The organism is Zoogloea sp. GW822-FHT05C07 (assembly GCF_058800215.1).
This window is the reverse complement of record NZ_CM179510.1, coordinates 1,909,512-1,965,463: the sequence shown is the minus strand read 5'-3', so window position 1 is coordinate 1,965,463 and position 55,952 is coordinate 1,909,512. Positions and strand designations below refer to the sequence as shown.

The window sequence follows — 55,952 nt, the reverse complement described above, 5'->3', positions numbered from 1 at the left end:
TGCTGCGGATGTCGGTCTGCACGGCCTTCAGGTCGGCGGCAAGGGCCTGCCGCGCGGTGTCGAACTGGGCACCGACGACGGTGCCGACCAGGGTGCTCACGATCAGGTCCACCGGCCGAACGACCTTGATCGGGATGACGTCGATGGGCGGCCGGCGCAGCGGCGGGCGCGGCAGCGGCGGCTCGACGGGCTCGGCTTCGTCTACCTCGGCGCAGGGATAGGCGAGGGTGAAGTCGGCGACGACCCTGCCGCTGTCGTCATAGGCCAGCACGAAGCAGCCGCCGCGCCACACGCCGCCCAGGTGGTCGAGGCCCGGGTTGTCGGTGGCGAAGCGGGCCAGCAGCAGCTTGTCATCGGCCTTGTCGTCCTTGGCCTGGATGAGGTTGTCCAGCCAGTCGAGCCAGATCGGGTGGGTGGTCTGGATCAGGGAGTCCACCGGCGATACGAAGTCGCTGCGCGACAGCTTGCCCAGGTTGACCCGCGCGGTGCCGACGGTGCGCAGGGTTTCGGCGATACCGTTGTTCCAGCGGGTGGCGTCGGTGGTGGCCCGGTAGGCGCTGTAGGTGGGCTGGTCGAGGGCCGGCTTGGCGCTGTCGGCCAGGCTGCTGACGGCGCTGCGGGCTTGGGTCGCGGCGGCGATGACGGACACGCCGGTGTCGGTCTGGTCGGGGATGTCCTTGCTGTCGATGGCGGTCTTCAGGTTGTCCAGGTACTGGCCGGAGAAGGTGTCGCTCTCGTCGAGGCGCAGGGACACGTCCTGGCGCAGCAGGTAGTGGAAGCGGTGCAGGTCGGTGTAGCGGATGCCGGGGCGGATGCGGATCAGTTCCTTGCGGTTATGCACCAGCACGGCGTGGACTTCGAAGGGCAGGTTGCGGTCGGCGATGAGCTTCTTCAGCTCGGTGCGCACGTCGTCCACCGGCCGGCCGAGGTGGCCTTCGATGCGGAAGAAGCCGTGGGCGGCGATGCTGCCGACCAGCGGGTCGAGGGCGCGGGGACTGCCCTGGTACTCGGCGGCCCGGTAGCCGAGGTTGTGGTTGCCGAGGCGGCGGGCGGTGAGGCGCGGGTTCCACGCGGCGTTCATCGCGGCGGTGTAATACCAGGGGATCGCCCGTTCGCCGAGGGGATGGTCTTCGCCATGGCTGGGGGTCACGCGCAGCGTGGTGTCGGCGGGCGGCGCGTAGTTTGCGATCAGCTGGTCGAAGCGGGTCAGCAGCAGCCCCAGCGCGCTGGTGGCGGCGCGGCTGTGGCTGTCGGCGGCGGCCGGGTAGAAAGTGGTGCGGGCGTCGTCGGGCGCATCCAGCGCGCCGGCCGCCAGGTGCTTGGGAAAGGCCAGCGGCAGCGGGCCGGCGGGCAGCGCGTCCACGTCCTGCAGCGCGTCGCGGACGGCGTTCCAGGCTTCGCAGAGGTCCTTCAGGAAATCGTGGAAGGGCAGCACCGCGCCGGCCGGCGTGTTCTGCTGGCCTTGCAGCGTGATGATCCAGTCGGCGACGGGATTGCGCCGGAACGCCGCGGCGAGCACGCCGGGGAAGCCTTCGGCGAAGTTCTTCAGGGCGTCCACCAGGCCGGCCAGGGTCTTGCCGGCGGCATCCTGGTAGCGGGCGATCAGCACCTCGGCGGTGGCCAGGTCGCTGCCCAGTTGCGGCCGCCAGGCGATCAGCTCGGGCAGTTCGCGGGCCTGCTCGCCCAGCGTCAGCGGGCCGGCGGCCAGGTTGGCGGCGGTGCTGCGGCTGGTCAGCAGCACGCGCAGCCGTTGCTGGCGTTCGCGGCCGAGATTGTCGCAATCGGCGCCGGTGCACAGGTCGGGATCGCTATCGGTGGTTTCCGCCAGCAGGATCACCGCCTGGCCCGCCAGCGCGCCGGCCGTGATCGGCACGCCGAGCGGGTCGTCGCCGGAGGTCAGCTCGCCGCTGATCAAGAGCGCGCCGCTGGCCGTATCGAAGAAAGGCTCGTAGCGCGGCGCGGTGGCGTCGTAAGGACGCAGGCGCGGGTAGCTGGTGGCGGCATCGATGCGCACCAGATCGCCGTCGCAGGTGAGGCCGAGGCCGGCGCCGACGGTTACGCTGCTGCCGTCGCTGCCCACCGCGAAGCCGGCGACGATGCCGGCGCCGACCAGCGCGACGCGAGACAGGCGGTCCTGCTGGTCGAGCCAGGTTGTGACTTCGTTGAGCTGGGTGTGGGTGAGGACCTGGTCGCGCTCGAAGACCGCGTACTGGCTGGCGAGGGGCGAGGCGAGACTTTGCAGGACCTTGATCGGATCAGCCATGGTCCGTCTCCTGGTTGATGACGTGGTCGGGGGCGCTGCCGAGGGCGGTACTGCCGAGGACGAAGGGCGGCTTGGGCGATTCGGCGAAGCAGTCGAACAGGGTGCGCTGCGGGTAGATGCTCTTCATCGTCGTGAGGGCGTCGATCAGCGCCTGCAGCTTGGCTTGCCGGTCGGCGCTGGTGACGCCGGCATGCAGGGACAGCCAGTCCCGGTAGGCAAGCTCGAAGCGGGCCATGTCGTCGGCATTCACCCAGCAGATCTTGGGCAGCAGGTGGGCCGGCACTTCGCTGCGGATCACGTACTCGGCGAAATTGCGGAAATCCATCTGCTGGAAACGCCCGGCGTAGGCTGGCAGCACGATCTGCAGGCGCCAGGAATAAGGATCGGCATCGGCGCAGTCGCTGCAGTCGCTGTCCACGCAGATCGGCAGCAGCGGATCGTCGTTCTGGCCGGGGCGCAGCAGCAGGTTCTCGATGACGTACAGGCCTTCGCCGCTGTAGTGCTCGCGCAGGTAGTCGGCCAGGTCGGCGATCACGTTGCGCGCCACGGCCTCGCTGGGGAAGTCTTCGACGCGCCGCGCCAGCAGCTGGCCGTCGCTGTCGACGACGCTGAAGTAGAAGCGCTGGTCGCTGCCCTGGATGATGCGGTAGTGCTGGTTGTCGGCCTGCTGGCCGCGGGTGATCGCGGCGATCATGCGGGCGCGGGCGTCCTCGCGGGTGGCGAAGTTGGCGGTGGACGACAGCAGGATCTTGTTGTCGCTGGCGCGGTAGATGCGGAAGCGGAATTCGTCGCCGGGGGTGGTGTCGATCTCGGCATAGGTCTCGTAGGACACCGCGCCGAGGTTGCGGCGGCTGAAGTCGGCGATGCCCAACAGGTGCGCCAGGCGCTTTTCGAGGCCGCTGACGTTGAGGCTGTTCCACAGGTCGGCGGGGCTGACCAGGCTCTGGTCGTAGGCGCCGGCGCGGTTGGCGGACAGCTCGGCGGCGTCGGCCAGGAAGGCGCATTTGTCGGCGATCACTTCGTCGTCGGTGTGGGCGAAGGCGGAGGCCATCGCCGCGGCGTACTCGGAGAAGTCCTCGCCGAGGCGGGCCAGCAGGTGGTCGAGCAGGCGGTGCTGGCGGGTGGCCGCTTCGGCCGGCGTCTCCTGCAGGTTGGCGAGCAGGGTCGGGGTGACGTCGGCGCCGTACACCTGCTCGTGGCCGACGATGCTGTCCACGGTCTGGGTGGCCAGCACGTGGGCGTCGTCGGGCAGACCGTCGAAGCGGTCGGCCGCCGTGGCGAGCTCGGCCGGCGCCACCGACAGCAGGCTGGCGGCCTGGGCGAGCTGGGCCAGGTCGTTGGCGATCTGCTGATCGAAGAAGGTGAGGTAGGCCTTGAGTTGCAACACCTGGGCCTGGCGCTGCGCGTCCGGGTTGCCGGCCAGGCCGGCCGGGCCGAGGCCGTAGAGGGGCGGGAAGTCGAGCTGCAGCGAGCGGTAGGCGGCGAGGTCGCGCCAGCGCCCGTCGGGCGCCGGCAGGTCTTCGGCGCGGGGCGTTTCGACGGCCTCGCGGGCGGCTTCGAGCAGCGCGTCGAGGCGCTCGCGCACGGCGGTGGGCATCTGCGCGACGTTCCAGCCGGCCACCGGCAGGCCGCGCTTGCGGAACACCAGCCGGCCAGCCGGCGTTTCGCCGTCGGTATCGATGGCCAGGCGCGGCAGGTGGCCGGCCGTGACCGGCACCCGCCAGCGGTTGGGCACCGGCTGCGGGTTGCCGCTACCGTCGAGGGGGTTGAGGACGATGTCGGTGATCGCGCGCACGCCGGGCACATCCATCAGCACGCCGATCAGGTCGGACAGGCGCAGCTCGGCGGGTAGCTCGGAGGCCGCCAGGTCTGCTTCGTCGATGAAGCCGTCGTCCAGCGCCGGGCCGTCGAAGATGTCGTCCACGCCGCGCGGGCGGCCGTCGGCCAGCGGGCGGGCGCGCATCTGCGCCAGGCTGTAGCTGGGCACCGGCGGGGCGATGGCCTGGGCGGCGGCGAACAGCAGGCCGGCGGCGACCTCGGTGACGTCGGCGGTGGCTTCCAGGTCCAGCTCGGCGCACAGCGCGAAGCGCTCCGTCGGCACCGGCTCGATGGCGACGAAGTCCTCGCACAGGTTGCGCTTGGCCTCCAGCGTGGCGCGCACGGCGTGCAGCACAGGGTCGCGCTCGGCCTGGGTGTTCACCGCGTCCATGAAGTCGATGGCGACCCGGTACAGGCCGCGGATGCGCACTTCCCGGTAGTGGCTGTGGGCTGGTGGGGTGCGGGCGAGCTGGCGCTGCAGCAGGTCGGCGTACAGGGGCGGCGCGTCGGCGGGCATGATCCAGGCGTTCTTCACGCCGGGCAGGTCGATCAGCTGCTTGCGCCAGTCGAGGGCGGTCAGCGGACGCGTCGGCAACACCCGCCGGGCCCGGTGGAAGCGGTCGGCGAGGGCCAGGGATGCGCCGGGCGGCGGGGTCAGCAGGTCTTCCAGCGGCAGCTCGGCGCGGTAGCCCAGCTCGGACTGGGCCCAGGTGACCAGTTCGAGGATGGTGATGCCCGGGTCGTGCAGGTTGTGGTCGGTCCAGGTGGCGCCGGCGAGGCGGCGCAGCAGCGCCAGCCCCTCGTCGTAGAGGGCCTGGGCGTCGCGGCCGGCGGGCTCGGGGGCGCGCGGCAGCGTGGGCGGTATGGACAGAGGGGTGGCCATCAGCTCACCTCGGCAATCAGGTGGTCGGGCGTGGAGACGAGGATCACGTCCGGCGCGTCGGGGGCCAGCTCGGGCCGGTCTTCGGCTGGGCGGTCCGCGAAACACAGGCGGAAGTCGGTGACGTAGTCCACCCACGGCAGGCCTTCGACGAAATCCACCAGCGCCGAGCGCAGCACGCGGCCGCCGAATTCGAGGGCGCCGCCGGCATCGAAGGCCCACGGCGACAGCGCCCGCAGCAGGGCCTGGTTGATCTGCGCGCGGTAGTAGCTGAAGGCGTAGCCGTTACGCATGGCGACCTTGAAATCCACCTGCACGGCCCGGTAGGCCGGGTTGCGTACCGTGAGCGTGGTGGCGTCCAGCCCCATTGGCGCGCGGGTCAGCAGGAAGGCCTGGATCCGCTCCAGGGTGTCCAGGTCCACCCGCGGCTGCAGGGGGTCCACCGCGTTGCGGTTGCGCAGGTCCGGCACCACCACCACGCGCACGTGGCCGGGGGCCAGCCACGACGTATCGCTGGCGTGGGGGATGCACTTGATGCGGTCCACCGCCGGGAAGGCCTGCAGCACCAGGCGCTCGTAGTCCCAGCGGGCGATGGCCCGGTTGCGGTGGCGCAGGCGCTCGGCGGCGCGGCGGGCCAGTGCGGCGGCGTCTTCCTGCAGCGCGCCGCCGAAGGACGCGTAGGGCTGGCTGACCGTCTTCAGCGTCGGCGCCGGTGCCACGAAGCGCGCGATGCTGCCAGCCGGCAGCGCGCTGGCCAGGTGGTCGGCCGCGTTGGCGTGGTCCTCGAAGACCGCCTCGAAAGCGTTGGCATGCACGCCGACCAGGCGGCAGGCGGCTTCCGGCTGCGTCGTGATGGCGGCCCGCAGCCAGATCAGGCCGGCCGGCAGGCGGGTGTTGTCGGTGGTCGCGTCGGTGGGCAGCTCCATGCTGACCAGGCCGCTGGCGCGCAGGTCGCGGCTGCTGTCGAGGACGAGTTCGGCACCGCTGGCGAGGGGCCGCCAGGCGTTGTCGGCGAGCACCGCCCAGCTCAGGCGCTGGGCGTTGGCGAGGGGATCGGCGCTGCCTTCGGCGACCTGGAACAGCAGGCTCAGCGGGTCGCCGGGGCCCACGCCGGACAGCCCGAGCAGCAGCTCGCCGGCGTCCCGGTGCGGCGGCAGCAGCGAGACGGCGCCGGCGCCGGCGGCAGCGGCCTGCAGCCACGGGTGGCGGCCGGTCAGCCAGGCGTGTTCCCGCGACACGCCGAAGGCGTCCACGTGGAAGAACTCCACTTCGGCGTTGGCGAAGCTGGCGTCGCTGTCGTCGTCCACCCGGCTCGGCCCGGCGTCGGCCTGGTAGGACAGGCTGATCTCCTGGGCCTTGGGCGTCCACGGTTCGCCGAGGATCACCTTCGGCGTGGCGAGCAGGCCGGCGACGGCTTCGCTGCGCCAGGCGGCGTGGAGCAGGTCGGTATCCAGCGCCAGGGTGATGAAGCCGGCCCGCGGCGCGATGGCGGCCGGCGCGTCGGAGGCCACGCCGCGGCGCAGACGCAGGAAGCCGGCCTCCCGGCGGGCATAGGCGCTGCCGGCGCGGGCGAAGGCTTCGTAGACGGTGAGCCAGCGGTAGGGGCGGGGCAGGCCGGCGCGGCTGGCGGCGCTCAGGTCGAGCGTCACGCGGCCGCCGGCGGCCGGCGCCAGGCTGACCCGCCCGGCCGGATGGGCGCCGCCGGCGTCGGCCCATTCGGCCTGGGCCCATACGCCACTGGCCAGGCTGGCCTGGCCGGAGTAGTGGGCGTACAGCGCGGTGAGGGTGGCTTGGGTGGTCGGCGCGCCCTGCCAGCCGATCTGCAGGCTGAGGGTCGACAGGCGCTTGCCGAGGGCCTCTGCGCAGCCGACGTAGAAGCGTGTGCCGACGCCGGGCTGCGGGCCGAAGGGCAGGAAGGCCTTCTTCGGGTCGAGCTGGCCGAAATCGCTGTCGAGGGCTAGCGTGCGCAGGCCGTCCGCCTTCACGCCGACGCGCGCCCGGCGCAGCTTGAGGCCGGCGAGGTGGCCGAAGGCGGCGGAGCCCTCCTTCAGTAGCAGCTGCAGCACCGGCAACCCGGCCGGGAAGGGCTGCTGGTGCAGGGCAGGGCTGGCGTCGACGATGGCCGGTTGGGTGGCGTCGAGGCGTAGGCGGAAGGTCCAGCTGGCGGCGGCCAGCGTGGAGTCGGCGCGGGCGATGGGGAAGGGACCGAGCCAGCCTTTGGGGCCGGACAGGCGCGCCTCGAAGGCGTCGGCGAGCAGCTCGCCGCTGTGGCTGGCGGGGTCGATGCCGTCCAGTTCCAGGCTGACGTCGATCTGCCGGCTGCCTTCGGCAAGGCGCAGTACCGCCGACGCGAGGGCAAAGCCGACCGGCGCGTCGGGCAGCGCGACTTCATCGCTCCGACGCACGCCGAAGGGGTGCCAGCTGGGTGGATCGGTGGTCAGCTTCGCGCCGAGGCCATTGGCGGAATCGGCCACCGGTGCGAAGCGCAGCCGGCCGTCGCTGCCGAGGGTGACGCTGCGTAGGCTGGCGATGCGCGCCTGGGTGGCGACCATCGGACGGACCGGCCGGTAGAACAGCGGCTGCTGGCGGGCGTCCTTGCCGGCGGCCAGCAGTGCGTCGGTGCTGATTTCCAGCGGCGCGGCGTCTTTCTTCAGCTCGACCAGCACATGCACCCGGTCGGCCACCGGCGGCCGTGGCGCGAAGCCGAGCACCGTCTGCATCTGGAAATCCAGGTGCTTGCGGGTGAAGTCGTTGAGCAGCGCGCGCGGGCGGGCGGCGACCTGGAAGGCGGCGACCAGCAGGGCCAGGTGCGGCGGCAGCGCGCCGTCGTCGCCGTCGGCCAGCGCGGCGAGGCGGGCCTGGTAGGCGGCGTCGCTCTCGCCACCGGCCTGTTGCGGCAGGAAGTCGCGCCAGTCGCCGGACGGCAGCTTCGGGTCGGCGCCGTAGTAGTTGAGGTGGCCGGCCAGCGCGGCAGCGGCGCGTAGCAGCCCGCCCGTGTCGCGCTCGTCGAGGGGCGCCGAGGCCGGATCGAGATGCGGGTCGAAGCGGTCCGCCTGGCGGGTGCCGGCGGCGGCGATGAGGGCGGCGAGGATCTCGTGCCGGGCCATGGTCGCTCAGCTCCGGCGAACGGCGCGCAGCGCCTCGCTGGCCTCGCCCTGATAGAACGGGAAGACCAGGTTGAAGCGCGAGTTGGTGCTGCGCACCAGGTAGTCGAGGCGGATCGTCAGCACACCTTCCATCAGCCGGCTGTCGTCGATGTCCAGCGCGTCCACGCGGATGCGCGGCTCATACACCAGCACCGTGGTGAGGATGCGGTCCTTCAGCACGCTGGTGACGGTGGTGCTGAGGGGCTCGAACATCAGCTCGTGCATGTCGAGCCCGTACTTGGGCTGCAGGAAGCGCTCGCCTGGCGCGGTGCCGAACAGGATGTGCAGGCTGGCCTGGATGTCGGCTTCGTCCTCGGTCATGCGCACGCTGCCGTTGGCGAAGCTCGGCGGGAAGGACCAGCCGCGGCCGAGGAAGGAGGGCGTGTCGCTCATCGCGGGCTCCTCAGCCGATTTGCACCGTCGGTTCGCCGATGGCCGGGCTGGCGCCGCAGCCGCAGCTGTCGCCGACCCGCAGGGCCGGCATGCCGCCGATCAGCACGGTGGCGCTGCCGGCCACGAAGGGGCTCACCGGCGGGTGCGGCGGCGGGATCACGCAGCTGTGCAGGTCGCCGAGCACGGCGGCGGGCATGCCGCCGATCAGCACGGTGGGTACGCCGGGGCCGATGACGGTGCCGCCATGGACGCTCAGATCGGTGACGCGGGCTGCATTGGGCATGGTGTCCTCGGGCGTGCGTTCAGTTGATCTGCACCAGCGAACCCTTGAGCTTGGCGATGGCCGGCGTGGTGGCTTCCAGCCCGCCGCTGCCTTCCAGCTTGAGGGCGGCGCCGGCCTTGATGTCGAGGGCCGCGGCGGTCTTGATCTCGCCGGCCGCGCCAACGTCGAGCTTGGTGTCGGTGCCGGTCTTGATGTTGAGGGCCTTGGCGCTCTCGACGGTGATGCCGTCGCTGTCGAGCTTGATGCTGTTGCCGTTCTTGTCCTTCAGCAGCACCGAGCCCTGGTCGTCGTCGAAGACCAGCTGCTGCTCGGCCGGGGTGGTGATGGTCAGCACCACCTTGTCGTCGTTGATGTGCAGCTTGATGCCGCTGCGGCTGACGAAGACCTTCTCGTGGTTGTCGTTGCTTGGCGTCAGCGGCGCGGCCTTGGCGCTGCTGTGGAGCATGCCTAGGATCACCGCGGCGCGCGGGTCGTCGTCGAGGAAGCCGACCACCACCTCGTCGCCGATTTCCGGGCGGATCATCACGCCGCGCTGGCTGCCGGCGTCGCCGGCGGCAACCCGCGCCCACACGCCGTCGCTGGCCGGATCGACGAGGGGCAGGCGCACGCGCACGCGGAACTCGTTTTCCGGGTCCTCGTTGTCGGTGACGACGCCGATCTGCAGGCCGTGGGCCGGCGCCACCAGGCTGGTGCTGCGGCGCGCTTCGAGGCGTTCCCGGCGGGCCGGGTCTTCCGGCACGCTGCCGAACTGCAGATGGGTACGCCAGCCCTGCACGGTGTCCATCTCGTGGCGCACGCCGGTGACCAGCACCTTGCCGCCGAAGTGCTGGCCGACGCCGGCCAGTTCGACCACGTCGCCGGGCTGCACTTGGCCGAGGCCGATGCACATTGCGCGGCCGCTCACCTGTTCGAGGCGGGTGTGGACGAAGCGCGCGTCGGCGGTGGCGGTGGCTTCGGCGTCGGGCAGCATCGCGTGGCGCAGTTCGAGTGCGTCCACGCCCATCGCCGAGGCGAGGTCGTCGGGCTTCAGGTCGCCGGGGCCGCTGAAGGACGGCGGGTTGGCGTCGAGGGTGTGGACGGCCTGGTCGGCGGCGTTCCAGGTCAGCGTCTTGACCGCCTGGGTCTGCTGGCGGGCGTCCACCTCGGCGTCGAATTCGAGCAGCGTGGCGCCGTAGTTGAGGCTTGCCACGGCGGCGGCGCTGGCGTCCGGCGCGCGGGTCTCCAGGTCGGCGCCACGGGTTAGCACCAGCTGACCGTTGGCCTGGGCACGGGTGACGAGGAAGTCCCAGTCGGTGCAGTCGTACTGGACCAGGTGCTTGTGGCTGACCGTGGTGCTGGCAGCCGTCATGTTGATGCCGGCGTCGGAGCACAGTTGGCCGATCACGTCGCCGTCCTTCATGTCCAGGTAGGTGGCACCGTGGCGCTTGAGGCTCATCTTGGTGGCGGCGTGGCGGCATTCGACGAGCAGCTGCGGCGGCGAGCCCTCGCGCACCTTGAGGCGCTGGCGGACCACCAGGCCCTTGAACAGCAGGTCGGGCTGGTTGCCGGCGCCGGCCAGCACCTCGACCTCGGCGCCGGGGGCGAACAGCGCGTCGTTGCTGAGCGGGAAGTCGCCGCCGGAGGCGCTGCCGTCCTGGTAGGCGAGGCGCGCGAAGGCGATGTGGTTGGCGGTGTTCACCACGCTCACCGATAGAAGCTGGTGGCTGCGGGGCACGGGGTTGCCGCCCACCTTGATGGTGAACTCCCGGTGTTCCGCGGCGATGGGGAGGGTGCGGGCGGGGGAAATTTCATTTCTCCAGGGGCGGGAAGACCACGCGGGTGCCCGCCGGCAGGTGGCGGAAGCCGTCCAGTCCGTTGGCCCGCGCCACGCCGGGGGCGTAGGCGGGGTCGCCGTAGATGGCGGTGCACAGTGCGGCGAGGGTTTCGCCGGCGTGCACGATGCGCACGTGGGTCAGGTCGGGGGACGCGTCCTGGGCCAGCGCGACGCGGGTCTGGTCGTCCGAGTTGTCGGTGAAGACGGCGGTGATCACCGCCCGCAGCGGCACGCCGCTGGGCTTGAAGAGCTTGTAGACGATGGACGCGCTCTTGAGGACGCAGCGCTTCACCTGGATGCGGCCCCACATCACCTTGAGGTAGTTGGGGCGGTGGATGTCGCCGTTGTAGCCGGTGACGGTCTGGAAGGATTCGACCTTCTGCTGCACGTCGAGGGGCCGCCCGTTGGCGCCGGTGCCGTCGAGGAAGAACACCAGGTTGAGGTCGCCCGGCTTGACCTTCTTGAAGTCCATGCGGCTGCCGGTGGTGCCGCTGCCCTGGCCGCTGTCGTACTCCATCTCGTAGGCGAGGGTGATCTCGGCCGGGTTCACGTAGGCCTCGAAGCTGCCGATGGCGGTGCCGCTGTAGTCGGCCTTGGTGTAGGCGTCGATGCGCAGGCGCTCGAGCTGTCCGCGTTCCGGCATGGCTCAGGGCTCCTGTTGCTGGCGCAGGATCTCCAGCACCTGGGCGACGCATTCGGCGATCAGGGCCTGCTTGTCGAGCTGCGCCGGCGGCGGGCTGGCCGCGCCGCCGGAGTCGGCGTTGCTGACTTCCACCGAGATCACCACTTCATCGATGATGATGGGCATGACGGGCTCCGTTTCAGGACTTGTCCACGGTGAAGTACTGGTAGGCCAGCTGCAGGCTCTCGACGACGACGGCGTTGGCGCTGGCGGACAGGTCGCTGACCGACCACTTCACCGGCCACGCGCCGATCAGGTGCCAGGTGACGAGGGGCTGGTGCTGGTCGTTGAGCAGCTTGACGTCCACGTTCTTCGGCTTGATGTCGAGGTTCTCGATGCAGTCGCGGATCCAGTCCCAGATCGCCGAGTCCTTCAGCAGGCCGCGCTTGAGGACCAGGTCGGGGTACTTGCTGCGCACCGGGTAGCGCTGGATGTAGCGGTTCTCGCCGCCTTCCGGCACTTCCTCGGTAGCCACTTCCAGCGACAGGCCGCCCACGTCGGTGAAGCGCACGTCGTCATCGACGGCGCGGGCAAGGCCGAGGACTTCCACCTTGAAATGGAATCCGACGGGGGGCGTGTACATGGCGGGGCCTCAGCGGCGTGGTCCGGTCGCGCTCACTCGTTCTGCAGCTCGAGGCCCTCGTGGGCCAGCTCGATGGACTCGATGGCCACCTCGTTGGCGCTGGCCTTGAGCTGCGGCCCCTCGACCTTGACCGGGAAGGCGTTGTGCACCTTCCACACCATCACCGGCTCGTGGCTCTCGTTGAGCAGGCTGACGGTGAGGTCGCGGCGCTCGACGGTGTTGAGCTTGATCGTCGACAGCCACTTGAAGAAGTCGTTGTCCGACTTGACGATGCCGCGCTTGAGGGTGACGTTACTGAACTTGCGCAGCCCCGGCATCTTGATCGACGAGTACTCGGGGAAGGAGCCGTCGCGGTACTCGATGGCCTGGTTTTCCTGGGTCAGGCCGGTGACCTCGGAGAAGCCGATGCGGGTACCGCCCCACTGGACGGTGAAGTGGAAGACGGGCAGGGGATACTGGGCAGGCATGTCGGTTCCTTTCGCATTCGGTGGCGGGATGCGGGCGGGCCGGGGCGTGTCTCAGGCGGGCGTGGCCCCGGCGGTGCCGGTCAGGACGTCTGGAGCTTGTGGTAGAACTTGAGGATGATGAATTCGGCCGGACGGACCACCGCCATGCCGATTTCCACGTACATGCGACCCTCCAGGATGTCCTGGCTGCTCATCGTGGTGCCGAGCCCGCAGCGCACGAAGAAGGCGTCCTTGGTGGTGGAGCCGGCCAGTGCGCCTTCGCGCCACTTTTGCGTGAGGTAGCTTTCGATCATGCCGCGCACCTTGACCCAGGTGTTGGCGTCGTTGGGCTCGAAGACCGCCCAGTAGGTGGATTTCTTGACCGACTCCTCGACCATGTTGAAGAAGCGCCGCACCGAGATGTAGCGCCATTCGTTGTCATTGCCGGCCAGCGTGCGGGCGCCCCAGATCAGCGTGCCCTTGCCCACGAAGCTGCGGATCGCGTTGATCGACTTGCCGGCGGTGGCGTCCACGTTGAGATTGTCGGTGTCGTCGCTGTCCAGCGCGTAGGTGGGCGCGATGACGCCGGTCAGGCTGACGTTGGCGGGGGCTTTCCAGACCCCGCGCTGGTTGTCCACCAGCGCGTAGATGCCAGCGATGGCACCGGACGGCGGGCATACCGTGAGGGTGTTGTTCACGCCGCGCACGATGTCCCGGTAGGTGGCGAAGCTGTCGAGCAGGTTGGCTTCGGTGTTGGCGGCGTAGCCTGCGGCGGCGTCGTCGAGATTGGCCAGTGCCGATGACAGGGTGCCGAAGATGCGCTGGATCGCAGCCTGGGCGCTGGCCAGGCGGCCGACGTCGTCGGCCGCGGCACTGATCGCGGTGGTGGAAGCGGCCGGCGCGTCGGCGCCGAACAGGGTCGCCCAGCCGGCGGTGGTGAGGGCGCCGATGGCAGTGTACTGGGCAACATAGGCGGCGGTGAGCTTGCCGTCGAGTTCCCGTTCGGCGGCGATCAGCTCGCTCATCGCCGGGATGAAGCTGTGGGTGATGGCCCGCCCGGCGTCGCCTTTCAGGCCTGCATGGGTGAAGGCGCCGGCCCCGCTGGCCATGCCGTCCACCAGCGGGGCGATCTTGTAGACGAAGGCGAACAGGTCCTGCATGTGGGCCGCGTCCGGTGTGCCCAGGTAGGCCAGCAGGGTGGTGCCGAAGGTGTCGGAGATGGCCTTGTCGGCGCCGCCGCTGACGGTGGCGCGGCGGGCCGGGAGGCCGGCCAGGTCGGCCTGCGCCTGGTCGAGGCCCTGCAGCAGCGCGAGGATGCCGGCGTCGCCGGTGAGGGCGTTGAGCGTGACCGCCACGCCGCCTTTCTTCAGCTTGCTCTTGATGTCGGCGTAACCGACGTTCTTCGGGTAGTTGAGCTGCAGCCACGGCGTGTAGGCGGCGCCGTACTTGAGGCTGTTGATGCCGATGCGATTGCGCAGCTCGTCCACCACGGTGCCGTGGCTGGTCTTGTCGGTGGCGAGGCGGGTGTCGAGCACGGCGACCCGGTCGCCGAGCTTGCCGCACTGGTTGAGGGACGCCATCTGCACGGCGGCCAGGTCGTCGGCGGGCAGGCCGGCGGCGTCGGGGAAGAGCAGGATGGTCGGTTCATCCACCGTCGCGATACGCGCCAGACCGGCGATCAGCTGGGTCTTGTCCACCGCATCGGTGTGCTTGCCGACCGAGCAGATCCACGCCTTGCCGCCGCCGTTGTCGAAGAACAGGCGCAGGCTGTCGTAGAGGTACTTGGTGTTGGTGGCGGCCAGCGTGGCGCTGACGAAGCGGTTGCCGGCGTCCAGGTCCACATGGTCGAGGTCGAGCTCCGGCGCGCCCCCGAACAGGGTCTCGAATTCGAGCAGCGAGGTGATGCGCGTCGGCACGTTCTTCAGGTCGCCGGCGGTGAGGCGGGCGGCCATGGCGGTGTAGCCGACGAAGGCAGGCACCGCGGTTTCCACCTCGGCGACCGAGGGGGGAAACACCGAAATCTCTTCGACGTACACATCGGGCGTGCGGTAGGTGGGCATGGCGGCTTCGCTCCTCTCCTAGGTTTCTTATCTCAGGTGGACGACGAACTGGGCGTCACTGCGTTCGGCGCCGGGTTGCGGCAGGTTGCCGATGAGCACCTCGCCGTTGCGATGCAGCTCGAATCCATGCGGCCCCGCGGCGCGCCGGGCGACCGGGGTCTGGGCTTCGAAGAGCACGATCCTGCGGGTTCCGCCCGGGTCGAGCAGGGCCGGGGCGAGCCGGTCGCCGCTGAAGGGCGGCAGCAGGCGGGCGAAGGCGACCGGCGGGCGGCCGTCGCTGGCGGCGCCGTGGTCTTCCACCTGGATGCTGGCGAAGTCCGCGTCGCTGGCCGGCTTGACCACCACGTAGTAGCGCAGCAGCGTGCTGCCGGCGCTGAAGGCCAGCGTGAAGGCCTGGCCGTTGGCCACGTGGCCGGCGCTGGCGGTGAGGCTCAGCACGCCCCACGGGGGATCGGCGGCGAGGCCGGCGTCGACGAGCAGGTGGCGGCTGGCTGAGAGTCCGCCGGTGGCGCTCTCGCTGACGATGAACTCGCCCGCGTCGGCGCCGCGGAAGACCCAGCCGGCGTCCGCCGGGCCGAGGCGGGCGTTGGCCAGCGGCGTGCTGTCCGGGCGGGTGACGGTCAGATCGAGCGGGCGGGCGGTCAGGTGCGGCACGATGGTCGGCGCGGGGCCGGCCAACTCGACGCCGCGGGGCGCCGCGTCGAGGGTATTGGCGGCGGCTTCGTTGGCGAACAGCGGCGTCTCGCCGGGCGGCAGGGCCGGCAACTGTGTGTATTGCGTAAAGTGAGGGCTGCGCGGCGCGAGGCCGAACAGCAGGCGACGCCCGACGCAGTCGCCGAGCGGGTTGCCGGCGTCGTCCACGGCGATCAGCACGTGCAGCACGCCGTCGCGCTCGCGCACCAGCGCGTGCATGCCGGCCAGCGTGTCGCAGGTGGCCGGCGGCACCACGAAGGCCAGGTCGTCGCAGGGGCCGCCACGGAAATCATGGTTGATGGCCACCGTCCACAGACGGCGGAAGACGCTGTTCATCGCAGGCCCGCGTGGGTGTGGATGTCGAGGATCGGCGTGCCGGTGGCGCCGGGCTCCTGGTCCTGCAGGACCAGCATGCGGATGCGATAGACCACCGACGGCAGGTGTTTGGCGCCGAGACAGGTCCACATCTGGTTGGCCTGCTCGGGGCCGTAATTGACCAGCTCGACGGCCAGCCGGTCGACGCCGGGTGGCAGTGCCGGATAGTCGGTGGGCGTGAACAGCGGGTGGGCCTGGAAGAAGGTCAGCAGCAGCGACAGCTGGCGCAGGCCTTCGGCATAGGTGGTGAAGCTGGCGGCGAAGAGGACTATCAGGTTGATTGCCAGTGGCGGTGGCAGCGTGACGCTGCGCCCGTCCACGATGACCTGCTGGGGCACCTGGGCGCGGGCGTGGCGTTCTTCCTCGATCTGGAACAGGCTCAGGCGGACGGTGTCGGTGGTGGCCTGCCAGTTGCCCTTGTCATCGACGAGAGCGCCGAGCTCGACCTTGCCGAAATCGGAGTTGAGCCGCCGCTGCAGGTAGGCGTTGACTTCGTCGACGAGGAACTTGAGCGAAACATCGATCATCGTCGCGTCCCTCCTCCCGTTCAGGCGGGGCGGTCTATGCCGTCCCTATGCCAAAAGCGAAGCCGTCGTACGCTTCACTATGGCATGCGTGACAAAAATCACAATGTCTTTATGCGGATCTCCAGTGACCTCCTGCAATGAAGGGTGTGGGGCGCCGCTGCCGCGGGGCACTGCGCAGGACGCTCAGTCGGTCAGGCGGGTGCCGCGCTTGCGGGTGCCGACGCCGGCCAGCGCGGCCAGCCCACGGCTGCCGTGGGCGTGACAGATTGCACAGGCGAGGGCGTCGGCGGCATCCGACGACGGCGCGCCTTCGAGGGCGAGCAGGCGCTGCACCATGTGGCTTACCTGCTCCTTGGCCGCCTTGCCGTGGCCGACGACGGCCTGCTTGACCTGCAGCGCTGTGTATTCGGCCACCGGCAGGTCGCACGACACCGCGCCGCAGATCGCCGCGCCGCGGGCCTGGCCGAGGAGCAGCGTGGATTGCGGATTGACGTTGACGAAGATGATCTCCACCGCCGCCTGGTCCGGCTTGTAGGTGGCGATCACCTCGCGGATGCCGTCGAGGATGATCTTCAAGCGTTCCGGCAGGCTGCCTTCTCCGGTCTTGATGCATCCGCTGGCGACGTAGCGCAGCTGGCTGCCGAGGGTGTCGATGAGGCCGAAGCCGGTGCTGCGCAGGCCCGGATCGATGCCGAGGATGCGCGTCGCGACGCTGGCCGAGGCGGAGGGGCCGTTGATCCTCACCGGCTCCTCACTTGCGGGCCAGCCACACGCCGAAGACGGTCAGCCCCATACCGGCCAGCGCCAGGCCGGTGAGCGTCTCGCCGAAGGCGGCCCAGGCGATCAGCGCGGTGGTGGGCGGCGTCAGGTAGAACAGGCTGGCCACGTTCACCGCGCTGCCGCTCCTGATCAGCAGGTTGAGCAGGCTGATCGCGCCGACCGACAGCACCAGCACCAGCCACAGCAGTGCGAAGACGAAGGGGGCGCTCCAGTCGATGACCATCGTCTCGGTCCGGCTGGCGACCAGCTGCGACAGGGCCAGCGTCGGCAGGAACTGGATCACCGAGCCGGTACGCAGATCGAAGGCCGGGCAGAAGCGTTTCTGGTAGAGGGTGCCGACGGTGATGCCGAGGAGGGCGGCGACGGCCGGCAGCAGCATGGCGGCCAGCTCGGGCGTGCCGGCCGCGTCGGCTACCTTGTGGGCGACCACCAGCCCGACGCCGCCGAAACCCAGCGCCAGGCCGGCCCACTGGCGCGGCCGCACCTTCTCGCCGAGCAGCGCGCCGGCGCCGAGGGCGGTGAGTAGCGGCTGCAGGCCGACCACCAGCGCGGTGATGCCGGCCGGCAGCCCGTGGCGGATGGCGGTGAATACGCCGCCCAGATAGACCGCATGGACCAGCACCCCGCTGACGCCGATGTGCAGCCACTGGCGCGGCTCCCGCGGCCACGGCGCGCGGGTGGCGACGGCGACCAGGCCCATCAGCAGGATCACCAGCCCGTAGCGGGCGCACAGGAAGCTGAGGGGTTCGGCGTAGGGCAGCCCGTACTTGGCACCGATGAAACCGGTGCTCCACAGCACGACGAACAGCAGCGGGTACAGGCGCGTCATTGCTGCCCGTGCTTGCTGCGGTAGATGCGGGTGGCGGCGGAGACGATGATCTGTGCGTCCTGCGCGGGGATGCCCGGCAACTGCTCGCGCAGCACGCGGTAGGCCAGGTGTTCGAGGGTCTGGCCGTTCCAGGCGTTGGCCGGATCGAAGAAGGGTTCGATGAGGACGTAGGCCTGGTCAACGAGCTCGCGCAGGCCGAGATTCTTGCGGCGTTCGACGGGGGTGTTCATGCGGGGGCTCCAGGGGATCGGCGGGAAGACGGGCAGGCCCCGATGATACCCCAGGCGGCCTGGGCAGCCGGGTATGGCGCTGGCCTGCCGCCGCAGTGGGCGGGCCGTTCCGGCTTGGCGCGGGGCGGCTGGCTGGGCAATATGCGGACTTCCGCGCCCGGACGGGTGCCGCCTGGGGAGTGAATGAACCATGCATTACTGGCTGATGAAGTCCGAACCCGACGACGTGTCCATCGACGATCTGCAACAGCTGCCGGAGCAGACCGTGCCGTGGTACGGCGTGCGCAACTACCAGGCGCGCAATTTCATGCGCGACGGCATGCAGATCGGCGATGGCGTGCTGTTCTACCACTCCGGCTGCGCCGAGCCAGGGATTGCCGGCATCGCGCGGGTGGCCACCACGGCCTATCCGGATGCGACCCAGTTCGATCCGGCCAGCCGCTACCACGACCCCAAGGCCACGCCGGAGCAGCCGCGCTGGCTGCATGTGGACGTGCAGTTCGTGCGTAAGACGCGGCTTGTGGGTTTGCCCGAGTTGCGTAGCCACCCGGAACTGGAGAACATGCGCGTCCTCGCCCGCGGCAACCGGCTGTCGATCACGCCGGTGGAGCCGGCCGAGTGGCGATTCATCGTCGGGCAATTGCTCGGCGCCACCGATCTGATCTGAATATCGACAAGCTGACCATGGGTATCGAATGGCTGGCGGCCTACCTGCTTCTGGGTGGCTGCGTGGGATTTTTTGCGGGACTGCTCGGTGTGGGCGGGGGCGGCATCATGGTGCCGATGCTGACCACGCTGTTTGCCGCCCAGGGATTTGCGCGGGAGCACCTGGTGCACGTGGCCCTCGGCACCTCGATGGCGGCCATCGTGATCACCTCCATCTCCAGCCTGCGCGCCCACCACGCCCACGGCGCGGTGCGCTGGGACATCGTGAAGGGCATCACCCCGGGTGTGCTGGCGGGCACTTTCGGCGGCGCCTTCATCGCGTCGCGGGTGGCCACGGCGCCGCTGGCGATCTTCTTCGGCTGCTTCATGGCCTACGTGTCGGTGCAGATGATCCTCAATGTGAAGCCGAAGCCGTCCCGCGAACTGCCAGGGGCGGCCGGGCTGGCCGGCGTCGGCGGGGTGATCGGCGGGATTTCGGCGCTGGTGGCGATTGGCGGCGGCTCCCTGTCGGTGCCCTTCATGACCTGGTGCAACGTGAAGATGCAGAATGCCATCGGCACGTCGGCGGCCATCGGCCTGCCGATCGCGCTGGCCGGCGCGCTGGGCTATCTGATCAACGGCTGGGGGGCGCCGGGTCTGCCCGAATGGACGGTGGGCTTCGTGAACCTGCCGGCGCTGGTGCTGGTGAGCGTGGTGTCCACCTTCACCGCGCCGATCGGCGCCGGCCTGGCCCATCGCCTGCCGGTGGCGACGCTGAAGAAGATCTTCGCTGCCTTGCTGGTGCTGCTGTCGTTGAAGATGCTGCACACGGTGCTGGGCTGAGGAGCGCGTACAGCGGCGGGGTTGGGGAAGGCACTCGCCCCCGTGAGGGGGCGGCAACGGGCAGAACGCCTATCCGTGTCGTGGCGGATTCACGCGCCCGAAGGTCGGTCAGCCGAAAAAACGCTTCAGCGAGCGGCTGAACCAGCCTTCAGGGGCCCGTTCTGCGGCGAGGGCCTTCATCTGCGGGCGCACGGCGGCTACGTAGGCGTGGTCATCGTGGCGGATGTGGCTGAACAGCCAGCGGTGCAGCAGGCTGTGCAGCTCGTGGGAAATGTCCTCTCCCTTCTTCAGGCGCTCGTGGAAGCCGCTGACCCGCCGCACGAAGAGTTCGTGCACCTTCTTGTGGCCGCGCACGAACTCGTAGCCGGCGTCCTCTATCAGGCATTCCTCGAAGGCGAAGTGGGACAGGGTGTATTCCACCAGGTCGTCCACCACCGCGATGACGCCGAGGCGGTCGGCGTGTTGCCGCGCGTCATGCAGGCGGTTGATGAAGTCCATGATCTGCTTGTGCTGGTTGTCGATCTCCAGGATGCCGGTGTCCAGGTCGGGAGACCACGAGAGATATGCCATTGTTTTTCCTTGTGCGGGCGCACGCCGCCAATGGTTACATGCCGTCCGGAGCATGCGGACGGCTTTATGGGTCGCGGGACGGTCGTGCGGGGGTATCTGCTGGGGAGTGCAGGGCGGTATGTTAATCGCCTATGCCTTCCGAGTGGCAGGCAAAGTGCAAGGAAAGTTTCCCGAGCAGGGTAGCGGGCTGCCGCGGAACGGGCGTCCGCGGCAGCCGGGCCGGAGGCTCAGCGCCCCTTGAAAACCGGCGTGCGCTTGGCGAGGAAGGCGGCCAAGCCTTCCTGGTAGTCCTCGGTGGCGAGGAAGTCGAAGGCGGCGCGCTTTTCCGCGTCGCCGAGGGGCTGGCCCTGCATCAGGCGATGCACCCACTGCTTATGCCAGCGCGCCACCAGCGGCGCGCCCTTGAGGATGCGCTCGGCGGTGGCGAGGGCTTCCTTCTCCACCTCTTCGTCATCCACCACGCGGGTCAGCAGGCCTTTGGACAAGGCTTCGCGGGCACCGAGGATACGGCCTTCGAGCAGGATCTCGAGGAGCACCGCCGGACCGACCAGTTCAAGCAGGCCGGCCATCTCGCCGGGATACATCGAAAAGCCCAGCTTGTTGATCGGCGCGCCGAAGCGGCTCGATTCACCGGCAATGCGGATGTCACAGCAGCCGGCGATCTCCAGGCCGCCACCGACGCAGGCGCCGCGGATCATCGCCACCGTCGGCACCGGGCAGGCGCGGACCGCGTCGAGGGCGGCGGCAACCAGCTCCTCGTGGTAGTGCAGGGCGTCGTCCACCGTCGCACGGACGGTGATGAATTCCTCTATGTCGCCACCTGCCGCAAAGGCTTTTTCACCATCACCGCGCAGGATCACGCAGCGCACCTCGGGGTCTGCATTGACCGCTGTCATGCGGGCATGCAGGCCGCGCCACATGCCGGCATCGACGGCATTCAGCTTGTCGGGGTTGGAGAGGATCAGGGTGGCGACGCCGCCTTCCTGGCTGAAGAGGATTTCACCGGGCATTGGGATTTCCGTAGTGGGGAGTGTGGCGGTGTTGCGCTGCGCAAGAAACCCGCCGTACGTTATGGTATGGAGTCATATAGATGTTATATCATCGCATCGGGCGAAGTAATGGCGCGGCTTCGTCCACTGGCACGCACCACACTAAAAAAGCCATACCGATCGCCGCATTACAAATCCAACAGGCAGATCGCGCCGCATCCACTGACGTTCTCTAGGGAGGGAATTCATGTCGAGCACTTCATCTCAACGTGCGGTTTACGCACGTATCCGGAGCAACCCGCGCTTCGCCGAGCTGGTCTCGAAGCGCCAGGGTTTTGCCACGTTGCTGTCGGTGATCGTCCTGACGATCTTCTACGGCTTCTTCATGGTCGTGGCCTTCACGCCCAAAGTGATCGGCCAGCGCCTGTCCGAGGGCTCCTACGTGACGGTCGGCATTGCCGCCGAACTGTTCATGTTCATTTTTTTCTGGGTGTTGACTGCCGTTTACGTAAAGCGCGCGAACGGTGAGTTCGACGACATCACCACCGAAATCATCCGCGACGCATCCAAGGAGGTGAAGTGATGCTGGCCCGTCTGAATGTTCTGCTGCTTGGCCTGCTGTCGCCGGCCCTGTCCTTCGCCGGTGACGCGATTTCCGCCACCGAGAAGCAACCCCTCAACATCCACGCCATCGGGATGTTCGTGGTCTTCGTCGGCATGACCCTCGGCATCACCAAGTGGGCGGCCGGCCGTACCAAGTCGGCGGCTGATTTCTACACCGCCGGCGGCGGCATCACCGGCTTCCAGAACGGTCTGGCGATCGCCGGTGACTACATGTCCGCGGCAACCCTGCTGGGCCTTACCGCGATGGTGTATGGCAAGGGCGTCGATGGTTACATCTACATGATCGCCTTCTTCGCCGGCTGGCCCATCATCCTGTTCCTGATGGCTGAGCGTCTGCGCAATCTGGGCAAGTTCACTTTTGCAGACATCACCTCCTACCGCCTCAACCAGAGCAAGGTGCGGACGATGGCGGCGGTGTCCTCGCTGACTGTGGTCTGTTTCTACCTGGTGGCCCAGATGGTCGGCGCCGGCCAGCTGATCAAGCTGCTGTTCGGCCTCGACTACACCATTGCGCTGTTTGTCGTTGGTGCGCTGATGATGGTCTATGTGACTTTCGGCGGCATGGTCGCCACCACCTGGGTGCAGATCATCAAGGCCTGCATGCTGCTGGCCGGTGGCACGCTGGTGATGATCCTTGCCATGTCCCAGTTCGGCTTCAGCTTCGAGACCCTGATGGACAAGGCCATCTCGGTGCATAGCCTGGGCGAGAAGATCCTGTTCCCCGGCTCCCTGCTGCCGGATCCGGTCACCGCGCTGTCCCTGGGCCTCGGCCTGATGTTCGGTACCGCCGGCCTGCCGCACATCCTGATGCGCTTCTTTACCGTGACCAACGCCAAGGAAGCCCGCAAGTCGGTGCTCTACGCGTCCGGTTTCGTCGCCTACTTCTTCAACGTGATCCTGCTGATGGGCTTCGCGGCGATTATCATCGTCGGCCAGAACCCCGAGTTCTTCGAAGGCGGCAACATCGGCGGCAAGATCATCGGCGGCGGCAACATGGTGGCGATGCACCTGGCCAAGGCAGTCGGCGGCAACCTGCTGCTGGGCTTCCTGTCGGCGGTGGCCTTCGCCACCATCCTTGCGGTGGTGTCCGGCCTGGCGCTGGCCGGCGCGGCGTCGATCTCCCATGACATCTACGCCCGCGTGCTCCGCAAGGGCAAGGCCACCGAGACCGAGGAACTGCGCGTTTCCAAGCTGTCCTCGATCGGCCTGGGCATCGTGGCGATCATCCTCGGCATCGCCTTCGAGAAGATGAACGTGGCCTTCATGGTCGCGCTGGCCTTCGGCATCGCCGCGTCCGCCAACTTCCCGGTACTGATCCTCTCCATGTACTGGAAGGGCCTGACCACCCGTGGCGCAGTGGTCGGCGGCTATTCCGGCCTGGTGGCGGCGGTGCTGTTCGTGCTGCTGTCCAAGTCCGTGTGGGTCACCGTGCTGGGCAACGCCCAGGCGCTGTTCCCATACGACCAGCCGGCCCTGTTCTCCATGCCGCTGGCCTTCCTGGTGACGATCATCATCTCCAAGCTCGACAACAGCGCCGAGGCCCAGGCCGAACGCGCGCAGTTCGACGACCAGTACGTGCGTGCCCAGACCGGTTTCGGTGCCGCTGAAGCCAGCGCCCACTGATGCAGATGCGCCCCATGGGGCGCCGGGCTGAATGAACAAACCCCCGCCGGGCTCGCCCGGTCGGGGGTTTGTTTTTATGTGGAGCGTGCTGCGCTGTCAGTCTGTTTGTGCGGCGCGATGCTCAGGCCGACTTGTCCCGCTGGGCGGCGATCCGGGCGAGGGCGCTGCGGCCGCTGGCGATGTGTTCGCGCATTGCCAGTTCGGTGGCGGCGATATCGCGCCGGCCGAGGGCATCAAGGAGCGTGCGGTGCTCGGCGAGGGACTGTTCCAGCCGGCCCTCGATGAACAGGGAGTGGTGGCGCGACAGCTTGATGACCTTGCGCAGGTCAGTGATGGCCTGGGTCAGCCAGCGGTTGTCGGCGATCAGCTGGACTTCCTGGTGGAAGGCCTGGTTGGCCTCGAAGAAGCCATCGATGTCGTTGGCTGCTGCTGCCCGTTCGAGGTCCTGGTGGATGGCGGCCAGGCGCTTCAGGTCGGCTTCGCTGGCCTTGTGCACGGTGTTCACCGCGCACTGGCCCTCGAGCAGGGCCAGCACGGTGAAGATTTCGTCCAGGTCGCGCTCTGAAATTTCCGTCACGTAACAGCCACGGCGCGGCTTGAGGGTCACCAGGCCTTCGGCGGCGAGCACCTTCAAAGCTTCACGAAGGGGGGTGCGTGAAATGCCATACTGGCTTGCCAGTGCTTGCTCATCCACCCAGGTGCCGGGTGGCAGTTCATGGGAGAAGATGCGCTGGCGCAGGCGTTCCGCGACTTCCTGGTACAGGGCGAGGGGGGCGATCCGGCCGGCATTCATGGGTTCGGTCGAAAGTTTGGTCAGAGTGTTGTCAGCAGTGGTTGCATCCATAATTATGGATAAAGTATTATCTACAAGACAGCAAGTCAAGTTCCTGCGCAGGATGTAACCCTTGTGCGGATCCGCCGCCGAAAGGCTGGTGGGCCACAAAAACAGAGGGAGGGAGAAAACTTCCCTGCGCGGGACACGGCAGCCGGCCGTGGCCAGGGGTCACGGCCGGTACTGACGTCACTAATTATCAAGGGTTGCAGTAAACAGCCCAGCTACGTGAGGGTAGAAAAGCCATGGCGAACAACACCGAACCGACCTTCCCGCAACCTGATCTGGCCGCCTGGAACAAGGCCGCCGCCAAATCGGCTCCTGAAGGCGATGTCGCCAAGCTGAACTGGGTGACGCCGGAAGGCATCACGGTCAAGCCGCTGTATACCGCAGCCGACCTCGAAGGCCTGAAGTACACCAACACGCTGCCGGGCTTCGAGCCCTTCCTGCGCGGCCCCCAGGCCACCATGTACGCGGCCCGTCCGTGGACCATCCGCCAGTATGCCGGCTTCTCCACTGCCGAGGCCTCCAACGCCTTCTACCGCAAGGCGCTGGCCGCCGGCGGCCAGGGCGTGTCGGTGGCTTTCGACCTGGCCACCCACCGCGGCTACGACTCCGACAATCCCCGCGTGGTCGGTGACGTCGGCAAGGCCGGCGTGGCGATCGACTCCGTCGAGGACATGAAGATCCTCTTCAACGAGATCCCGCTCGACAAGATCTCCGTCTCCATGACCATGAACGGCGCTGTGCTGCCGATCCTGGCCGGCTACATCGTTGCCGCCGAGGAGCAGGGCGTCTCGCAGGACAAGCTGTCCGGGACCATCCAGAACGACATCCTCAAGGAGTTCATGGTCCGCAACACCTACATCTACCCGCCGACGCCGTCGATGAAGATCATCGCCGATATCTTCAATTACACGTCGACGCACATGCCGAAGTTCAACTCGATCTCGATTTCGGGTTACCACATCCAGGAAGCGGGCGCGAACCAGGCCATCGAGCTGGCCTTCACGCTGGCCGACGGTGTCGAGTACGTGCGCACCGGTATCAAGTCGGGAATGGACGTGGATACCTTCGCCGGCCGCCTGTCCTTCTTCTGGGCGGTGGGCATGAACTTCTACCTCGAGATCGCCAAGATGCGCGCCGCGCGCATGCTGTGGTGGCGCCTCATGAAGCAGTTCGAGCCGAAGAGCCAGAAGTCCATGATGCTGCGGACCCACAGCCAGACTTCCGGCTGGTCGCTCACCGAGCAGGATCCGTACAACAACGTCGTGCGCACCACCATCGAGGCGATGGCCGCGGTGTTCGGCGGCACCCAGTCCCTGCACACCAACGCGCTGGACGAAGCCATCGCGCTGCCGACCGAGTTCTCGGCGCGTATCGCCCGCAACACCCAGATCATCATCCAGGAAGAAACCCACATCACCAGCGTCGTCGATCCGTGGGCTGGCTCCTACATGATGGAAAAGCTGACCCAGGACATGGCCGACAAGGCCTGGGCCCTGATCGAGGAGATCGAGGCGATGGGCGGCATGACCAAGGCCGTCGAATCCGGCTGGGCCAAGATGAAGGTCGAAGAGTGCGCCGCCGAGAAGCAGGCCCGCATCGACTCCGGCAAGGACGTCATCGTCGGCGTCAACAAGTACAAGCTGGCCAAGGAAGACCCGATCGACATTCTCGACATCGACAACCATGTCGTGCGTGAAGCCCAGATCGAGCGCCTGGCGCGTATCCGTGCTACCCGCGACCAGGCCGCCGTCGACGCCGCGCTGGCTGCGCTGACGGAAGCCGCCAAGAGCGGTAACGGCAACCTGCTCGACCTGGCCGTCAAGGCCGTGCGCCTGCGCGCCACCGTCGGTGAAATCTCCGATGCGCTGGAAGTGGTCTTCGGACGCTACCGCGCCAACCCGCAGGCAGTCACCGGCATCTACAACTCGGTGGTCGAGGGCAACGAAGACTGGCAGGCCCTGAAGGCTGATATCGACGCCTTCGTCGCCGAAGAAGGCCGCCGTCCGCGCATCATGATCGCCAAGCTCGGCCAGGACGGCCACGACCGCGGCGCCAAGGTGGTGGCTTCGGCCTTCGCCGACCTGGGCTTCGACATCGACATCGGACCGCTCTTCCAGACTCCCGAAGAGGCTGCCCGCCACGCCATCGAGAACGACGTGCACGCTGTGGGCTGTTCCAGTCTGGCCGCCGGCCACAAGACCCTCGTGCCGGCAGTCATCAAGGCTCTCAAGGAGCAGGGTGCCGACGACATCATCACCTTCGTCGGTGGCGTGATTCCGGCCCAGGACTACGACGCGCTGTACCAGGCCGGTGCGGCCGGCATCTTCGGACCGGGCACCCCGATCCCGAGCGCCGCCCGTGAAGTGCTGAAGCAGATCCGCGCCGCCCGCAAGGCCTGATCCGCGCCCGGAGTCCGCAAGTGCGCCGGCCATGGTCGGCGCACAGGTCATTATCGAGCCCATGAACATGCCCGCCGATCTTCCGCAACGGGATGCCGCCGACCAGGCCCTGGTCGATGGCGTCCTCAAGCACCAGTTGCGCCCGCTGGCCAAGACGATCACGCTGATCGAGTCCCAGCGCGCGGACCACAAGCAGCGTGCCCGCAACGTGCTGGAAGGCCTGCTGCCGCACACCGGCAAGTCGATGCGCGTCGGCATCTCCGGCGTGCCCGGCGTCGGCAAGTCCACCTTCATCGAAGCCCTCGGCCTGTATCTCATCGAGCAGGGCCACAAGGTGGCGGTGCTGGCGGTGGATCCGTCGTCCAGTGTCACCGGTGGTTCCATCCTCGGCGATAAGACCCGCATGGAGCTGCTGTCCCAGCGCACCGAGGCCTTCATTCGCCCGAGCCCGTCGGCGGGCAGCCTCGGCGGTGTTGCCGAGAAGACCCGCGAGGCGATGCTGGTCTGCGAGGCCGCCGGCTTCGACGTGATCATCATCGAGACTGTCGGCGTCGGCCAGTCCGAGACCGCGGTGGCCGGCATGACCGATATCTTCTGTCTGCTGCAGCTGCCCAATGCCGGTGACGATCTGCAGGCGATCAAGAAGGGGATCATGGAGATCGCTGACCTGATCGTCATCAACAAGGCCGACATCAACCCGCAGGCCGCCAACGTGGCGCGCGGCCAGATCAAGAGCGCGCTGGGCATGCTGCGCCATGCCTCGCCCAACTGGATGCCGCCGGTGCTGATGCTGTCCGCATTGCAGAAGCAGGGCATCGCCGAATTCTGGAATACCATCAACGATTACCGTTCCGCCATGAAACGGAGCGGGGAGTTCGAGGCCCGCCGGTGCCAACAGGCCCGCGCGTGGATGTGGGAACTCATCGACCAGGGCCTGCGCGCCCGGTTCGCAAGTCACGCCCGGGTGCAGCAGGACCTGCCCGGTTTGCAAGCGGCCGTCGAGGCCGGCCAGACGACGCCTTCCGCGGCCGCGCTGCGGCTGCTGGGCTATCTGGGCTGAACAAATACATCCCGATTTTTGACTGGAGGCTGTAAATGCACGACATCATCCACCAGCTGGAAAAGAAGCGCGAAGCGGCCCGCCTGGGTGGCGGCCAGAAGCGTATCGACAGCCAGCACAAGAAGGGCAAGCTGACGGCCCGCGAACGTATCGAGCTGCTGCTCGACCCGGATTCCTTCGAGGAATGGGATATGTTCAAGGAGCACCGCTGCGTCGACTTCGGCATGAACGAAGCCGAAAAGACCCCGGGTGACGGTGTGGTCGTCGGCTACGGCACCATCAACGGTCGCCTGGTCTTCGTGTTCTCCCAGGACTTCACCGTGTTCGGCGGCTCCCTGTCCGAAACCCATGCCGAGAAGATCTGCAAGGTGATGGACCAGGCCATGAAGGTCGGCGCCCCGGTGATCGGCCTCAACGACTCGGGCGGCGCCCGTATCCAGGAAGGCGTGGCCTCCCTCGGCGGTTATGCCGACGTGTTCCAGCGCAACGTGATGGCCTCCGGCGTCGTGCCGCAGATCTCCATGATCATGGGCCCCTGTGCCGGCGGCGCGGTGTACTCCCCGTCGATGACCGACTTCATCTTCATGGTGAAGGACTCGTCCTACATGTTCGTGACTGGTCCGGAAGTCGTGAAGACCGTGACCCACGAGGACGTCACCGCCGAGGAACTGGGCGGCGCGGTCACCCACACCAGCAAGTCCGGCGTGGCCGACTTGGCCTTCGAGAACGATGTCGAGGCGCTGTCCATGCTGCGCCGCTTCATGAACTTCCTGCCGGCCAACAACCGGGAGATGCCCCCCGTCACGCCGACTAACGATCCGGTCGCCCGTTACGATTACTCCCTCGATACCCTGGTGCCGGACAACGCCAACAAGCCGTATGACATGAAGGAGCTGCTCGTCAAGATCGTCGACGACAGCGACTTCTTCGAGCTGCAGCCCGACTACGCCAAGAACATCATCATCGGTTTCGGCCGCATCGACGGCAGCCCGGTGGGCATCGTTGCCAACCAGCCGCTGGTGCTGGCCGGCTGCCTGGACATCAAGAGCGCCATCAAGGCCGCTCGCTTCGTCCGCTTCTGCGATGCCTTCAACATTCCGGTGGTCACCTTCGTGGACGTCCCGGGCTTCATGCCGGGTACCGCCCAGGAATATGGCGGCATCATCAAGCATGGCGCCAAGCTGCTTTACGCCTACGCCGAGTGCACCGTGCCGAAGGTTACCGTGATCACCCGCAAGGCCTACGGTGGCGCTTACGACGTGATGTCCTCCAAGCACCTGCGCGGCGACGTGAACCTCGCCTGGCCGTCCGCCGAAATCGCGGTGATGGGCCCGAAGGGCGCCGTGGAGATCATCTTCCGCGAAGAGAAGAACGATCCCGCCAAGCTCGCCGAGCGTGAAGCCGAGTACAAGGAAAAGTTCGCCAACCCGTTCGTGGCCAGTGCCCGCGGCTTTATCGACGACGTCATCATGCCGCACGCCACCCGCAAGCGGATCGCCCGCTCGCTGGCGATGCTGAAGGACAAGCAGCTCGATAACCCGTGGCGCAAGCACGGCAACATTCCGCTGTGATCGCCGAGGACGCCCAAGACATGTTTACCAAGATCCTGATTGCAAACCGCGGCGAAATCGCCTGCCGCGTCATCAAGACTGCCCGCAAGATGGGCATCGCGACCGTCGCCGTCTATTCCGAGGCCGACAAGGACGCCCTGTTCGTGGACCTGGCCGACGAGGCCGTGTGCATCGGACCGGCGGCTTCCAAGGAATCCTACCTGGTCGCCGACAAGATCATCGCCGCCTGCAAGCAGACCGGCGCCGAGGCGGTCCATCCGGGCTACGGCTTCCTGTCCGAGAACGCCGAGTTCTCGCGCCGCCTGGAAGAAGAAGGCATCAAGTTCATCGGGCCGAAGCACTACTCCATCGCCAAGATGGGCGACAAGATCGAGTCCAAGAAGCTCGCCATCGAAGCCGGGGTCAACACCATCCCCGGTTACAACGATGCGATCTCCGGCCCCGATGAAGCGGTCGCCATCGCCAAGAACATCGGCTACCCGGTGATGATCAAGGCTTCCGCCGGCGGCGGTGGCAAGGGCCTGCGCGTGGCCTACAACGACGCCGAAGCCCATGAAGGCTTCTCGTCCTGCGTCAACGAGGCGCGCAACTCCTTCGGCGACGACCGCGTCTTCATCGAGAAGTACGTGCTCGAGCCGCGCCACATCGAAATCCAGGTGCTCGGCGACAGCCACGGCAACTACGTTTATCTGAACGAGCGCGATTGCTCGATCCAGCGCCGCCACCAGAAGGTCATCGAAGAGGCGCCGAGCCCCTTCGTCGACCCCGAAATGCGCAAGGCGATGGGCGAACAGGCCGTCGCGCTCGCCCGTGCGGTGAATTACGAATCCGCGGGTACCGTCGAGTTCGTCGTGTCCGGCGCGACCAAGGAGTTCTACTTCCTCGAGATGAACACCCGTCTCCAGGTGGAACACCCGGTCACCGAGCTGATCACCGGCCTCGACCTCGTCGAGCAGATGATCCGCGTCGCCTACGGCGAGAAGCTGCCGCTGGCCCAGGCCGATGTGCAGATCAACGGCTGGGCGATGGAATGCCGCATCAACGCCGAAGATCCGTTCCGCGGCTTCCTGCCGTCCACCGGCCGCCTGGTCAAGTTCCAGCCGCCGAAGGAAGTGGCGGGCCAGGTGCGTGTCGATACCGGTGTGTACGATGGCGGTGAGATCTCGATGTTCTACGACTCGATGATCGCCAAGCTGATCGTGCACGGCGCCACCCGCGAGCAGGCGATTTCCCGCATGCGTGACGCGCTGAACGGCTTCGTCATCCGCGGCATCTCCTCGAACATTCCGTTCCAGGCCGCGCTGATGCAGCATCCGGTCTTCCACTCCGGCATCTTCGACACCGGCTTCATCCCCAAGCACTACCCGACCGGCTTCGATGCCTCGATGGTACCCCACGACGATCCGGCCCTGCTGGTCTCCGTCGCGGCCTACGTCTATCGCGCCTTCACCGACCGTGCCGCGTCCATCACCGGCCAGCTGCAGGGCCACGAGCGCATCGTCGATGACCACTGGATGGTGATCCGCCTGAACAAGGACGGCAACGAGCACCACCCGGTCGTCGCCCGTCCGATCGATGGCGGCTACCACGTGGAATACAAGGGCGAGAGCTACGAGATCAAGTCCGACTGGAAGCTTGGCGAGTCCCTGTTCAACGGCACCTGCAACGGTGAGGAGTTCACCCTCCAGGTCGAGCGCCACAAGATCAAGTACAGCCTGTTCCACTGGGGCACCCGCGCCGACTTCATGGTCATGAGCGCCCGTGCCGCCGAACTGCTGGCGCTGATGCCCGAGAAGCTGCCGCCCGACCTGTCCAAGTTCCTGCTGTCCCCGATGCCGGGCCTGCTGCGCGAAATCTCCGTGCAGGTCGGTCAGGAAGTGAAGGCCGGCGAGAAGCTGGCGGTCATCGAAGCGATGAAGATGGAAAACATCCTGAAGGCCGAGCAGGACTGCAAGGTCAAGAAGATCGTTGCCGCAGCAGGCGGAAGCCTGGCAGTGGACGAAGTCATCATCGAGTTCGAGTAATCGATACCCGGCGCCATCCGGCTTTCCCGGCCGGATGGCGCGACAGTTGGTTTTCGTTCGATGGGGAGGGAGATCCGCCGAAAAGCGGGTTCCTGTCGAGGGAGCGGGGTCGTCTCAGGACGGCCCCTTTTTTTGTCAGCCGTAGCGGCGTGCCGCCTCTACGGCCAGGCCGGCGCCGATGCTGCCGAACAGGTCACCTTCCACCGCGCGGGCCTTGGGCAGTTCGGCGGCGATACGCTCGCGCAGCTGCGGCACGCCGCTGGCGCCGCCGGTGAAGTACAGCGTGTCTACTTGGTCGCGGGCCACACCGGCTTCGTCGAGCAGTTTGCCAACGGTAGCCGCGACGCGCTCGACCAGGCTGCGGGTGGCCAGCGTGAAGGCCTCGCGGCTGATCTCGTGGGTCAGCCCCGGCTCCAGGCGATCCAGCTCCATGTGGGCCGTGCTGCCGGTGGACAGGTCGATCTTGGCCTGTTCGACCTGCAGGGCCAGCCAGTGGCCCTCGCGCTGGCCAATCAGGCGGGCCAGGCGGTCCAGCTCCTGGCGCGCTGCCGCGTCACGGTAGATGGCCTGGAAGTCGGCGAAGGCCTGCCGTGTGTAGGCGAAGTTGATGGTGTGCCAGGTAGCCAGTTGGAAGAACAGCGTTGAGGGCACTTCGGCACCGTTCTTCATCAGCCCCTTGTAGCCGAGCAGCGGCATCACGCATTCCAGGCTCAGCGCCCGGTCGAAGTCGGTGCCGCCCACGTGCAGGCCGGCGTTGCCGAGCAGGTCCTCGCGGCGGTCGACGCTTTTGGCACGTTCAGGCGACAGGCGAACCAGCGAGAAGTCGGCGGTACCGCCGCCGATGTCGGCGATCAGCACCAGTTCCTCCCGGTCGAGGCCAGCCTCGTAGTGCAGCGCCGCACCGATCGGCTCGAACTGGAAGCTGACGTCCTTGAAGCCCACCTGGCGGGCGATCGCTTCCAGGGTGTCCTGGGCGCGCTGGTCGGCGGCCGCGTTGTCGTCCACGAAATACACTGGGCGGCCGAACACCGCCTGCTCGAAGCTGCGCCCGGCCTCGGCCTCGGCGCGGCTCTTCAGCTCGCCGATGAAGCTCGCCAGCAGGTCGCGGAAGCGTAGCGCGCGGCCGCCGACCTCGGTGCTGCCGTCCATCAGGTTGCTGCCCAGCAGGCTCTTGATGGCCCGCATCAGGCGCCCTTCGTAGCCTTCCAGGTATTCCGCCAGCGCATCCCGCCCGTAGTGGGTGGTTTCCTCGTCCGCATTGAAGAACACGGCGGACGGCAGCGTCGCCTTGCCGTCCTCCAATGACAGCAGGGTTGGCAGGCCGGGCCGCAGCCAGCCGACAGTGGAGTTGGAGGTGCCGAAGTCGATGCCGCAGGCGCGGGCGGGGCTGATGCTCATGGCGATGCGGGGGGTGGGCAAGGGGCAGAATGCTACGCCCCTTGTCGGGTGGGGTGAAGATGGCGATGGCAGGCCGGCGTGCCGGCCGGGACAGGGCGCAGGCGGAATTCCGTTGCGGCGGCGCGTGCGCCGCCCGGGCTCAGTCCTTTTTCAGCAATGCTCCCAGCCCCGCAAACGGCGAATGGGTGGCAGCCTTGCCGGGCTGTTTGGCGGTGACGTTGCCCTGGGTGGCTTCGAGCTGGCGCTGGTGTTCGTTGTCGTGGCAATACACGCACAGCAGCTCCCAGTTACTGCCGTCGGGCGGGTTGTTGTCGTGGTTGTGGTCGCGGTGGTGGACCGTCAGTTCGCGCAGGTTGGTGACGGTGAACTGGCGGGCGCAGCGGCCGCATACCCACGGGTAGATCTTCAGGGCCTTCTCGCGGTAGCCCTCTGCGCGCTTGTCGGCGGCGCGGCGGGCTTCGAGGACGAGGCGGTCAAGTTTGTCGCTCATGGCTTGTTTCCGGAAAGGCGTTGTTCGAGGTCGGCCAGCGCATCTTCGATGACCGTTACCGCCCAGTCCAGCTCGGTTTCGGTCACCACCAGCGGCGGTGCGAAGCGCAGCACGGAGTCGTGGGTGTCCTTGGTCATCAGGCCGCGGGCCAGCAGCCATTCGGCGGCGGTGCGGGCATTGACGCGGCGGGTGTCCAGTTCCATGCCGATCAACAGGCCGCGGCCGCGTACTTCGCGGATCAGCGGGTTGCTGATGGCCTGCAGGCGGGCCATGAAGGCGCTGCCGAGGCGGTCGGCGCGCTCCACCAGCTTTTCCTCGGCCAGCAGCGCCAGAGCTTCGGCGGCGACGGCGGCACCGAGCGGGTTGCCGCCGAAGGTGGAGCCATGGTCGCCGGGGTGGAAAACCTGCATCACCGCCTCGTCGGCCAGGAAGGCCGACACCGGCAGTAGGCCGCCGCCGAGGGCCTTGCCGAGGATCACGCCGTCGGGGCGCACGCCGTCGTGCTCGCAGGCCAGCAGGCGGCCGGTGCGGCCAAGGCCGGTCTGCACCTCGTCGGCGATCAGCAGCACGTTGTTGGCGCGGCAGATCTCGGCGCAGCGAACGAGCCAGCCGTCCGGCGGCACGTGGATGCCGCCCTCGCCCTGTATCGGTTCGAACAGGAAGGCCGCGGTGTGCGGTGTGATGGCTGCGGCGAGGGCATCGGCGTCGCCGAAGGGGATGCTGCGGAAGCCCGGCGCGAAGGGGCCGAAGCCGTCCCGGTACTGGGCCTCCGACGAGAAGCCGATGATGGTCGTCGAGCGGCCGTGGAAGTTATCGGCGCAGACGATGATCTCGGCCTGCCCCTCCGGCACGCCCTTGATCTTGTGGGCCCATTTGCGGGCCGCCTTTAGGGCGGTTTCGACGGCCTCCAGGCCGGTGTTCACCGGCAGTGCCTGGTCGTAGCCGAGCAGCGCCGACAGGCGCTCCAGCATCAGCGGCAGGCGGTCGTTGGCATACGCGCGGGAGGTCAGCGCCAGGCGCTGGGCCTGATCGGCGAGGACCTTGACCAGGCGCGGATGGCTGTGGCCGAAGCTGACCGCCGAGTAGGCGCTCATCATGTCCAGGTAGCGCCGGCCTTCCACGTCCCACAGCCAGACGCCTTCGCCGCGGGTGAACACCACCGGCAGCGGGGCGTAGTTGTGGGCGCCGAAGGTCTGCTCGCGGGCCAGCAGGTTGGTGGTGGTCGGGCCCAGCGCTGCCGCTGCGAAATCCCGCACCCAGGCGGCGCCGCGGCCGTCCCGGTCCCGTTCCGGCACGTATTCGACGATCTCCAGCGCCACCAGGTCGGCGCAACTGCGCAGGCCGTGCAGGCTGTCGGCGAGCTCCTGCGGGTCGAGGCCGCCCGGCTCCAGGCAGGTGGTGGCCGGCAGCAGCGCGCAATCGACGGAGTCGAGGTCCACCGACACGCCGAAGCCGGCGGTGCCCTCGCGGGCGATGCTCATCGCCTCGCACAGCACGGCCGGCAGGCCGCGGCGCTTGACCTCGGGCATGAAGAAGATGCGTACGCCGAGGCGCTTGAGCAGGGCCAGTTCTTCCGTTTCCCAGGAGCGCGCGCCGACGATGGTTACATGGGCTGGGTCGAGATGGGGGCCGGGAATCCCGGTCATGCTCGTGTCGCCGATGCCGAGCAGGCTGGCCAGCGGCATGCCGTGAATGTTGCCGCTGTGGCTGGTCTGCGGGGTGTGCGAGTCCAGGTGGGCGTCGATCCAGATCAGCCCCAGCTTGCCGCGGGGAGCCAGCGCCCGGGCGGCGCCGCGCCAGGTGCCGGCGCCGATCGCGTGGTCGCCGCCCAGCACCAGCGGCACCTTGCCGTCGGCGCACAGGGCGGCGACTTCGTCGGCCAGGTCGTGGAGCAGGGCGCTGATGTTGCCCAGCCGTTCCGGCAGCGATGCGCGCGGCGGCTTGGGGGCGCTCGGTTCATGCAGTGACTGCCAGTGTGCAGGGATGCCGCGACTGCGCAACTGGGCGTCGAGGCCGAGATCCTTGAGGGTGCGCGGGCCGGCGGCGGGGCCGAAGATCGGTGCGCCGAGGCAGGATCCGACTCCGATGATGCTGACCGGGCGGACGGGCACGAGCGGGGCGGGCATGGTCTTCCTCCGAAGGCGGTTAGGCCGAGATGGCCGTCATACCTGTTTGAGCGGGTGATGGTGGCTTCGTTCAGCTGTGCCGCCGCTGGCTGTGCGCGGGGTGTGACGGAGTTGTGCCGTGCCGCTTTGCGGCCCCGGTCAGTGCAGCAGGTGCCAGGTCTCGATGGCGGCCAGCGCGGTCAGCAGCACGGTGCAGCCGATCAGCCAGTAGCGGGTGCGGCGGCTTTCGACGACGAGCCGGGCCAGTTCGGCGCGGTGGTCTTCCGCCACCGGCTGGGCCAGGATCTTGTGCATCAGGCGCGGCAGCTGCGGCAGCGTGGCTGCCCACGACGGGGCTTCGTCCTTGACGTGGCGCAGCAGCGCGCGCCAGCCGATCTGGTCGTTCATCCAACGTTCGAGGAAGGGCTTGGCGGTCTTCCACAGGTCGAGATCCGGGTCGAGCTGGCGGCCGAGGCCCTCGATGTTGAGCAGGGTCTTCTGCAGCAGCACGAGCTGGGGCTGGACTTCCATCTCGAAGCGGCGGGCGGTCTGGAACAGGCGCAGCAGCGTCTTGCCGAAGGAGATGTCCTTCAGCGGGCGGTCGAATATCGGCTCGCAGACCGCGCGGATCGCCCCTTCGAACTCGTCCACGCGGGTGTGCGACGGCACCCAGCCGGCCTCGATGTGGGCCAGCGCGACGCGCCGGTAATCGCGCTGGAAGAAGGCCAGGAAGTTGGTGGCGAGGTACTTCTTGTCGGAGTCGTTGAGCGTGCCGATGATGCCGAAGTCCAGTGCGATGTAGCGCCCGCGGGCCGGGCCGTCGGTGGCCACGAAGATGTTGCCGGGGTGCATGTCGGCGTGGAAGAAGCCGTCACGGAAGACCTGCGTGAAGAAGATCTCGACGCCCGCGCGGGACAGGTGCTTGAGGTCGATGCCGTTCTGCTTGAGGGCCTCGAGCTGGGAGATCGGGATGCCCTTCATGCGCTCCATCACCATCACGTTGGTGGAGCAGAAGTCCCAATGCACCTCGGGTACCACGAGCAGCTCGGAGTCCTTGAAGTTGCGCCGCAACTGGGAGCAGTTGGCGGCTTCGCGCATCAGGTCGAGCTCGTCGCGTAGGTACTTGGAGAACTCGGCGACCACTTCCCGCGGCTTGAGGCGGCGGCCTTCCGGCCACACCTTTTCGAGCACCGTGGCGGCCACGTCGAGCAGGGCCAGGTCGTGGGCGATGACCGGCGCGATGCCGGGGCGCAGGATCTTCACCGCCACTTCGGTGCCGTCGGGCAGTTCGGCGAAGTGCACCTGGGCGATGGAGGCGGAGGCGACTGGCTCCCGCTCGAAGCGCGCGAAGACTTCGTCAGCGGGCTTGCCATAGGCTTCCTGCAACTGGGCGAGGGCTTCCGCGCTGGAGAAGGGCGGCACCCGGTCCTGCAGGCGCGCCAGCTCTTCTGCGATGGCCGGCGGCAGCAGGTCGCGGCGGGTGGACAGCATCTGGCCGAACTTGACGAAGATCGGGCCGAGGGATTCGAGGGCCTGGCGCAGCCGCGCACCGGACGGTTCATTGAAGGTCCGGCGGAAGCGGGTGAGCTTGGCCAGCCAGGCCAGGCGGCCGGTCGGCTCGTTGGAGAGGACCATCTGGTCGAGCCCGTATTTCAGGCTCACGGAGACGATCTTGACGAGTCGGAAGAGGCGCACGGCGGCTTTAGAGGAGGAAAACGCGAATTGTGCCCGGAAAGGCCGGGTGACGAAAGCCGGCAGGGCGCGTGCTCAGCGCCGCTTGGCGGGGCGTGGCGGCGTTGTCGGCGGCGCTGCCGGCGTGGCCGCCACGGGGGCTGTTGCACTGCGCCCCGGCTGCACCTGCTCCAGCAGCCAGCGGGTGGTGGCGTGGATCTCCCGCTTCAGGGCTTCGTCCTCGGCCGGGCTGCCGAAACTCAGGCTGGCCATGCCGCTGTCGTCGATCGAAAAGGCCGGCAGGCGCCATTCCCGTTCGACGACGAACAGGTAATCGCCGTCGCGGATCGCCTTCTGTGCGATGACATAGCCGTAGGGGCGGTTCTCGAAATTACCGCAGTAGGCCGTGCGGGTGGCGCCCGGCAGGCCGTCGCGGACCGCGCTGAGCATGCCGCTGGTGGTGAAGCCGGCGCAATGCCGGGCCAGCCCTGCGGCGATGTAGGCGAGGTAGGTGTCGGGGCCCATGTCCTGGGCGGCGAAGCGCTGCACCAGGATGCGGTCGCGGTAGTCTTCCAGGCCCTGACCGCGGGGCAGGTATTCCTCGTGGCGGACGCCCTTGCCCTCACGCAGGTCGACGATGCGCCAGCCCGGGCCGGCCGGCATCGGCACTGGCCAGTGCAGCGTGGCGGGCTCGGCGCGGGCCAGCGCAGCGGCCAGCAGGCTAGCAAGGAAAAGGGTCGGTCGGAGAAGAGGGCTCACGGTCGTTTCCGGCGGCGCACACGGAGCACAACGATAGGGCAAGGACATGTTTTTTTCCATGCCGGTCGCACTTTGTTACCAGTGCGGCACGGTGTCCCGCCGTGGTAACGCCTGCTTGGATATAATCCTGTGCTTTTAGTCGCAGTGTTTGCCATGAGCGCCGATTCCAAAACCCAGCTTGCCGACCTTCTGCGCGCCGCCTTGTTGAGCGTCGCCCCCGAACAGGCCGAAACCCCCATCAACCTGGAACGCCCGAAGCAGGCCGGCCACGGTGATTTTGCAAGCAACCTGGCGCTGCAGCTGGCCAAGCCGCTGAAGCGCAATCCGCGCGAACTGGCCAACCTGCTGCTGGCCGAACTGCCCAAGTCCGACCTGATCGCCAAGGCCGAAGTGGCCGGCGCCGGTTTCATCAACTTCACGCTGGTCTCCGACGCCAAGACCGCCGTCGTGCGCAGCGTGCTGGAGCGCGGCGAGGCCTTCGGCCGCGGCGATAAGAGCGGCGTCAAGGTGCAGGTGGAGTTCGTCTCCGCCAACCCCACCGGCCCGCTGCACGTCGGCCATGGCCGCGGTGCAGCCTACGGCGCGTCCCTGTCCGACGTGCTCGACTTCGCCGGTTTCGAAGTCACCCGCGAGTACTACATCAATGACGCCGGCCGGCAGATGGACATCCTGGCGCTGTCCACCTGGCTGCGCTACCTCGATCTGTTCGGTATCGCGATTGCTTTCCCGCCCAACGCCTACCAGGGCGATTACGTGAAGGACATGGCGGCGCAGATCAAGGAATCCCACGCCGACCGCTTCGCCAAGGTGTCCGCCGCCGACGTGCTGGCCGGCGCGCCGTCCGTCGAGGCCGACAAGGAAGGCCACCTGGATGCGCTGATCGCCAACGCCAAGAACCTGCTCGGCTCCGACTACGCGTGGGTGCATGGTTTCGCACTCACCGAGCAGCTCGGCGACGGCCGCGAGGATCTGGCCGAGTTCGGCGTGACCTTCGACAAGTGGTTCTCCGAGCGCTCCCTGTTCGACACCGGTCTGGTCGAGAAGGCCGTCACCGCGCTGGAAGCCGGCGGTCACCTGTACGAGCAGGACGGCGCCAAGTGGTTCCGCTCCACCGCCTTCGGCGACGAGAAGGACCGCGTCGTGCAACGTGAGAACGGCCTGTACACCTACTTCGCGTCCGACATCGCCTACCACGCCAACAAGTATGAGCGTGGCTTCGACCGCGTCATCGACATCTGGGGCGCCGACCACCACGGCTACATCCCGCGCGTGAAGGGCGCCCTGCAGGCCCTCGGACTGCCGCCCGAGAAGCTTGACGTGGCGCTGGTGCAGTTCGCTGTGCTGTACCGCGACGGCCAGAAGGCGGCGATGTCCACCCGCTCCGGCGAGTTCGTCACGCTGCGCGAACTGCGCAAGGAGGTCGGTAACGACGCCTGTCGTTTCTTCTACGTGCTGCGCAAGGCCGATCAGCACCTGGACTTCGACCTCGACCTGGCCAAGAGCCAGAGCAACGAGAACCCGGTGTATTACATCCAGTACGCCCACGCCCGCCTGTGCTCGGTGCTCAACCAGTGGAACGGCACGCCGGCCGACCTGCTCGAAGCCGACTTCGCCCGCCTCGACAACGAACGCGAGCTGGCCCTGTGTGCGCGCCTGACCGCCTTCCCTGAGATCGTCCGCAGCGCCGCCGCCGACTACGCCCCGCACCAGATCGCCTTCTACCTGAAGGACCTGGCCGGCGAGTTCCACAGCTACTACAACGCCGAACGCATGCTGGTGGACGACGAAGGCCTCAAGCTCGCTCGCCTGTCCCTGGCCGCGGCGGTGCGCCAGGTGATCCGCAACGGCCTCGCGCTGCTCGGCGTCTCCGCTCCCGAATCCATGTAATCGCCGGACCCGTCGTTAATGAGCCGTGATCTGAAACCCCGTCTGCAGACCAACAAACCGAAATCGGGCAGCCGGGGCAGCACCCTGGTCGGCATCTTCGTTGGGCTGATCCTCGGCGCACTGGTCGCGGCGGGGATTGCGCTGTACTTCACGTCGGCCTCGCCGTTCCAGAAGTCGAAGCAGGAAGAAAAGCCGGTGGCTCCACCGCCGCTGCCCAAGCCGCAGAGCGGCGAGCCCATCGCGCTGCCCGGCAAGGCCGGCGACAAGCCGGTGGAGAAGCCGCGCTTCGACTTCTACAACGTGCTGCCCAAGGGCACCGATGCGCTGCCGGCACCGGGCAAGCCCGAGGAAACCACCGAGGACATCAAGCCGGCCAAGCCTGAGAAGAGCGACAAGACGGCCAAGACCGACAAGCCCGCCACCAAGCCTGACGACGCGCAGAAGGGTGACAAGGCCAAGGCCGACGCCGAGCACGCCAAGGCCGAAGCGGCACTGCTCGACAAGCCGCTGGCGCCCGAGAAGTACTACCTGCAGGCGGGTTCCTTCGAGGATCCGTCCGAGGCTGACAACCTGAAGGCGCGTCTTGCGTTGATGGGAGTGGAGGCCAGCGTGCAGAAGGTGGACGTGCCCGAGAAGGGCACCGTGCACCGGGTCCGGACCGGCCCCTACCTCGGCGCCGATGAAATGAACAAGGCCCGCCAGCAGCTGGCGAACAGCGGCATCAACGCCGCCATCGTCCGCATCAAACCCAAGGAACCAAAGCCGGCCGGCACTGCTCAATGAGAGCTTTGCCGCTTCAAGGAGAAACCGTAATGCAGCGTCGTGATGTCCTCAAACAGCTTTCCGCCGCGGTGGCCGTCGGCCTCGTCGGGCGGCCCGTCCTGGCCCAGAGCGGCAGCGGCTTCGAACTGGTTTCGCCGCCGCAGCCGACGGAGTCCAAGGGCAAGGTTGAGGTGATCGAGTTCTTCCATTACGGCTGCCCGCACTGCCGCGCCTTCGATCCGCTGCTTGAGCAATGGGTCAAGAAGCTGCCCGCCGACGTGTATTTCCACCGCATCCCGGTGACCTGGGGCAATCCCCAGCTGACCGGCCTGGCCCGTCTGCATCTCACGCTGGCGGCCACCGGCGACCTGGCCCGCCTGCACGGGCAGGTCTTCGAGGCGGTGCAGACCGACAAGCAGCCGCTGCACACCGAGGCCGGTGCGCAGGAGTGGGCGGCCAAGAAGGGGATCGACAGCAAGAAGTTCCTCGACGCCTACCGCTCCTTCGGCGTGCAGGTTGGCCTGCAGCGTGTCGAGAAGCTCGGCCGCGACTACAAGATCCAGGGTGTGCCGACTCTCGCGATCGACGGCAAGTATTTCACTTCCGCCTCCATCGCCGGCTCCCACGAGAACTCCCTGAAGGTGGCCGACCAGCTGATCGTCCGCGCCCGCGGCGAACAGGGCCGCAAGTAAGCGCCTTCCGTTCGGGCCGCGGTGCGATCGCGCCGCGGCCTCAGTCCTCTTTCCCTTCCTTTTTCCTCTTTCGTGGCTCTCCGCGTCTTCATCACCGGCGCCTCCAGCGGCATCGGTGCCGCGCTGGCGCGTCATTACGCCGCTGCCGGAGCCAGCCTGGGCCTGGTCGGGCGGCGTCGCGACGCGCTGACCGAACTGGCTGACAGCCTGCCCGGCACGCATGCGCTGTATTGCGTCGACGTGGCGGAGCCGGGTGCGCTAGCGGATGCCGCCACGGATTTCATGGCCCGCTTCGGTGTGCCCGACGTGGTCATCGCCAACGCCGGTGTGTCGGTGGGTACGCTGACCGAGGAGGCCGACGATCTGGCGGCCTTCGAGCGCGTGCTGCGCACCAACGTGCTGGGCATTGTCGCCAGCTTCCAGCCCTTCGTTGCGCCCTTGCGCGGCTGTGGCCGCGGGCGCCTGGTCGGCATCGCGTCGGTGGCTGGCATCCGGGGGCTGCCCGGCGCCGGTGCCTACAGCGCGTCGAAGGCGGCGGCGATCGCCTACCTGGAGAGCCTGCGCGTCGAGTTGCACGGCAGCGGCGTGAAGGTGGTGACCATCGCGCCGGGCTACATCGACACGCCGATGACCGCCATCAACCCGTACCCGATGCCTTTCCTGCTGCCCGCCGACGAGGCTGCGCGGCGCTTTGCGCGGGCCATCGAGGCGGGCGTCGGTTACACCGTCATCCCGTGGCAGATGGGTGTGGTGGCCAAGCTGCTGCGCCTGCTGCCCAATCCACTGTTCGACCGCCTGTTCGCGCGGGCCGGACGCAAGCCACGGGGTTTGCCGCTGTAGCCTGCGCCGGTCGCCGCGGGGTCAATGCGCCGCGTCGCCGCTGGCAGCGGCCGGACGACTGTGGCCCGGACGGGTCAGCCACACGCTGACGAGCAGCAGCAGGAACAGGCAGCCCGACGCCCAGAACACGTCGTTGGCGGCCAGTGAGAAGGCCTGCACATTGACCTGCCGTTCCAGCACGCCGAGGCCGCGGGCCAGATCGAAACCCTGGGCCTGCAGCTGGCCGAGGGTCTCGCTGGCGACCGGGTTGTAGGCGCTGACCTGGGCCGCCAGCTGCTCGTGGTGCAGCGCCGCGCGGCGCTCCCACAGGGTGGTCATCAGCGATGCACCGAAGGCGCCGCAGGTGATCCGCACGAAGTTCGATACGCCCGACGCCGACGGCACGCGCTCCATCGGCAGGCCCGACAGGGTGATGGACACCAGCGGGATGAAGAAACAGGCCATCGCGATGCCCTGGATCAGCTGCGGCACCACGATGCTGCCCGGCGCGATGTCGGTGGAGAAGCCCGAGCGCATGAAGGACACCAGCGCGAACACCACGAAGGCCACGGTGGCCAGGCGGCGTGGGTCGGTACGCGGCAGGATCTTGCCGACCGCCGGCGACAGCAGCAGCGCCAGGATGCCGATCGGGGCCGTCACCAGCCCGGCCCAGGTGGCCGTGTAGCCCATGTACTGCTGCAGCCACAGGGGCAGCACCACCACGTTGCCGAAGAACACGCCGTAGGCGGTGGCCAGCGCGATGACGCCGAACAGGAAGTTGGGGCGGGCGAACAGGGTCAGGTCCACCACCGGGTGCTCCTCGGTCAGCTCCCAGACGACGAACAGCGCGAAGCCCACCACGGTGACCGCCGCCAGCGCGATGATCTCGCCGGATTCGAACCAGTCCAGCTCCTTGCCCTTGTCGAGCATGATCTGCAGCGCGCCGACCCAGATCACCAGCAGCGCCAGCCCGACCTTGTCGATGGGCAGCTTGCGGGTCGGCGTCTCGCGGTGTTTCAGCAACTGCCAGCTCATCCAGGCCGCGCCGATGCCCACCGGCACGTTGATGTAGAAGATCCACGGCCAGGACAGGTTGTCCGACAGCCAGCCGCCGAGGATCGGGCCCATCACTGGCGCGACGAGGGTCGTCATCGACCACATCGCCAGCGCCATGCCGGACTTTTCCCGTGGGTAGGCCTGCAGCAGCAGGGCCTGGGACAGCGGGATCATCGGCCCGGCGACGGCACCCTGCAGCACCCGCGCGGCGATCAGCATCTCCAGGCTGCCGGCCAGGCCGCACAGCAGTGAGGCGAGCACGAACAGCACCACCGAGGCGACGAACAGGCGTACCTGTCCGACGCGCTGGCTGAGCCAGCCGGTCAGCGGCACCGCAATGGCGTTGGCGACGCCGAAGGAGGTGATGACCCAAGTGCCCTGGGTCGGGCTGACGCCCAGGTCGCCGGCGATGTTGGGCAGGGACACGTTGGCAATGGTGGTGTCCAACACGTTCATGAAGGTCGCCAGCGACAGGGCCACGGTGGCCAGCCGGCGCGCCCCCGGTTCGAGGGGCGGCAGCGGAGCGGGGGCGGCGCTCATGGCTCAGGCCCGGGTACGGCGCGGGGTGGCCAGGGCCGCCGCCGGCGGGATGCTCGGCAGCGTGAGCTCGGGCTGTTGCAGCTCGGCCGTCTGTCCGCCGTTGTTGGCCGAGATGATCGCGCGGATGCGTTCGCGGGCGGCCTTGCCCAGGTCGGCGAAGACGTCGGTCTGGGCGACCGGCGCGGTCGGGGCAACGCCGAGGGGGCCGTCGCCGTCTTCATGGAGATCCACTTCCACCTGCATCGACAGGCCGATGCGCAGCGGATGGGCGGCGAGTTCCTGCGGGTCGAGGCTGATCCGCACCGGCACCCGCTGCACCACCTTGATCCAGTTGCCGCTGGCGTTCTGGGCCGGAAGCAGCGCGAAGGCGGCACCGGTGCCGGCGGCCAGGCCGACGATCTTGCCGTGGTATTCGATCTTGGAACCGTACACGTCGGCGTTCAGGCTGACCGGCTGGCCGATGCGCATGCGGCCGAGCTGGCTCTCCTTGAAGTTGGCGTCCACCCACACTTGTTCGAGCGGCACCACTGCCATCAGCGGCGCACCGGCTGCCACGCGCTGGCCGACCTGCACCGCGCGGCGGGCGACGAGGCCACCGAGCGGCGCGGGTACCACGCTGCGCGCGAAGGCCAGGTAGCTCTCCTCGACCTTGGCGGCCGCCCGCAGCACGTTGGGGTGGCTTTCGACGCGGGTGCCGCTGGTCTGCACTCGGTTGGTGGCGAGCTGTTCGCGGGCCGTTTGCACGGCGGTTTCGGCGGCGCGCAGTGCGGCGCGGGCATGTTCGATCTCTTCGGCGGCGACGGCGCCGGTGCCGGCCACCTGTTGGCGGCGGGTCAGGTCGTCCCTGGCCTTGGCGAGGTCGGCTTCCTTCTGCTTCACGGCCGCATCGAGGGCGCCGCCGCCGGCGTACAGCGCGCGCACTTCCCGCACGGTCTGGCCGAGCTGGGCTTCGGCCTGTTCCAGCGCGACGCGGGCGTCGGCGTCGTCGAGGCGAACCAGCGGCTGGCCGGCCTTCACCAGCTGGGTGTCGTCGGCGTCGATGGAGACCACCGTTCCGGCCACCTGCGGGGTGATCTGCACGACGTTGCCGGCCACGTAGGCGTCGTCGGTGTGTTCCAGGTAGCGGCCGTGGGTCATCCACCAGCCGCCCCAGGCGGCGCCGGCCAGCGCACAGGCGACGGCGATGGTGATGAGGCTGCGCTTGCGCTTGCCGTTGGTGGCGTTTGCGGCGGTGCCGCTGTCGGGGGTGGTCATGGTCCGGTTCCTTCTTGGCGGGATCAGTGGGACGTGTCGATGGGCAGGTAGCCGCCGCCCAGTGCGCGGGCAAGACCGGCGCTGGCGTCGAGGCGGCGGGTGCGCAGCTCTGCGGTGAGGCGGCGCTGGGCGAGCAAGGGGGTTTCGGCGGCGAGGACCGCGGTGTAGCTGGCGAGGCCGGCCTTGTAGCGCACTTCGGTGAGGCGCCAGGCGTCTTCGTAGCGGGCCAGCGCGGCTTGCTGGTCGCGCCCTTCGGTGTCGGCGCCGCGCCAGTTGGCGAGCTGGTCGGCCACGTCGCGCAGGGCATCGACGAGGGTGGCGTTGTATTGGGCGATGGCCGCGTCCTGTTCGGCGTTGCGTGCGGCCAGGCGGCTGCGCAGGCGGCCGCTGTCGAACACCGGCAGGTGGATCGCCGGGCCGATGCCGAGCATGCGGCTGCCGCTTTCGAAGAGATTGGACAGGCCGATGGACTGCAGGCCGACGAAGGCGCTGAGATTCACGTTCGGATAGAAGTCGGCGCGGGCCGCGTCGCTCTCGCGACGGCTGGCCTCGACGCGCCAGCGCTGGGCGTTCACGTCGGGCCGGCGGCCGAGGAGGTCGGCCGGCAGCTGGCTCGGCAGCGCCGCGGCGACGTCGCGCAGGGCCGGCGGGGTCAGGTCGAGGCCGGCGTCGGGGCCGTGGCCGGTGAGGGCGGCCAGCTGGTTGCGGACCAGCGCCAGCTGCACGTCGAGGGCACTGCGTTCGGCGCGGGCGGCGGAGATGCTGCCGTCGGCCTGACGCAGCTCGGCCTGGTTCTCGAGGCCGGCCTTCAGGCGCAGGCGGACCAGCTCCTGCAGCTTCTCGCGCTGGGTGACGGTGGCATCGGCGATGGCGCGCAGCTGGTGCAGACGGTCGAACTGCAGGTAGGCGCGGGTGATCGCGCTGCTCAGGATCAGGCGGGCGCCGGCGGTTTCGGCCTGGGCGGCGCGGGCCTGGCCGACGGCGGCGTCCAGCGCGGCGCGGTTGCGGCCCCAGAAGTCCAGGTCGAGGCTGAAATCCAGCGCGGCCCGGTTGAGGCTGGTGTAGCGGCCTCCCAGGCTGGGCGGGAAGATGTAGTTCTCCGACAGGCGTTGCTGGGCGCCCTCGGCGTTGGCGCCGACCTGCACGCCGTCGGCTGCGGCGGTCAGGCTGGCCATGGCGCGGGCCTGGTCGAGGCGGGCCTGGGCGAGGGTCAGGCTGGGGCTGTCGCGCAGCGCGTCGGCAACCAGGCGGTCGAGCTGCGGGTCGCTGTAGGCGGTCCACCAGGCGTCCGTCGGCCAGTCGCCAACGGCGGCCGCGGCCAGGCTGCGCTGGCCGGCCAGTTGTTCCGGCGCCAGGAGCGCGGCGTGCGGGGCGAGCCCGCTGGGGTTGGCGCAGGCGCCAAGCAGGCCGAGCAGCGGTAACAGGAGGGCAAGTTGTCGCTTCATACGGAATTTCCTGTATTGGGCTGAGACTGTCTGTGCTGTATCTGCCAAGGCAGATATTTGCTTCAAAAAAAGCGGCGAAGTCCGCCGCGCCGCTGGAACGCTGCCCGGTTCACTCGCCGCGCTTGTCCAGGTTGGCGACGATGCGTGCGATCACTTGCTTGGTCAGCGCGACCTCTTCGGGCGTGAAGTTGGTCAGCGCCTGATTGAGGACGTCCACCACCCGCGGCACGATCAGCGGGAGCAAGGCCTTGCCGCTGTCCGTCACATGCAGCTGCACGACCCGCCGATCGGTGGTGCTGCGTTCCCGGCGGATCAGCGCCTTCTCTTCGAGGCGGTCGATCATGCGGGTCATCGAGCCGGTGTCGCAGCCCATGCACTTGCACAGCGCCGAGGCGGTTTCCCCGTTGCGCAGGGCGACCTGCTTGAGCACCGTCCATTGGGCGGAGGTGATGTCCAGATCGCCGATCCGGTCGTCGAGGGCTTGGGCCAAGCGGATCTTGGCCTGATGCAGCAGGAAGCCGAGGCTGTCCTCCTGGCTGTAGTTCTCGACGGTGTAGGGCTGGGGCTGGGATGGATTGCTTGTGTTGGGCATTTACGGCAAAGGCAATTACTGCATAGGCAGATAATTCGCTTTTTTCCCGCCCATGTCAACAAGCGACCGTCACGGGGGAAGACCCGTGACGGTAATCGGGGAGGCTCAGGCCAGCTGGGTGATGGCCGGCAGGTACTTCTTGCCGAGGGCTTCGGCGACCTGCGGGTGGGTCACGTTGCCGGCGCAAATGTTGAGGCCGGCGCGCAGGCCGGCGTCGTCCTTGAGGGCTTCCTTCCAGCCCTTGTCGGCGATGGCCAGCACGAAGGGCAGCGTGGCGGCGTTGAGCGCGTAGGTGGCGGTGCGGGCCACCGCGCCGGGCATGTTGGACACGCAGTAGTGGACGATGCCATCCACCAGATAGGTGGGGTCGGCGTGGGTGGTCGGCCGGGAGGTCTCGAAACAGCCGCCCTGGTCGATGGCTACGTCCACGATCACCGCGCCGGGCTTCATCGCAGCGAGCATCGTGCGGGTGACCAGCTTGGGCGCGGTGGCGCCGGGGATCAGCACGGCGCCGATCACCAGGTCGGCCTGCAGCACCTGGCGTTCGATGGCGTCGCGGGTGGCGTAGAGCGTCTTGACGCGGCCGCCATAGACTTCGTCCAGGTGGCGCAGCACCGGCAAGGACTTGTCGAGGATGGTCACGTCGGCGCCGATGCCGACCGCCGTATGCGCGGCGTTGTTGCCCACGGTGCCGCCACCGAGGATGACTACGCGGCCCGGCTCGACGCCCGGCACGCCGCCGAGCAGCACGCCACGGCCGCCGTGGGATTTTTCGAGGGCCGCGGCGCCGGCCTGGATGCTCATGCGGCCGGCGACCTCCGACATCGGGGCGAGCAGCGGCAGGCCACCGCCGGGTGTGGTGACGGTCTCATAGGCGATGGCGGTGGCGCCGCTGGCGATCAGCTCTTCGGCCTGGCCGGGGTCCGGCGCCAGGTGCAGGTAGGTGAAGATCACGTGATGCGGCTTGAGGCGGGCGCGCTCCTCGGCCAGCGGCTCCTTGACCTTGATGATCAGCGTGGCTTCCCCGAAGACGTCATCGGCACTCAGGGTGACCTTGGCGCCGGCCCGCTCGTAGTCGTTGTCGCTGGCGCCGATGCCGTGGCCGGCACCGGACTCGACGAAGACCTCGTGGCCATGGGCGACGAGTTCGCGGACCGAAGCGGGGGTCAGGCCGACGCGGTATTCGTGGTTCTTGGTTTCCCTTGGGACGCCGACTTTCATGATGTTCTCCGTTATATGGTGCGGCTGCTGCTTAGCGCCCGAGATTACCGCGACTTGCGCCGGCTTCCAACAAGGATACGGGTCTTGAGATACTGCGCGGATGATGAACGAGAATGATGTCGATTTCCTGGAGGACGCGGCCGGACAGCGCCACCGTCCGTGGGTGGGGCCGGCCCGCATCGTGTCGCTGGTGCCGTCGCTGACCGAGCTGGTGTGCGAGCTCGGGCTGGCCGACAGCCTGGTGGGGCGCACGGGCTTCTGCGTGCATCCGCGAGCGGTGCTGAAGACGGTCCCGAAGCTCGGTGGCACCAAGGACGTGAACCTGCAGCGCCTGCGCGAACTGGCGCCGACCCACGTGATCGTCAATATCGACGAGAACCGCAAGGACTGCGTGGAGGAGATCGCCCGCTTCGTGCCCAATGTGATCGTCACGCATCCGTGCCGGCCGGAGGACAACCTGCCGCTGTACCGCCTGTTCGGCGCGGTGTTCGGCTGCGAGGCGCGGGCCGCTGCGTTGGGCGAGGAACTGGTGGAGGCGATCGCGCTGGCACAGGCGGCCGGCCGTGAGCTGCCGCGGGAGAAGGTCCTGTACCTGATCTGGCGCGAGCCGTGGATGACGGTGGCGCCGGACACCTACATCGCGGCGAGCCTGGCGCTGGTCGGCTGGGACTGCTGGCCGGCGCTCGGCGACGGCGTGCGTTATCCGGCTTTCGACTGGAACGCGCCGTGGCTGGCTGAGGTGAGCCGGGTGTTCCTGTCGTCGGAGCCCTATCGCTTCGGTGACCGGCATGTGGGTGAAGTGGCTGAACTGGCCCGTCGGCCGGCCCGGCTGATCGACGGGGAAATGACGTCCTGGTACGGCAGCCGGGCCGCCGCCGGGCTGCGCTACCTGGCGGCGTTGCGGCGGGAACTGGCCGCCTGACGGCGGCCGTGCGTCAGACCTGCTGGCGCAGCACCTGGTGCGGCGCCGGCACCGGCCAGCCGTTGGCGCTGCTGATTTCGGCCAGCATCTTGTTGGTGTCGAAATACACTTGCCAGTAATGGTCGTTGTGGCAGTGGGGACGCACCACGAGGCGCGTGCCGGCGGCGTTGAACTCGAGGATTTCCACGTCCGGCGCCGGGGTGACCAGCACGTTGGGGATCTGCGCGACGCGGTTGCGGATCAGTTCCATCGCCTGTTGCGGCGCGACGCTGTGGGCCAGTTGGGCGAACAGTTCGACGCGGCGGGACGGGTTGGCGGTGTAGTTCACAATGTTGTCGGAGAACAGCTTGTTGTTGCCGACGGTGGTGCGCACGTCGTCGGGCTGGTCGATGGTGGTGGCGAACAGGCCGATCTCCTTCACGGTGCCGGTGATGCCGGCGCCGCTGATGAAGTCGCCGACCTTGAACGGGCGCAGGATGATCAGGAAGGCGCCGGCCGCGAAGTTGGACAGCAGGCCACTCCAGGCCACGCCGATGGCCACGCCGGCAGCGGCGATCAGCGCCGCGAAGCTGGTTGTCTCGATGCCGAAGACGGACAGGATGACGATCACCAGCACGATCCGCATGATCACCCGCAAGGTGGCGCCGACGTAGCGCACCAGGGTCGGCTCGACCTTCTGGCGGGTCATGCCGCGGCTCGACAGGTTGCTGATGGTATTGATCAGCCAGCCGCCGATGATCCACAGGGCAATCGCGCCGGCGAGCTTCCAGCCGAAGGGGATCAGGTAGGTGGTGACGAGTCCGCTGAGGTCGAAACCGTTGTCGAGAGCCATGGCCTTACTCCGGATTGAAGAGGTATGGAGCCAGTCTAGTCCTGTGACATGGCATCCGGTGTCATGCCGGGTTAATTTTTTGTGGCGCGTCGCTGTCCTCGGGTAGCAGCGCCTGCAGGCGTTCCGGGGGAAGGATCGCGAAGCGGGCGGCGATCACCGGGCGGCGGCTGAGCTTGAGGACCAGCTTGTCGCGCGACAGCAGCGCCCGGGCGCTGCTGTCGCGGGCGACTTCGAGGAACTTCTGGTCGTCCCGGTCGAGGCAGTTGGGCAGTTCGCAGGCCGGCGGATCGGCGGGTTCGACCAGCTGGCAGCGGGCCCTGTAGGCGGCGGCGATCTCCGCCTGGCGCTCCGGCGTCTGCTTGAACTGGGAATAGGCGAGGACCCGGGCCAGCTCTTCGAGGCAGTCCTCGCGGCTGACGGGGCATAGCGCGCCGCTCTCGACGGCTGCGCGCAGGCGGACCAGGCTGGGGTCCTCGAACATCCACAGGGACAGCACCACGTTGGTGTCGAGGACGACCGGCAGGCCGGGGGGCAGAGGGGCTTCGAGGGGATAGGTGGCCACGGAAGGGATGGGGCGGTGATCGGTACGGGAGCGCAACGGAAAGGGGGGCCGAAGCCCCCCTTCCGGTCAGACGGTGCGACGTTTTTGCTCAGGCGGCCTTCTTGGCGTCCAGGCGAGCCTTGACGTAGGAGCCCGGCGCGTCCTCGAGGACCTTGAGGTTGCCCTTGACGGGGTCGCGGGCCGGAACCTTGCTGGCGTCCTGGCCAAGCAGCCAGGCCTGCCAGTCGGTCCACCAGGAGCCCGGTTGCTGCTCGGCGCCGGCGAAGAACTCGTCGGCGGTGTCGGGCATCTTGGCGCTGGAGTTGATCCAGAAACCGTACTTGTTGGCCGCCGGCGGGTTGACGATGCCGGCGATGTGGCCAGAGCCGCCCAGCACGAAGCGCACGTTGCCGCCGAAGTTGCGGGCACCGGAGTAGGTGCTCTTCCACGGGGCGATGTGATCTTCGATGGTGGAGATGAAGTAGGTCGGGACCTTGATCTTGCCGAGGTCGATGGGCACGCCGCCAACCTCGATGCCACCCGGCTCCTTCAGCAGGTTCTGCATGTACATGTTGCGCAGGTAGAAGCTGTGCATCTTCGCCGGCATGCGCGTGGAATCGGAGTTCCAGTACAGGAGATCGAAGGGGAAGGGATCCTTGCCCATCAGGTAGTTGTTGACCACGAAGGACCAGATCAGGTCGTTGGCGCGCAGCATGTTGAAGGTGCCGGCCATCTCCGAGCCCTCCAGGTAGCCGCGCTCGAACATCTTCTTCTCGAGGCTGGAAACCTGGCCTTCGTCGATGAACACGCCCAGCTCGCCGGGATCGGCAAAGTCGGTCATGGTCGTGAAGAAGGTGCCGGAGGCGATCCGCTTGTCACGCTTGCCGGCCATGTAGGCCAGCGTGGTGGCGAGCAGGGTGCCGCCCAGGCAGTAGCCGGCGGCGTTGATTTCCTTGGCGCCGGTCTGCTCGACGATGGCATCCACGGCGGCCAGCGTGCCTTCCAGCAGGTAGGAGTCGAAGCTCTTCTCGGCCAGATGCTCGTCCGGGTTGACCCAGGAGATCACGAACACGGTGTGGCCCTGATCGACGCACCACTTGATGTAGGAGTTCTTCTCGCGCAGGTCGAGGATGTAGAACTTGTTGATCCACGGCGGCACGATCATCAGCGGACGCTTGGAGACCTCGGGGGTGCTCGGCGTGTATTGCAGCAGCTGCATCATGTCGTTCTGGAAGACGACCTTGCCCGGCGTGGTGGCGACGTTCTTGCCCAGCTCGAAGGCCGTGGTGTCGGTCATCTTGACGCGCAGGTTGCCGCCGCCGTCTTCCACGTCGCGCAGCAGGTTGTTGAGGCCCTTGATGAGGTTCTGGCCGTGGCTCTTGACCGTTTCGCGGAAGACTTCCGGGTTGGTCATCGCGAAGTTGGACGGGGACAGGGCGTCGATGTACTGGCGGGTGTAGAAGTTGACCTTCTTCTGGCTCTGGTCGTCGAGGCCGTCCACGCTGCTGACCGTGTCATGGATGTGACGGGCGGCGATCAGGTAGGACTGCTTCATGAAGTCGAACAGGAAGTGCTCCTGCCATTCTTCGTCCTTGAAGCGCTTGTCGTCCTTGGCCGGGGAGACTACGGGACTGCCGCCCATGCCGCTGAAGCGCATGACGGAGTGCTGCCACAGCGAAAAGTAGTCCCACACCAGGTTCATCTGGGCCTGGGCCAGGCGGTAGGGATTGGCGAGCAGCTTGCCCATCATGTCCATGAAGGCCTGGGCGATGCCCAGTTCGTCGGACGGCGTGCTAAGGCCCTTCTTGACCTGCTTCTGGATATGGTCGGCGAGCAGTTTGGAGGCCCGCTGCGCGACTTCGGCGTAGGTCTTGGCGACTTCTTTCGGGTCCGGCAGTTCGGACTTGACGGTTTCTTTTTCTGGCGCAGCCATTCGTGGGCTCCTAGTTAATGGCTTTTGATGAAACGGACTATCCCATCGCTATCCACCGACCGGCACACCTCCCTTTTGCGCTCGAGATGGTTCAGGTGGGCGATGGCTTCCCCCATGGCAAACATCACCTGGTGCGTGTCGAGCGGCCGTGGGAACAGCGTTGTAAGCAAATCCCCCGCGCAGCGCGGCACGTCACAGGCAGCGAGCAACTCCGCACAGCGGGCGTCGTGGTGCTCGACGAGCTGATCCACGCGCAAACCGATATTGCGGAAAGGACTCCCGTGTGATGGTAGCACGAGCGTTGTTACCGGCAATCGCTGCAACTTGCGGATCGAATCGAGGAAGCGGCCGAGGGGATCGTCATCCGGCGTGACCGCGAAAACACTGACGTTGGTGGAGATCCGCGGCAGCAGCATGTCGCCGGAAATGAGGATGCCGGCATCCGCGCAATACAGGGACATATGCTCGGGCGAATGGCCGTAGCCGACGATGACTTCCCAGTCGCGACCGCCGATATGCAGGCGCTCGCCGGCGACCACGCGCTCGTAGCGGGACGGTAGCGACGGTACGCCGCGTTCATAGGCGTTGCCGCGCTCGGCGAGGGCCTGGCAGCGCGCCTCGTCGAGGCCGTTGCGGCGGAACTGGGCCACCATCGGCGCGGTGCCGTGGCCACCCAGCTGGTGCCACACCGCGTGGCCGCTCAGGTATTCGCCGTGGGTCATCGTGATGCCGGCGCCGGTGCGTTCCGACAGCCACTGGGCGAGGCCCAGGTGGTCCGGGTGGAAATGGGTCACGATGATCCGCGTGACCGGCTTGCCGAAGTCCGCCAGGATGCGTTTCCAGGCTTCCTGGGTGGCCTCGAGGCCGTAGCCGGTGTCCACGATCGCCACGCCGTCGCCGTCCTCGATCAGCCACAGGTTGATGTGGTTGAGGGCGAAGGGCAGTGGCATCCGGATCCAATGCACTCCGGATGCCACCTCCAGCGTAGTCCCTTCGGCTGGAAGGGTCTCGAAGGGGTATTCCAGCGTCTCGCTCATATGCTGTTCTCCTAGTTGGGTCTTGTAATGTTTATTGGGAATTGTCCGCGTTGCCCGCGCAGGTGAAATCTGATCTACTGCGCGCCATTCCGTGCCCTGACGCCGTATGCCGCGTCCGACTCGACTCATGAGCCAGGAACAAACCTACACCATCACCGATCTCGCCCGCGAGTTCGGGATAACCCCGCGGGCAATCCGTTTCTACGAGGACGAAGGCCTGCTGGCGCCGACCCGTGCCGGACGCAACCGTATCTATGTGCGTCGCGACCGTACCCGGCTGCGCCTGATCCTGCGCGGCAAGCGCCTGGGCCTGTCGCTGGCCGAGGTCGGCGAACTGCTCGGCATGTACGACGGCGTCCGCAATTCCGTCCCCCAGCTGCGTCGTTTCCTCGGTGTGCTGGCCGACAGGCGCAAGGCCATCGAGCAGCAGCGCGAGGACATCGAGGCCGTGCTCGGGGAAATCGCCATGCTCGAAAAGCAGTGCTCCGAACTGCTGGCCGAAAACCCCGCCGGCGCGGCCGAAGCACGGGCCGAGCTGGTTGCGCGTCTGCGCGACGCATCATGAGTTTTTAGCAGGAAAATTACGTTAACGTAAGCGTAATTTATTGTGTCAAAAGTCTTGCTGTACGGGAGATTCAGGCATTCCAGCGCGAGACCGACGGAACGTCGTGGAAAAGCTTCCCGACACCGGCAGGGATGAAACAGGGGGCGATGACGGGTATCGTGTCGGCCAGTTCCGTTTTCATAGGAAGAGAAGATCGATGGCAGTAACACTCCGCGTCCTCGGCCCCGACAACACCGCCGAACTCGAACATGTCCGCCAGTTTTTCCGCAACTATGCTGGATGGCTGGGAGTTGACCTGGCATTCCAGAGTTTCGGCGATGAGATGGCAAGCCTGCCGGGAGCCTATTCGACGCCGGCCGGGCGGCTGTTCTTTGCCGAATTCGACGGCCAGCCCGCCGGTTGCGTCGGTATCCGCCCCTTCACCGAGGGCGTCTGTGAGATGAAGCGCCTGTACGTGGAGCCCGAGCTCCGCGGCAACGGCGTCGGCCGCGAACTGGCGCTGGCGGCCATCAAGGCGGCCAAGAGCCTGGGCTACCGCCGGATCCTGCTCGATACCCAACCGGCGATGCGCATCGCCGTCAAGCTGTACCGCGAACTGGGTTTTACCGAAGCGCCGGCCTATTATCCGGCTCCGCTCGAAGGCACCATGTTCCTGGCCCTTGACCTGGAGAACTGGAACGAGGCCGAGGTCAAAAACGAAAACCTGTTCCACCTCTTCGACTACAACCTGGCCTGGGCCAAGCACATGCGCCAGGTGGATCCGCAATTCTTCGAGAAGCTGTCCAAGCTGCAGGCGCCTGAATACCTGTGGATCGGCTGTTCCGACTCCCGCGTGCCGGCCAACGAGATCATCGGCCTGCTGCCGGGCGAGGTCTTCGTCCACCGCAACGTCGCCAACGTGGTGGTGCACACCGACCTCAACTGCCTGTCGGTGATCCAGTTCGCCGTCGAGGTGCTGAAGGTCAAGCACATCATGGTGGTCGGCCACTACGGCTGCGGTGGCGTCGGTGCTGCGCTGCGCCGCGAGCGCGTCGGCCTGGTGGACCTGTGGCTGCGCCATGTGCAGGACGTGCATGTGAAGCACGCCCGGCGTGTCGACGCGCTGCCGCCGGAGTTGCGCCAGGATCGCCTGTGCGAGCTCAATGCGCTGGAGCAGGTGGTCAATGTCTGCCAGACCATTGTCGTGCAGGACGCCTGGCGGCGCGGCCAGCGCCTCACCGTGCATGGCTGGGCCTACGGCCTTAAGGACGGCCTGATCCGTGATCTGGGCATCAACGTCGGCCGGCCGGAAGACCTCACGCCGCGCTACCTGTCGGCGCTGGAGGCGCTGGAAACCTGATCGGTACCTGCCAGCGCATCCGCCCCGTGATGTGCTGGCAGGGCGACAGCAATAAAGGACAAGGAGCCGGCACAGCCGGCCGCTACCGGAGGAGAACACATATGGCCGAAATCCGCTTGCGCGAAGGCGTCAGTCTGGAATCCCTCAACGCCCGCGGTGTCGGGCACCTGCCGGGCTGGTTCGGTTTCGAGGCAGTGGCGCTGGAGCCCGGCAAGCTGTCCTCGCGCCTGCTCATCCGCCCGGAAATGCTGGCCCCCAACGGCTTCCTGCACGCGGCGACGATCATCGCGCTGGCCGACACTTCGGCCGGCTACGCCACCGTCGCCCACCTGCCCGACGGCGCGCAGAGCTTCACGACCATCGAACTGAAGAGCAATTTCCTCGGCACGCAGACCGAAGGCGTACTGCTGTGCGATGCGACGGCGGTGCACCTCGGCCGCAACACCCACGTGTGGGATGCCGAAGTACGCAGCGGTGGCAGCGACCGCCGTCTGGCCCTGTTCCGCTGCACGCAGATGATTTTGTGGCCGAAGGCCGCCTGAACGGGAGATCGCCGCCATGAACACCCCCCAACGTTCCGCCGCGCCGCTGGACTTCTATTTCGACTTCTCGTCCCCGTACGGCTACTTCGCCGCCGAGAAGATCGACGAGCTGGCCGCCCGCTACGGGCGCAGCGTGCTGTGGCATCCCTTCCTGCTCGGTGCCACCTTCAAGGTCACCGGCCTCGGGCCACTGCCCACCATTCCGCTGAAGGGCGCTTATTCCCTGCACGACATCCAGCGCTCGGCGCGCTACTTTGGCCTGCCCTACCGCCAGCCGAGCAGCTTTCCGCTGCCGACCCAGCATGCGGCCCGCGCCTTCCTGTGGATCAACGACCGCGATCCGGCGCTGGCCCGGCAGTTCGGCTTGGCGATCTACCGCGCCTACTTCGTCGATGACCAGAACATCTCCGACCTGGCGGTGGTGCTCAATGTCGCCGCCGGCCTGCGCCTGGACCGGGACGAACTGTCCGCCGTGCTCGGCAGTGCCGAGATCAAGACCCGCCTGATCGCCGAGAGCGAACTGGCGCTGGCCCGCGGCGTGTTCGGTTCGCCCTACATCT

The 55,952-nt window shown here is 67.7% G+C and carries 50 protein-coding genes (2 of these 50 cut by a window edge); 17 read left to right on the top strand and 33 right to left on the bottom strand.

What is annotated here, in order from left to right:
• From AC3QL2_RS09330 to AC3QL2_RS09255, 16 genes are all read right to left on the bottom strand, one after another.
• Nucleotides 1-2,263 carry the 5' portion of a hypothetical protein gene (locus AC3QL2_RS09330; protein ID WP_493233253.1) on the bottom strand. Its footprint begins 488 nt before the window's first position, so 2,263 of the gene's 2,751 nt are visible here — the first part of the coding sequence; the start codon lies at nt 2,261-2,263; the stop codon falls past the left edge of the window.
• Complete coding sequence (locus AC3QL2_RS09325; protein ID WP_493233252.1) at nt 2,256-4,964, bottom strand: baseplate wedge protein; 2,709 nt, start codon at nt 4,962-4,964, stop codon at nt 2,256-2,258. Before AC3QL2_RS09325 ends, AC3QL2_RS09330 begins: the two co-directional genes overlap by 8 nt.
• Entirely contained in the window at nt 4,964-8,068 is a 3,105-nt protein-coding gene (locus AC3QL2_RS09320) for a baseplate J/gp47 family protein (protein ID WP_493233251.1), read from the bottom strand. The genes AC3QL2_RS09325 and AC3QL2_RS09320 overlap by 1 nt, the downstream gene beginning before the upstream one ends.
• Before the next feature lie 6 nt (nt 8,069-8,074).
• Nucleotides 8,075-8,500, bottom strand: a complete 426-nt coding sequence (locus tag AC3QL2_RS09315) for a GPW/gp25 family protein (RefSeq protein ID WP_493233250.1) — start codon at nt 8,498-8,500, stop codon at nt 8,075-8,077.
• A gap of 10 nt (nt 8,501-8,510) precedes the next feature.
• Entirely contained in the window at nt 8,511-8,783 is a 273-nt protein-coding gene (locus tag AC3QL2_RS09310) for a PAAR domain-containing protein (protein ID WP_493233249.1), read from the bottom strand.
• A gap of 19 nt (nt 8,784-8,802) precedes the next feature.
• Nucleotides 8,803-10,497 (bottom strand): type VI secretion system tip protein VgrG, encoded by a 1,695-nt coding sequence (gene vgrG / locus AC3QL2_RS09305; RefSeq protein WP_493240380.1) that lies wholly within the window; start codon nt 10,495-10,497, stop codon nt 8,803-8,805.
• A 73-nt stretch (nt 10,498-10,570) separates the two neighbouring features.
• A complete protein-coding gene (locus tag AC3QL2_RS09300) occupies nt 10,571-11,239 on the bottom strand; it encodes a CIS tube protein (RefSeq protein WP_493233248.1) in 669 nt (222 codons plus the stop codon).
• A 3-nt stretch (nt 11,240-11,242) separates the two neighbouring features.
• The gene (locus AC3QL2_RS09295; protein WP_493233247.1) at nt 11,243-11,404 is read right to left on the bottom strand and encodes a DUF5908 family protein; all 162 of its coding nucleotides are present in this window, start codon (nt 11,402-11,404) and stop codon (nt 11,243-11,245) included.
• A 13-nt stretch (nt 11,405-11,417) separates the two neighbouring features.
• Nucleotides 11,418-11,861, bottom strand: a complete 444-nt coding sequence (locus AC3QL2_RS09290; RefSeq protein ID WP_493233246.1) for a phage tail protein — start codon at nt 11,859-11,861, stop codon at nt 11,418-11,420.
• A gap of 32 nt (nt 11,862-11,893) precedes the next feature.
• Nucleotides 11,894-12,328 carry a phage tail protein gene (locus AC3QL2_RS09285; RefSeq protein WP_079435316.1) on the bottom strand — a complete coding sequence of 145 codons (435 nt, stop codon included), beginning with the start codon at nt 12,326-12,328 and terminating at the stop codon, nt 11,894-11,896.
• Between the two features lie 80 nt (nt 12,329-12,408).
• Nucleotides 12,409-14,367 (bottom strand): phage tail sheath family protein, encoded by a 1,959-nt coding sequence (locus AC3QL2_RS09280; RefSeq protein WP_493233245.1) that lies wholly within the window; start codon nt 14,365-14,367, stop codon nt 12,409-12,411.
• Nucleotides 14,368-14,394: 27 nt separating this feature from the next.
• The gene (locus AC3QL2_RS09275; protein WP_493233244.1) at nt 14,395-15,396 is read right to left on the bottom strand and encodes a hypothetical protein; all 1,002 of its coding nucleotides are present in this window, start codon (nt 15,394-15,396) and stop codon (nt 14,395-14,397) included.
• On the bottom strand, nt 15,393-15,962 hold the full coding sequence (locus tag AC3QL2_RS09270) for a Pvc16 family protein (protein WP_493233243.1): 570 nt from the start codon (nt 15,960-15,962) through the stop codon (nt 15,393-15,395). Before AC3QL2_RS09270 ends, AC3QL2_RS09275 begins: the two co-directional genes overlap by 4 nt.
• Nucleotides 15,963-16,145: 183 nt before the next feature.
• Nucleotides 16,146-16,700, bottom strand: a complete 555-nt coding sequence (gene ruvC / locus AC3QL2_RS09265; protein ID WP_493233546.1) for a crossover junction endodeoxyribonuclease RuvC — start codon at nt 16,698-16,700, stop codon at nt 16,146-16,148.
• Between the two features lie 13 nt (nt 16,701-16,713).
• Nucleotides 16,714-17,571, bottom strand: a complete 858-nt coding sequence (locus AC3QL2_RS09260) for a DMT family transporter (protein WP_493233242.1) — start codon at nt 17,569-17,571, stop codon at nt 16,714-16,716.
• The gene (locus tag AC3QL2_RS09255; protein ID WP_493233241.1) at nt 17,568-17,801 is read right to left on the bottom strand and encodes a hypothetical protein; all 234 of its coding nucleotides are present in this window, start codon (nt 17,799-17,801) and stop codon (nt 17,568-17,570) included. Before AC3QL2_RS09255 ends, AC3QL2_RS09260 begins: the two co-directional genes overlap by 4 nt.
• A 190-nt stretch (nt 17,802-17,991) precedes the next feature.
• On the opposite strand from AC3QL2_RS09255, the gene AC3QL2_RS09250 reads away from it, so the two are divergent.
• Nucleotides 17,992-18,468 (top strand): EVE domain-containing protein, encoded by a 477-nt coding sequence (locus AC3QL2_RS09250; RefSeq protein WP_493233240.1) that lies wholly within the window; start codon nt 17,992-17,994, stop codon nt 18,466-18,468.
• A 17-nt stretch (nt 18,469-18,485) separates the two neighbouring features.
• On the top strand, nt 18,486-19,289 hold the full coding sequence (locus AC3QL2_RS09245) for a sulfite exporter TauE/SafE family protein (protein ID WP_493233239.1): 804 nt from the start codon (nt 18,486-18,488) through the stop codon (nt 19,287-19,289).
• A 108-nt stretch (nt 19,290-19,397) separates the two neighbouring features.
• Here the strand turns inward: AC3QL2_RS09245 and AC3QL2_RS09240 are convergent, their stop codons facing one another.
• Both AC3QL2_RS09240 and AC3QL2_RS09235 read right to left on the bottom strand, forming a co-directional pair.
• Nucleotides 19,398-19,859 (bottom strand): bacteriohemerythrin, encoded by a 462-nt coding sequence (locus tag AC3QL2_RS09240; RefSeq protein ID WP_493233238.1) that lies wholly within the window; start codon nt 19,857-19,859, stop codon nt 19,398-19,400.
• A 227-nt stretch (nt 19,860-20,086) separates the two neighbouring features.
• Nucleotides 20,087-20,869 carry an enoyl-CoA hydratase/isomerase family protein gene (locus tag AC3QL2_RS09235; protein ID WP_493233237.1) on the bottom strand — a complete coding sequence of 261 codons (783 nt, stop codon included), beginning with the start codon at nt 20,867-20,869 and terminating at the stop codon, nt 20,087-20,089.
• Between the two features lie 226 nt (nt 20,870-21,095).
• Between AC3QL2_RS09235 and AC3QL2_RS09230 the strand changes: the two genes are divergently transcribed.
• Nucleotides 21,096-21,431 (top strand): DUF485 domain-containing protein, encoded by a 336-nt coding sequence (locus tag AC3QL2_RS09230; protein ID WP_493233236.1) that lies wholly within the window; start codon nt 21,096-21,098, stop codon nt 21,429-21,431.
• The gene (locus AC3QL2_RS09225) at nt 21,431-23,095 is read left to right on the top strand and encodes a cation acetate symporter (RefSeq protein ID WP_493233235.1); all 1,665 of its coding nucleotides are present in this window, start codon (nt 21,431-21,433) and stop codon (nt 23,093-23,095) included. The genes AC3QL2_RS09230 and AC3QL2_RS09225 overlap by 1 nt, the downstream gene beginning before the upstream one ends.
• A gap of 121 nt (nt 23,096-23,216) precedes the next feature.
• On the opposite strand, the gene AC3QL2_RS09220 is transcribed toward AC3QL2_RS09225, so the two are convergent.
• Nucleotides 23,217-23,888, bottom strand: a complete 672-nt coding sequence (locus AC3QL2_RS09220; protein WP_493233234.1) for a GntR family transcriptional regulator — start codon at nt 23,886-23,888, stop codon at nt 23,217-23,219.
• A 284-nt stretch (nt 23,889-24,172) separates the two neighbouring features.
• Here AC3QL2_RS09220 and scpA point away from each other — a divergent pair, with 284 nt between their 5' ends.
• From scpA to accC, 4 genes are all read left to right on the top strand, one after another.
• Nucleotides 24,173-26,335: a methylmalonyl-CoA mutase gene (gene scpA, locus AC3QL2_RS09215; RefSeq protein WP_493233233.1), complete on the top strand. Its 2,163-nt coding sequence runs from the start codon at nt 24,173-24,175 to the stop codon at nt 26,333-26,335.
• Nucleotides 26,336-26,402: 67 nt separating this feature from the next.
• On the top strand, nt 26,403-27,395 hold the full coding sequence (gene meaB / locus AC3QL2_RS09210; protein ID WP_493233232.1) for a methylmalonyl Co-A mutase-associated GTPase MeaB: 993 nt from the start codon (nt 26,403-26,405) through the stop codon (nt 27,393-27,395).
• Nucleotides 27,396-27,430: 35 nt separating this feature from the next.
• Entirely contained in the window at nt 27,431-28,966 is a 1,536-nt protein-coding gene (locus AC3QL2_RS09205; RefSeq protein WP_493233231.1) for an acyl-CoA carboxylase subunit beta, read from the top strand.
• Nucleotides 28,967-28,986: 20 nt separating this feature from the next.
• Nucleotides 28,987-30,990 (top strand): acetyl-CoA carboxylase biotin carboxylase subunit, encoded by a 2,004-nt coding sequence (accC, locus tag AC3QL2_RS09200; protein WP_493233230.1) that lies wholly within the window; start codon nt 28,987-28,989, stop codon nt 30,988-30,990.
• 135 nt (nt 30,991-31,125) lie between these two features.
• Here accC and AC3QL2_RS09195 read toward each other — a convergent pair whose 3' ends face one another.
• The 5 genes from AC3QL2_RS09195 to AC3QL2_RS09175 form a co-directional block, all read right to left on the bottom strand.
• Nucleotides 31,126-32,388: an Hsp70 family protein gene (locus AC3QL2_RS09195; protein WP_493233544.1), complete on the bottom strand. Its 1,263-nt coding sequence runs from the start codon at nt 32,386-32,388 to the stop codon at nt 31,126-31,128.
• A gap of 139 nt (nt 32,389-32,527) precedes the next feature.
• On the bottom strand, nt 32,528-32,878 hold the full coding sequence (locus AC3QL2_RS09190) for a YajD family HNH nuclease (protein ID WP_481119989.1): 351 nt from the start codon (nt 32,876-32,878) through the stop codon (nt 32,528-32,530).
• Nucleotides 32,875-35,004 (bottom strand): ornithine--oxo-acid transaminase, encoded by a 2,130-nt coding sequence (gene rocD, locus AC3QL2_RS09185; protein WP_493233229.1) that lies wholly within the window; start codon nt 35,002-35,004, stop codon nt 32,875-32,877. The genes AC3QL2_RS09190 and rocD overlap by 4 nt, the downstream gene beginning before the upstream one ends.
• 138 nt (nt 35,005-35,142) lie before the next feature.
• Nucleotides 35,143-36,678: a ubiquinone biosynthesis regulatory protein kinase UbiB gene (gene ubiB / locus AC3QL2_RS09180; protein WP_493233228.1), complete on the bottom strand. Its 1,536-nt coding sequence runs from the start codon at nt 36,676-36,678 to the stop codon at nt 35,143-35,145.
• 72 nt (nt 36,679-36,750) lie between these two features.
• Nucleotides 36,751-37,413: a hypothetical protein gene (locus tag AC3QL2_RS09175; protein WP_493233227.1), complete on the bottom strand. Its 663-nt coding sequence runs from the start codon at nt 37,411-37,413 to the stop codon at nt 36,751-36,753.
• A 153-nt stretch (nt 37,414-37,566) separates the two neighbouring features.
• Here AC3QL2_RS09175 and argS point away from each other — a divergent pair, with 153 nt between their 5' ends.
• The 4 genes from argS to AC3QL2_RS09155 all read left to right on the top strand — a co-directional run bounded on the left by argS (nt 37,567) and on the right by AC3QL2_RS09155 (nt 41,594).
• Nucleotides 37,567-39,300 carry an arginine--tRNA ligase gene (gene argS, locus AC3QL2_RS09170; protein WP_493233226.1) on the top strand — a complete coding sequence of 578 codons (1,734 nt, stop codon included), beginning with the start codon at nt 37,567-37,569 and terminating at the stop codon, nt 39,298-39,300.
• Nucleotides 39,301-39,318: 18 nt separating this feature from the next.
• A complete protein-coding gene (locus AC3QL2_RS09165) occupies nt 39,319-40,083 on the top strand; it encodes an SPOR domain-containing protein (protein ID WP_493233225.1) in 765 nt (254 codons plus the stop codon).
• A gap of 29 nt (nt 40,084-40,112) precedes the next feature.
• Complete coding sequence (locus tag AC3QL2_RS09160) at nt 40,113-40,754, top strand: thiol:disulfide interchange protein DsbA/DsbL (protein WP_493233224.1); 642 nt, start codon at nt 40,113-40,115, stop codon at nt 40,752-40,754.
• Between the two features lie 72 nt (nt 40,755-40,826).
• A complete protein-coding gene (locus tag AC3QL2_RS09155) occupies nt 40,827-41,594 on the top strand; it encodes an SDR family oxidoreductase (RefSeq protein WP_493233223.1) in 768 nt (255 codons plus the stop codon).
• Nucleotides 41,595-41,615: 21 nt separating this feature from the next.
• Here the strand turns inward: AC3QL2_RS09155 and AC3QL2_RS09150 are convergent, their stop codons facing one another.
• The 5 genes from AC3QL2_RS09150 to ald form a co-directional block, all read right to left on the bottom strand.
• Nucleotides 41,616-43,169, bottom strand: coding sequence for a DHA2 family efflux MFS transporter permease subunit (locus AC3QL2_RS09150; RefSeq protein ID WP_493233222.1), 1,554 nt, complete (start codon nt 43,167-43,169; stop codon nt 41,616-41,618).
• Between the two features lie 3 nt (nt 43,170-43,172).
• On the bottom strand, nt 43,173-44,423 hold the full coding sequence (locus AC3QL2_RS09145; RefSeq protein WP_493233221.1) for an HlyD family secretion protein: 1,251 nt from the start codon (nt 44,421-44,423) through the stop codon (nt 43,173-43,175).
• A 23-nt stretch (nt 44,424-44,446) separates the two neighbouring features.
• Entirely contained in the window at nt 44,447-45,868 is a 1,422-nt protein-coding gene (locus tag AC3QL2_RS09140) for an efflux transporter outer membrane subunit (protein WP_493233220.1), read from the bottom strand.
• Between the two features lie 109 nt (nt 45,869-45,977).
• Entirely contained in the window at nt 45,978-46,460 is a 483-nt protein-coding gene (locus AC3QL2_RS09135) for a MarR family winged helix-turn-helix transcriptional regulator (protein ID WP_493233219.1), read from the bottom strand.
• A 105-nt stretch (nt 46,461-46,565) separates the two neighbouring features.
• Entirely contained in the window at nt 46,566-47,681 is a 1,116-nt protein-coding gene (gene ald / locus AC3QL2_RS09130; protein ID WP_493233218.1) for an alanine dehydrogenase, read from the bottom strand.
• Nucleotides 47,682-47,781: 100 nt separating this feature from the next.
• Here ald and AC3QL2_RS09125 point away from each other — a divergent pair, with 100 nt between their 5' ends.
• Nucleotides 47,782-48,603 carry a helical backbone metal receptor gene (locus tag AC3QL2_RS09125; RefSeq protein ID WP_493233217.1) on the top strand — a complete coding sequence of 274 codons (822 nt, stop codon included), beginning with the start codon at nt 47,782-47,784 and terminating at the stop codon, nt 48,601-48,603.
• A gap of 13 nt (nt 48,604-48,616) precedes the next feature.
• Here the strand turns inward: AC3QL2_RS09125 and AC3QL2_RS09120 are convergent, their stop codons facing one another.
• From AC3QL2_RS09120 to AC3QL2_RS09105, 4 genes are all read right to left on the bottom strand, one after another.
• On the bottom strand, nt 48,617-49,435 hold the full coding sequence (locus AC3QL2_RS09120) for a mechanosensitive ion channel family protein (RefSeq protein ID WP_493233216.1): 819 nt from the start codon (nt 49,433-49,435) through the stop codon (nt 48,617-48,619).
• A 61-nt stretch (nt 49,436-49,496) separates the two neighbouring features.
• Nucleotides 49,497-49,997, bottom strand: a complete 501-nt coding sequence (locus tag AC3QL2_RS09115; RefSeq protein ID WP_493233215.1) for a putative toxin-antitoxin system toxin component, PIN family — start codon at nt 49,995-49,997, stop codon at nt 49,497-49,499.
• 88 nt (nt 49,998-50,085) lie between these two features.
• On the bottom strand, nt 50,086-51,909 hold the full coding sequence (locus tag AC3QL2_RS09110; protein WP_493233214.1) for a PHA/PHB synthase family protein: 1,824 nt from the start codon (nt 51,907-51,909) through the stop codon (nt 50,086-50,088).
• 14 nt (nt 51,910-51,923) lie between these two features.
• Complete coding sequence (locus AC3QL2_RS09105) at nt 51,924-52,946, bottom strand: MBL fold metallo-hydrolase (RefSeq protein ID WP_493233213.1); 1,023 nt, start codon at nt 52,944-52,946, stop codon at nt 51,924-51,926.
• Between the two features lie 127 nt (nt 52,947-53,073).
• Between AC3QL2_RS09105 and AC3QL2_RS09100 the strand changes: the two genes are divergently transcribed.
• The 4 genes from AC3QL2_RS09100 to AC3QL2_RS09085 all read left to right on the top strand — a co-directional run.
• Nucleotides 53,074-53,511, top strand: coding sequence for a MerR family transcriptional regulator (locus AC3QL2_RS09100; protein WP_493233212.1), 438 nt, complete (start codon nt 53,074-53,076; stop codon nt 53,509-53,511).
• 196 nt (nt 53,512-53,707) lie between these two features.
• Nucleotides 53,708-54,850 carry a carbonate dehydratase gene (gene can, locus AC3QL2_RS09095; RefSeq protein WP_493233211.1) on the top strand — a complete coding sequence of 381 codons (1,143 nt, stop codon included), beginning with the start codon at nt 53,708-53,710 and terminating at the stop codon, nt 54,848-54,850.
• Between the two features lie 101 nt (nt 54,851-54,951).
• On the top strand, nt 54,952-55,392 hold the full coding sequence (locus AC3QL2_RS09090; RefSeq protein ID WP_493233210.1) for a PaaI family thioesterase: 441 nt from the start codon (nt 54,952-54,954) through the stop codon (nt 55,390-55,392).
• A 16-nt stretch (nt 55,393-55,408) separates the two neighbouring features.
• Nucleotides 55,409-55,952: the 5' portion of a 2-hydroxychromene-2-carboxylate isomerase gene (locus AC3QL2_RS09085; RefSeq protein WP_493233209.1), read on the top strand. Its footprint extends 77 nt past the window's final position; only the first 544 of its 621 coding nucleotides appear in the window; its start codon is at nt 55,409-55,411; its stop codon lies off the right edge, out of view.

What these genes read in the sequence shown, in the direction of transcription:
- AC3QL2_RS09325 (WP_493233252.1), bottom strand. Translation starts at nt 4,964, where the DNA reads ATGGCCACCCCTCTGTCCATACCGCCCACGCTGCCGCGCGCCCCCGAG.
- AC3QL2_RS09320 (WP_493233251.1), bottom strand. Translation starts at nt 8,068, where the DNA reads ATGGCCCGGCACGAGATCCTCGCCGCCCTCATCGCCGCCGCCGGCACC.
- AC3QL2_RS09315 (WP_493233250.1), bottom strand. Translation starts at nt 8,500, where the DNA reads ATGAGCGACACGCCCTCCTTCCTCGGCCGCGGCTGGTCCTTCCCGCCG.
- AC3QL2_RS09310 (WP_493233249.1), bottom strand. Translation starts at nt 8,783, where the DNA reads ATGCCCAATGCAGCCCGCGTCACCGATCTGAGCGTCCATGGCGGCACC.
- AC3QL2_RS09300 (WP_493233248.1), bottom strand. Translation starts at nt 11,239, where the DNA reads ATGCCGGAACGCGGACAGCTCGAGCGCCTGCGCATCGACGCCTACACC.
- AC3QL2_RS09295 (WP_493233247.1), bottom strand. Translation starts at nt 11,404, where the DNA reads ATGCCCATCATCATCGATGAAGTGGTGATCTCGGTGGAAGTCAGCAAC.
- AC3QL2_RS09290 (WP_493233246.1), bottom strand. Translation starts at nt 11,861, where the DNA reads ATGTACACGCCCCCCGTCGGATTCCATTTCAAGGTGGAAGTCCTCGGC.
- AC3QL2_RS09285 (WP_079435316.1), bottom strand. Translation starts at nt 12,328, where the DNA reads ATGCCTGCCCAGTATCCCCTGCCCGTCTTCCACTTCACCGTCCAGTGG.
- AC3QL2_RS09280 (WP_493233245.1), bottom strand. Translation starts at nt 14,367, where the DNA reads ATGCCCACCTACCGCACGCCCGATGTGTACGTCGAAGAGATTTCGGTG.
- AC3QL2_RS09275 (WP_493233244.1), bottom strand. Translation starts at nt 15,396, where the DNA reads ATGAACAGCGTCTTCCGCCGTCTGTGGACGGTGGCCATCAACCATGAT.
- AC3QL2_RS09270 (WP_493233243.1), bottom strand. Translation starts at nt 15,962, where the DNA reads ATGATCGATGTTTCGCTCAAGTTCCTCGTCGACGAAGTCAACGCCTAC.
- AC3QL2_RS09260 (WP_493233242.1), bottom strand. Translation starts at nt 17,571, where the DNA reads ATGACGCGCCTGTACCCGCTGCTGTTCGTCGTGCTGTGGAGCACCGGT.
- AC3QL2_RS09255 (WP_493233241.1), bottom strand. Translation starts at nt 17,801, where the DNA reads ATGAACACCCCCGTCGAACGCCGCAAGAATCTCGGCCTGCGCGAGCTC.
- AC3QL2_RS09250 (WP_493233240.1), top strand. Translation starts at nt 17,992, where the DNA reads ATGCATTACTGGCTGATGAAGTCCGAACCCGACGACGTGTCCATCGAC.
- AC3QL2_RS09245 (WP_493233239.1), top strand. Translation starts at nt 18,486, where the DNA reads ATGGGTATCGAATGGCTGGCGGCCTACCTGCTTCTGGGTGGCTGCGTG.
- AC3QL2_RS09240 (WP_493233238.1), bottom strand. Translation starts at nt 19,859, where the DNA reads ATGGCATATCTCTCGTGGTCTCCCGACCTGGACACCGGCATCCTGGAG.
- AC3QL2_RS09235 (WP_493233237.1), bottom strand. Translation starts at nt 20,869, where the DNA reads ATGCCCGGTGAAATCCTCTTCAGCCAGGAAGGCGGCGTCGCCACCCTG.
- AC3QL2_RS09230 (WP_493233236.1), top strand. Translation starts at nt 21,096, where the DNA reads ATGTCGAGCACTTCATCTCAACGTGCGGTTTACGCACGTATCCGGAGC.
- AC3QL2_RS09225 (WP_493233235.1), top strand. Translation starts at nt 21,431, where the DNA reads ATGCTGGCCCGTCTGAATGTTCTGCTGCTTGGCCTGCTGTCGCCGGCC.
- AC3QL2_RS09220 (WP_493233234.1), bottom strand. Translation starts at nt 23,888, where the DNA reads ATGAATGCCGGCCGGATCGCCCCCCTCGCCCTGTACCAGGAAGTCGCG.
- scpA (WP_493233233.1), top strand. Translation starts at nt 24,173, where the DNA reads ATGGCGAACAACACCGAACCGACCTTCCCGCAACCTGATCTGGCCGCC.
- meaB (WP_493233232.1), top strand. Translation starts at nt 26,403, where the DNA reads ATGCCCGCCGATCTTCCGCAACGGGATGCCGCCGACCAGGCCCTGGTC.
- AC3QL2_RS09205 (WP_493233231.1), top strand. Translation starts at nt 27,431, where the DNA reads ATGCACGACATCATCCACCAGCTGGAAAAGAAGCGCGAAGCGGCCCGC.
- accC (WP_493233230.1), top strand. Translation starts at nt 28,987, where the DNA reads ATGTTTACCAAGATCCTGATTGCAAACCGCGGCGAAATCGCCTGCCGC.
- AC3QL2_RS09195 (WP_493233544.1), bottom strand. Translation starts at nt 32,388, where the DNA reads ATGAGCATCAGCCCCGCCCGCGCCTGCGGCATCGACTTCGGCACCTCC.
- AC3QL2_RS09190 (WP_481119989.1), bottom strand. Translation starts at nt 32,878, where the DNA reads ATGAGCGACAAACTTGACCGCCTCGTCCTCGAAGCCCGCCGCGCCGCC.
- rocD (WP_493233229.1), bottom strand. Translation starts at nt 35,004, where the DNA reads ATGCCCGCCCCGCTCGTGCCCGTCCGCCCGGTCAGCATCATCGGAGTC.
- argS (WP_493233226.1), top strand. Translation starts at nt 37,567, where the DNA reads ATGAGCGCCGATTCCAAAACCCAGCTTGCCGACCTTCTGCGCGCCGCC.
- AC3QL2_RS09165 (WP_493233225.1), top strand. Translation starts at nt 39,319, where the DNA reads ATGAGCCGTGATCTGAAACCCCGTCTGCAGACCAACAAACCGAAATCG.
- AC3QL2_RS09160 (WP_493233224.1), top strand. Translation starts at nt 40,113, where the DNA reads ATGCAGCGTCGTGATGTCCTCAAACAGCTTTCCGCCGCGGTGGCCGTC.
- AC3QL2_RS09150 (WP_493233222.1), bottom strand. Translation starts at nt 43,169, where the DNA reads ATGAGCGCCGCCCCCGCTCCGCTGCCGCCCCTCGAACCGGGGGCGCGC.
- AC3QL2_RS09145 (WP_493233221.1), bottom strand. Translation starts at nt 44,423, where the DNA reads ATGACCACCCCCGACAGCGGCACCGCCGCAAACGCCACCAACGGCAAG.
- AC3QL2_RS09140 (WP_493233220.1), bottom strand. Translation starts at nt 45,868, where the DNA reads ATGAAGCGACAACTTGCCCTCCTGTTACCGCTGCTCGGCCTGCTTGGC.
- AC3QL2_RS09135 (WP_493233219.1), bottom strand. Translation starts at nt 46,460, where the DNA reads ATGCCCAACACAAGCAATCCATCCCAGCCCCAGCCCTACACCGTCGAG.
- ald (WP_493233218.1), bottom strand. Translation starts at nt 47,681, where the DNA reads ATGAAAGTCGGCGTCCCAAGGGAAACCAAGAACCACGAATACCGCGTC.
- AC3QL2_RS09125 (WP_493233217.1), top strand. Translation starts at nt 47,782, where the DNA reads ATGATGAACGAGAATGATGTCGATTTCCTGGAGGACGCGGCCGGACAG.
- AC3QL2_RS09120 (WP_493233216.1), bottom strand. Translation starts at nt 49,435, where the DNA reads ATGGCTCTCGACAACGGTTTCGACCTCAGCGGACTCGTCACCACCTAC.
- AC3QL2_RS09110 (WP_493233214.1), bottom strand. Translation starts at nt 51,909, where the DNA reads ATGGCTGCGCCAGAAAAAGAAACCGTCAAGTCCGAACTGCCGGACCCG.
- AC3QL2_RS09105 (WP_493233213.1), bottom strand. Translation starts at nt 52,946, where the DNA reads ATGAGCGAGACGCTGGAATACCCCTTCGAGACCCTTCCAGCCGAAGGG.
- AC3QL2_RS09100 (WP_493233212.1), top strand. Translation starts at nt 53,074, where the DNA reads ATGAGCCAGGAACAAACCTACACCATCACCGATCTCGCCCGCGAGTTC.
- can (WP_493233211.1), top strand. Translation starts at nt 53,708, where the DNA reads ATGGCAGTAACACTCCGCGTCCTCGGCCCCGACAACACCGCCGAACTC.
- AC3QL2_RS09090 (WP_493233210.1), top strand. Translation starts at nt 54,952, where the DNA reads ATGGCCGAAATCCGCTTGCGCGAAGGCGTCAGTCTGGAATCCCTCAAC.